General features: G+C 72.8%; 50 protein-coding genes and 2 pseudogenes (1 of these 52 running past the window's edge). 21 read left to right on the top strand and 31 right to left on the bottom strand.

Annotated features, from left to right (window positions below; all coding sequences use genetic code 11):
- Positions 1–433: the 5' portion of a hypothetical protein gene (locus E6R62_RS30140; RefSeq protein WP_168714220.1), read on the bottom strand. It extends 83 nt beyond the left edge of the window; 433 of the gene's 516 nt are visible here — the first part of the coding sequence; the start codon lies at positions 431–433; the stop codon falls past the left edge of the window.
- A 132-nt stretch (positions 434–565) separates the two neighbouring features.
- On the opposite strand from E6R62_RS30140, the gene E6R62_RS30135 reads away from it, so the two are divergent.
- Entirely contained in the window at positions 566–1,411 is an 846-nt protein-coding gene (locus E6R62_RS30135) for a LysR family transcriptional regulator (RefSeq protein WP_136216660.1), read from the top strand.
- 30 nt (positions 1,412–1,441) lie between these two features.
- On the opposite strand, the gene treZ is transcribed toward E6R62_RS30135, so the two are convergent.
- Positions 1,442–3,193, bottom strand: a complete 1,752-nt coding sequence (gene treZ / locus E6R62_RS30130; RefSeq protein ID WP_136216659.1) for a malto-oligosyltrehalose trehalohydrolase — start codon at positions 3,191–3,193, stop codon at positions 1,442–1,444.
- A 117-nt stretch (positions 3,194–3,310) separates the two neighbouring features.
- Between treZ and E6R62_RS30125 the strand changes: the two genes are divergently transcribed.
- Both E6R62_RS30125 and E6R62_RS30120 read left to right on the top strand, forming a co-directional pair.
- Positions 3,311–3,874, top strand: a complete 564-nt coding sequence (locus E6R62_RS30125) for a DUF1707 and FHA domain-containing protein (RefSeq protein ID WP_136216658.1) — start codon at positions 3,311–3,313, stop codon at positions 3,872–3,874.
- A gap of 52 nt (positions 3,875–3,926) precedes the next feature.
- Positions 3,927–4,406 carry a GNAT family N-acetyltransferase gene (locus E6R62_RS30120; RefSeq protein ID WP_136216657.1) on the top strand — a complete coding sequence of 160 codons (480 nt, stop codon included), beginning with the start codon at positions 3,927–3,929 and terminating at the stop codon, positions 4,404–4,406.
- Here E6R62_RS30120 and E6R62_RS30115 read toward each other — a convergent pair.
- The 4 genes from E6R62_RS30115 to glgX all read right to left on the bottom strand — a co-directional run bounded on the left by E6R62_RS30115 (position 4,396) and on the right by glgX (position 10,826).
- Positions 4,396–5,658, bottom strand: coding sequence for a murein peptide amidase A (locus tag E6R62_RS30115; RefSeq protein WP_136216656.1), 1,263 nt, complete (start codon positions 5,656–5,658; stop codon positions 4,396–4,398). The genes E6R62_RS30120 and E6R62_RS30115 overlap by 11 nt on opposite strands.
- Before the next feature lie 160 nt (positions 5,659–5,818).
- On the bottom strand, positions 5,819–6,184 hold the full coding sequence (locus E6R62_RS30110; protein WP_136216655.1) for a hypothetical protein: 366 nt from the start codon (positions 6,182–6,184) through the stop codon (positions 5,819–5,821).
- Positions 6,185–6,318: 134 nt separating this feature from the next.
- Entirely contained in the window at positions 6,319–8,565 is a 2,247-nt protein-coding gene (gene treY, locus E6R62_RS30105; RefSeq protein ID WP_136216654.1) for a malto-oligosyltrehalose synthase, read from the bottom strand.
- 140 nt (positions 8,566–8,705) lie between these two features.
- On the bottom strand, positions 8,706–10,826 hold the full coding sequence (gene glgX, locus E6R62_RS30100) for a glycogen debranching protein GlgX (RefSeq protein ID WP_136216653.1): 2,121 nt from the start codon (positions 10,824–10,826) through the stop codon (positions 8,706–8,708).
- A gap of 285 nt (positions 10,827–11,111) precedes the next feature.
- On the opposite strand from glgX, the gene E6R62_RS30095 reads away from it, so the two are divergent.
- Positions 11,112–12,371, top strand: coding sequence for an SAV2148 family HEPN domain-containing protein (locus E6R62_RS30095; RefSeq protein ID WP_136216652.1), 1,260 nt, complete (start codon positions 11,112–11,114; stop codon positions 12,369–12,371).
- Positions 12,372–12,437: 66 nt separating this feature from the next.
- On the top strand, positions 12,438–13,166 hold the full coding sequence (locus E6R62_RS30090; protein WP_168714222.1) for an exonuclease domain-containing protein: 729 nt from the start codon (positions 12,438–12,440) through the stop codon (positions 13,164–13,166).
- A gap of 25 nt (positions 13,167–13,191) precedes the next feature.
- Here E6R62_RS30090 and E6R62_RS30085 read toward each other — a convergent pair whose 3' ends face one another.
- A complete protein-coding gene (locus E6R62_RS30085) occupies positions 13,192–13,572 on the bottom strand; it encodes a helix-turn-helix domain-containing protein (protein ID WP_136216650.1) in 381 nt (126 codons plus the stop codon).
- Between the two features lie 74 nt (positions 13,573–13,646).
- Here E6R62_RS30085 and E6R62_RS30080 point away from each other — a divergent pair, with 74 nt between their 5' ends.
- A complete protein-coding gene (locus E6R62_RS30080; protein WP_136216649.1) occupies positions 13,647–14,330 on the top strand; it encodes an NADPH-dependent F420 reductase in 684 nt (227 codons plus the stop codon).
- 107 nt (positions 14,331–14,437) lie between these two features.
- Here the strand turns inward: E6R62_RS30080 and E6R62_RS30075 are convergent, their stop codons facing one another.
- Complete coding sequence (locus tag E6R62_RS30075; RefSeq protein WP_136216648.1) at positions 14,438–15,289, bottom strand: phosphotransferase enzyme family protein; 852 nt, start codon at positions 15,287–15,289, stop codon at positions 14,438–14,440.
- 326 nt (positions 15,290–15,615) lie between these two features.
- Here E6R62_RS30075 and E6R62_RS30065 point away from each other — a divergent pair, with 326 nt between their 5' ends.
- Positions 15,616–16,182 carry a DUF1697 domain-containing protein gene (locus tag E6R62_RS30065; protein ID WP_136216647.1) on the top strand — a complete coding sequence of 189 codons (567 nt, stop codon included), beginning with the start codon at positions 15,616–15,618 and terminating at the stop codon, positions 16,180–16,182.
- Positions 16,183–16,238: 56 nt separating this feature from the next.
- Positions 16,239–17,240, top strand: a complete 1,002-nt coding sequence (locus tag E6R62_RS30060) for a ketopantoate reductase family protein (protein WP_136216646.1) — start codon at positions 16,239–16,241, stop codon at positions 17,238–17,240.
- 144 nt (positions 17,241–17,384) lie between these two features.
- Here the strand turns inward: E6R62_RS30060 and E6R62_RS30055 are convergent, their stop codons facing one another.
- The 15 genes from E6R62_RS30055 to E6R62_RS29990 form a co-directional block, all read right to left on the bottom strand.
- Positions 17,385–18,143 carry a sirohydrochlorin chelatase gene (locus E6R62_RS30055; protein WP_136216645.1) on the bottom strand — a complete coding sequence of 253 codons (759 nt, stop codon included), beginning with the start codon at positions 18,141–18,143 and terminating at the stop codon, positions 17,385–17,387.
- A 5-nt stretch (positions 18,144–18,148) separates the two neighbouring features.
- Complete coding sequence (locus E6R62_RS30050) at positions 18,149–19,039, bottom strand: ABC transporter permease (RefSeq protein ID WP_136216644.1); 891 nt, start codon at positions 19,037–19,039, stop codon at positions 18,149–18,151.
- Positions 19,026–19,817, bottom strand: a complete 792-nt coding sequence (locus E6R62_RS30045; protein ID WP_136216643.1) for an ABC transporter ATP-binding protein — start codon at positions 19,815–19,817, stop codon at positions 19,026–19,028. Before E6R62_RS30045 ends, E6R62_RS30050 begins: the two co-directional genes overlap by 14 nt.
- Before the next feature lie 34 nt (positions 19,818–19,851).
- A complete protein-coding gene (locus E6R62_RS30040) occupies positions 19,852–20,976 on the bottom strand; it encodes an aliphatic sulfonate ABC transporter substrate-binding protein (protein ID WP_136216642.1) in 1,125 nt (374 codons plus the stop codon).
- Between the two features lie 215 nt (positions 20,977–21,191).
- Complete coding sequence (locus E6R62_RS30035; RefSeq protein ID WP_136216641.1) at positions 21,192–22,538, bottom strand: sulfate adenylyltransferase subunit 1; 1,347 nt, start codon at positions 22,536–22,538, stop codon at positions 21,192–21,194.
- 2 nt (positions 22,539–22,540) lie between these two features.
- Positions 22,541–23,476 carry a sulfate adenylyltransferase subunit CysD gene (cysD, locus tag E6R62_RS30030; protein WP_136216640.1) on the bottom strand — a complete coding sequence of 312 codons (936 nt, stop codon included), beginning with the start codon at positions 23,474–23,476 and terminating at the stop codon, positions 22,541–22,543.
- Positions 23,473–24,018, bottom strand: coding sequence for an adenylyl-sulfate kinase (gene cysC / locus E6R62_RS30025; RefSeq protein ID WP_136216639.1), 546 nt, complete (start codon positions 24,016–24,018; stop codon positions 23,473–23,475). The genes cysD and cysC overlap by 4 nt, the downstream gene beginning before the upstream one ends.
- Positions 24,019–24,053: 35 nt before the next feature.
- Positions 24,054–24,755, bottom strand: a complete 702-nt coding sequence (locus E6R62_RS30020) for a phosphoadenylyl-sulfate reductase (RefSeq protein WP_136216638.1) — start codon at positions 24,753–24,755, stop codon at positions 24,054–24,056.
- On the bottom strand, positions 24,752–24,931 hold the full coding sequence (locus E6R62_RS30015; protein WP_136216637.1) for a hypothetical protein: 180 nt from the start codon (positions 24,929–24,931) through the stop codon (positions 24,752–24,754). Before E6R62_RS30015 ends, E6R62_RS30020 begins: the two co-directional genes overlap by 4 nt.
- On the bottom strand, positions 24,928–26,625 hold the full coding sequence (locus E6R62_RS30010; RefSeq protein ID WP_136216636.1) for a nitrite/sulfite reductase: 1,698 nt from the start codon (positions 26,623–26,625) through the stop codon (positions 24,928–24,930). The genes E6R62_RS30015 and E6R62_RS30010 overlap by 4 nt, the downstream gene beginning before the upstream one ends.
- 222 nt (positions 26,626–26,847) lie before the next feature.
- A complete protein-coding gene (locus E6R62_RS42265; RefSeq protein WP_312847410.1) occupies positions 26,848–26,931 on the bottom strand; it encodes a putative leader peptide in 84 nt (27 codons plus the stop codon).
- Positions 26,932–27,066: 135 nt separating this feature from the next.
- Complete coding sequence (locus E6R62_RS30005) at positions 27,067–27,744, bottom strand: hypothetical protein (RefSeq protein WP_136216635.1); 678 nt, start codon at positions 27,742–27,744, stop codon at positions 27,067–27,069.
- 191 nt (positions 27,745–27,935) lie between these two features.
- On the bottom strand, positions 27,936–28,499 hold the full coding sequence (locus E6R62_RS30000; protein ID WP_136216634.1) for a GNAT family N-acetyltransferase: 564 nt from the start codon (positions 28,497–28,499) through the stop codon (positions 27,936–27,938).
- 12 nt (positions 28,500–28,511) lie between these two features.
- The gene (locus tag E6R62_RS29995; protein WP_136216667.1) at positions 28,512–29,786 is read right to left on the bottom strand and encodes a GAF domain-containing protein; all 1,275 of its coding nucleotides are present in this window, start codon (positions 29,784–29,786) and stop codon (positions 28,512–28,514) included.
- A gap of 315 nt (positions 29,787–30,101) precedes the next feature.
- On the bottom strand, positions 30,102–31,745 hold the full coding sequence (locus E6R62_RS29990) for an acyl-CoA dehydrogenase family protein (protein WP_136216633.1): 1,644 nt from the start codon (positions 31,743–31,745) through the stop codon (positions 30,102–30,104).
- Between the two features lie 17 nt (positions 31,746–31,762).
- On the opposite strand from E6R62_RS29990, the gene E6R62_RS29985 reads away from it, so the two are divergent.
- A complete protein-coding gene (locus E6R62_RS29985) occupies positions 31,763–32,887 on the top strand; it encodes a YihY/virulence factor BrkB family protein (RefSeq protein ID WP_136216632.1) in 1,125 nt (374 codons plus the stop codon).
- A 264-nt stretch (positions 32,888–33,151) separates the two neighbouring features.
- The gene (gene rsgA, locus E6R62_RS29980) at positions 33,152–34,303 is read left to right on the top strand and encodes a ribosome small subunit-dependent GTPase A (RefSeq protein ID WP_136216631.1); all 1,152 of its coding nucleotides are present in this window, start codon (positions 33,152–33,154) and stop codon (positions 34,301–34,303) included.
- Between the two features lie 24 nt (positions 34,304–34,327).
- On the opposite strand, the gene E6R62_RS29975 is transcribed toward rsgA, so the two are convergent.
- The 4 genes and pseudogenes from E6R62_RS29975 to E6R62_RS29960 form a co-directional block, all read right to left on the bottom strand.
- Positions 34,328–34,720: a PPOX class F420-dependent oxidoreductase gene (locus E6R62_RS29975; protein ID WP_136216630.1), complete on the bottom strand. Its 393-nt coding sequence runs from the start codon at positions 34,718–34,720 to the stop codon at positions 34,328–34,330.
- Positions 34,721–34,789: 69 nt separating this feature from the next.
- Positions 34,790–35,370: pseudogene (locus E6R62_RS42080) on the bottom strand (AMP-binding protein).
- Between the two features lie 352 nt (positions 35,371–35,722).
- The gene (locus tag E6R62_RS29965; protein WP_136216629.1) at positions 35,723–36,205 is read right to left on the bottom strand and encodes a DUF456 domain-containing protein; all 483 of its coding nucleotides are present in this window, start codon (positions 36,203–36,205) and stop codon (positions 35,723–35,725) included.
- Between the two features lie 24 nt (positions 36,206–36,229).
- The gene (locus E6R62_RS29960) at positions 36,230–37,207 is read right to left on the bottom strand and encodes a helix-turn-helix domain-containing protein (RefSeq protein ID WP_136216666.1); all 978 of its coding nucleotides are present in this window, start codon (positions 37,205–37,207) and stop codon (positions 36,230–36,232) included.
- 337 nt (positions 37,208–37,544) lie between these two features.
- Between E6R62_RS29960 and E6R62_RS29955 the strand changes: the two genes are divergently transcribed.
- From E6R62_RS29955 to E6R62_RS29945, 3 genes are all read left to right on the top strand, one after another.
- Positions 37,545–38,906 (top strand): protein phosphatase 2C domain-containing protein, encoded by a 1,362-nt coding sequence (locus E6R62_RS29955; RefSeq protein WP_136216628.1) that lies wholly within the window; start codon positions 37,545–37,547, stop codon positions 38,904–38,906.
- 64 nt (positions 38,907–38,970) lie between these two features.
- Positions 38,971–40,713: a pyruvate dehydrogenase gene (locus tag E6R62_RS29950; protein ID WP_136216627.1), complete on the top strand. Its 1,743-nt coding sequence runs from the start codon at positions 38,971–38,973 to the stop codon at positions 40,711–40,713.
- A 149-nt stretch (positions 40,714–40,862) separates the two neighbouring features.
- A complete protein-coding gene (locus E6R62_RS29945; protein ID WP_136216626.1) occupies positions 40,863–41,285 on the top strand; it encodes an ATP-binding protein in 423 nt (140 codons plus the stop codon).
- Positions 41,286–41,333: 48 nt separating this feature from the next.
- Here the strand turns inward: E6R62_RS29945 and E6R62_RS29940 are convergent, their stop codons facing one another.
- Both E6R62_RS29940 and E6R62_RS29935 read right to left on the bottom strand, forming a co-directional pair.
- Complete coding sequence (locus E6R62_RS29940) at positions 41,334–42,392, bottom strand: DUF2637 domain-containing protein (protein WP_136216625.1); 1,059 nt, start codon at positions 42,390–42,392, stop codon at positions 41,334–41,336.
- A 230-nt stretch (positions 42,393–42,622) separates the two neighbouring features.
- Positions 42,623–43,444 (bottom strand): (2Fe-2S)-binding protein, encoded by an 822-nt coding sequence (locus tag E6R62_RS29935; protein ID WP_136216624.1) that lies wholly within the window; start codon positions 43,442–43,444, stop codon positions 42,623–42,625.
- Positions 43,445–43,687: 243 nt separating this feature from the next.
- Here E6R62_RS29935 and E6R62_RS29930 point away from each other — a divergent pair, with 243 nt between their 5' ends.
- A complete protein-coding gene (locus E6R62_RS29930) occupies positions 43,688–44,323 on the top strand; it encodes a GntR family transcriptional regulator (RefSeq protein ID WP_240801989.1) in 636 nt (211 codons plus the stop codon).
- Between the two features lie 248 nt (positions 44,324–44,571).
- On the opposite strand, the gene E6R62_RS29925 is transcribed toward E6R62_RS29930, so the two are convergent.
- Both E6R62_RS29925 and E6R62_RS29920 read right to left on the bottom strand, forming a co-directional pair.
- Entirely contained in the window at positions 44,572–45,345 is a 774-nt protein-coding gene (locus tag E6R62_RS29925) for a hypothetical protein (protein ID WP_136216623.1), read from the bottom strand.
- A 232-nt stretch (positions 45,346–45,577) separates the two neighbouring features.
- Positions 45,578–47,254, bottom strand: a complete 1,677-nt coding sequence (locus E6R62_RS29920; protein WP_136216622.1) for a PucR family transcriptional regulator ligand-binding domain-containing protein — start codon at positions 47,252–47,254, stop codon at positions 45,578–45,580.
- 256 nt (positions 47,255–47,510) lie between these two features.
- Here E6R62_RS29920 and E6R62_RS29915 point away from each other — a divergent pair, with 256 nt between their 5' ends.
- The 7 genes and pseudogenes from E6R62_RS29915 to E6R62_RS29885 all read left to right on the top strand — a co-directional run.
- A complete protein-coding gene (locus E6R62_RS29915) occupies positions 47,511–48,407 on the top strand; it encodes a xanthine dehydrogenase family protein subunit M (RefSeq protein ID WP_136216621.1) in 897 nt (298 codons plus the stop codon).
- Positions 48,408–48,409: 2 nt separating this feature from the next.
- Positions 48,410–49,012 (top strand): (2Fe-2S)-binding protein, encoded by a 603-nt coding sequence (locus E6R62_RS29910; RefSeq protein ID WP_136216620.1) that lies wholly within the window; start codon positions 48,410–48,412, stop codon positions 49,010–49,012.
- Positions 49,013–49,014: 2 nt separating this feature from the next.
- On the top strand, positions 49,015–51,420 hold the full coding sequence (locus E6R62_RS29905) for a xanthine dehydrogenase family protein molybdopterin-binding subunit (protein WP_136216619.1): 2,406 nt from the start codon (positions 49,015–49,017) through the stop codon (positions 51,418–51,420).
- A 312-nt stretch (positions 51,421–51,732) separates the two neighbouring features.
- Positions 51,733–53,196: an NCS2 family permease gene (locus E6R62_RS29900; protein WP_136216618.1), complete on the top strand. Its 1,464-nt coding sequence runs from the start codon at positions 51,733–51,735 to the stop codon at positions 53,194–53,196.
- Between the two features lie 72 nt (positions 53,197–53,268).
- Complete coding sequence (locus E6R62_RS29895; RefSeq protein ID WP_136216617.1) at positions 53,269–54,420, top strand: XdhC/CoxI family protein; 1,152 nt, start codon at positions 53,269–53,271, stop codon at positions 54,418–54,420.
- Positions 54,421–54,558: 138 nt separating this feature from the next.
- Positions 54,559–55,809, top strand: coding sequence for a YncE family protein (locus E6R62_RS29890; RefSeq protein WP_240801987.1), 1,251 nt, complete (start codon positions 54,559–54,561; stop codon positions 55,807–55,809).
- Positions 55,810–55,960: 151 nt separating this feature from the next.
- Positions 55,961–56,147: pseudogene (locus E6R62_RS29885) on the top strand (hypothetical protein); the annotation flags it as partial.

Genomic DNA, 56,147 nt, shown 5'->3' with positions numbered 1-56,147 from the left:
GGGTGGCGCCGGCGCGGGCGGCGCCGACGCAGGCCCAGACGACCTGCTGCGTCACCGCCACGCCCATGGCCAGCCACGCCGTCCCCGCGTAGTCCAGCCCGAGGAGGCCGCTGAGGGCGACAGCGGCCGCGGGCAGGACCGCGGCCTCGACGATCGGCCACTCGTGCCGGGCGACCCGGCGGATCTCGTGCCGGCTCCAGGGCTCGCCGACCAGCCGTTCCCCCGCCAGCTGGGCGTACACGTGGGTGGCCCAGAACACCAGACCCGTGACGATCAGGAGGAGTACGAGCTGAAACCGCGGAAAGCCGCCGGTGGCCCCGGCGGTGGCCACCACGGACGTGGCGAGGAGGGAGCCGTACACCGCGCCGGCGGAGTCGGTCCGGGACGCGCGCAGTGGCCTGCCGCGGCCCGCGGGGCCACTGGGGATGCTCACCCGCCCCACGATAGGGACGTCGGGGCAGGGTCCCGCCCGGGCGCGCCGAGCGCGGGTGACGGGGTGCCCGCGGAGGCGGCCCGGGCCCGGCTCCGGGGTGGGGCCGCGGCAGCCGGTGGCAGGCTGGGGCGCATGGACCCGCACCTGCTCCGCACCTTCGTCGCCGTCGCCCGGCTCGCCTCCTTCTCCGCCGCCGCGCGGGAGCTCGGCTACACCCAGTCCGCCGTCTCCCAGCACATCGCCGCGCTGGAGGCCGACCTGCGCACCGAGTTGCTGACCCGGCGGCCCGTGGCGCCGACGCCGGCGGGGGAGCGGTTGCTGGAGCACGCCGCCCCGCTCTTGCTGCGCCTCGACGCCGCCCGCGCCGACGTGCTGCGGTTGGCCGCCGCGCCGCCCGGGCGGGTCACCCTCGCCGTGTCCCCGCTGGCCGTCGGCCCCCGGCTGCTGTCCGCGCTCCCCGCCACCGGGGTGACCCTGCGCGTGCTGCCCCCGGCCGAGGTACCGGCCGTCGTCGCCACCGGGGGCTGTGACCTCGGGCTCGTCGACGGTCCGGCCGCTCCCAGCGATCCGCTCCGGCTCCCCGACGTGGCCCCGCTGCGCGTCACCGGCGTCGCCGAGGAGGAGCTCGCGGTCCTGTTCCCGGCCGGGCATCCGTACGCCGGGCGGGCCGCCGTCCGACTGGACGACCTGGTCGACGCCCGCTGGCTCGACGCCCCCGGGGTGGGGCTCGCGCCCGCCGCCGTCCGCACCGCCCCGGCCCTGCGCTACGACGGCACCGACCTGCACGCCCTGTGCTCCCTCGCAGCCGCCGGCCACGGCCTGGCCCTGCTGCCGCTGCGGGTGGCGCGGGCCGCCCGCGCCGGGGTCGCCGTACCCCTGGAGTCGCCGCGCCTGGTGCACCGTACGGAACTCCTCGCGCCGGGCGCCCCCACGGGCGCGGCCCTCGCCGTCGCCGCGCGGCTCACCGAAGCGCCGTAGGCGCGCAGGGTCCCGGGAGCACCGCCGGGCTCAGGGTCCCAGGACCACCGCCGACTCGCCCGGCAGGTGGATGCGGCCGTCCCCGCCGGGTCGTTCGACGGGTTCCCAGGCGGCCAGCACACGCACCCCGTTGCGGCCCAGCGCGATCGTCACCGGCTCGGGGGAGAGGTTCACCGCCACGCGGAGGTCGCCGCGCCGGAAGGTCAGCCAGCGCCGCTCCTCGTCGTAGGCGACGCGGACCGCCCCCAGGTCCGGGTCGCGCAGGTCCGGATGGTCGCGGCGCAACGCCACGAGGGTGCGGTACCACTCCAGCAGCCGGGCGTGCCGGGCCTGCTCCGGCTCGCTCCAGTCCAGGCAGGACCGGTCCCGGGTGGCCGGGTCCTGCGGGTCGGGGATCTCCTCCTCCTTCCAGCCGTGCGCGGCGAACTCCCGGCGCCGCCCGGTCCGTACGGCCTCCGCGAGTTCCGGGTCGGGGTGGTCGGTGAAGTACTGCCACGGGGTGTCCGCGCCCCATTCCTCACCCATGAACAGCATCGGCACGAACGGCCCGGTCAGCGCGAGCGTCGCCGCGCACGCCAGCAGCCCCGGGGAGAGCGAGGCGGACAGCCGATCGCCGAGCGCCCGGTTCCCGATCTGGTCGTGGGTCTGCGTGTACCCCACGAACCGGTGCGCGGGGGTCCGACGGCGGTCGACGGGGCGGCCGTGGGTGCGACCGCGGAAGGAGGACCAGGTGCCGTCGTGGAAGAAGGCGCGGGTCAGGGTCTTGGCGAGGGCCGCGAACGGGGTCACCGCGAAGTCGGCGTAGTACCCCTGCGACTCGCCGGTGAGGACGCAGTGCAGGGCGTGGTGGAAGTCGTCGTTCCACTGGGCGTGCAGGCCGAGGCCACCGGCCGCGCGCGCGGTGGTGGTCCGCGGGTCGCACTGGTCGGACTCGGCGATCAGGAACAGCGGCCGGGCGGTCTCGGCCGCCAGCGCGTCAACGGCCGCCGCCAGCTCCTCCAGGAAGGTCAGCGCCCGCCCGTCGGCCAGCGCGTGGACGGCGTCCAGCCGCAGTCCGTCGATCCGGTAGTCCCGCAGCCAGGCCAGGACGCTGCCGATGAAGTACGCCCGGACCTCGTCCGAACCGGGAGCGTCCAGGTTGACCGCCGCGCCCCAGGGCGTGTGGTGGGTGTCGGTGAAGTACGGGCCGAAGGCGGGGAGGTGGTTGCCGGACGGACCGAGGTGGTTGTGGACCACGTCCAGCACCACGCCCAAACCCGCCGAGTGCGCCGCGTCCACGAACCGGGCCAGCCCGGCCGGGCCCCCGTACGGCTCGTGCACCGCCCAGGGCGCGACCCCGTCGTACCCCCAGCCGTGCCGGCCGGGGAAGGGGCAGACCGGCATCAGCTCGACGTGCGTGATGCCGAGCGAGGTGAGGTGGTGGAGGCGGGTGGCGGCCGCGTCGAAGGTGCCCTCGGGGGTGAAGGTGCCGACGTGCAGCTCGTAGAGGACGGCGTCCTGGAGGGACACGCGCGGTGACGGCGCGTCGGGATGCAGCGGTGTGAAGTCGACCACTGCGGACAGGCCGTCCGGACCGTCGGGGAGACGACGGCCGCGCGGATCGGGAAGGGGCCGCGGATCGTCGTCGAGCAGGAAGCCGTACCGGTCCCCGTCGCCGGCCGGGGCTTCCACGACCCACCAGCCGGCGCGGTCCGGCGCCGGATCACGGGTCATCTCGTGGGTGGTGTCGTTCAGTCGCACGGCGACCCGACCTGTCTGCGGTGCCCACACCTCGAACTGCACGGACGGTCCCCTCGTCTCCGGCGGTACCTGGCCCTGTCGCCCTCACTCGGGCCCATCATCCCGTCAGGGGCGGGGGAGTTCTGGACACTCTGCCCACGACGGGCCGACAATCACCCTGTGACGTCCGGTTTCGAGTTCCCCGCCTATCCCGCGCCGCGGGTCTCCGACGCGCAGCGCGACCGAGTCCTCGGCGAGCTCCGCGAAGGGGCCGCGCTGGGCAGGCTGTCCCACGACACCTTCCTGCGGCGGATGGAACTCGCGCTGGTCGCCCGCCGGTCCGAGGAACTGGCCGCACTGACCGCCGACCTCCAGGCGCGCGGGCAGGCCGAAAGCCCCTGGGCGCGTCGCCTGTTCGGCTGGGTCGGCCGTGCCTCGGCCGTCGGCGTCGGCGTCCGCCGCGCCTGGCGCACGGAGCGGTTGCCCACGCTGCTGATGCCGCACCCGAGCGCCGCACCCCTGCGGATCGGCCGCGACCCCGGCAACGGACTGCGACTCAGCCACGAGACCGTCTCGCGGGCGCACGCCGAACTGGGCCTGCGCGACGGCGTGTGGATGCTCACGGACCTCGGATCGACGAACGGCACCACCGTCAACGGACGACGGGTGACCGGCTGCGCGATGGTCCGCGACGGCGACCAGGTCGGCTTCGGGCAGATGTCCTTCCGGCTCTCCGCCGGATAGGCCGTTCGGGGCCCGTCGCGGCGCGGGCCCGGCCGGGGCGCAGGATGGGGGCATGAGCGAACACGAAGCCGCGGTGCGCCCGGCGCGCCCCGAAGACCTGCCGCGCATCGTCGAACTGATCCACGAGCACATCGCGTACGAGAGGTCGCGGCAGCGCCCGCCGGGTCTGGCGGACCGCCTCCGCCCCGCCCTGTTCGGGGCCGACCCGCGCGTGTGGGTGCTGCTCGCCGAGACCCCGGGTGGCGAGGTGGCCGGATACGCCGCCTGCTCCGAGGAGTTCTCGTTCTGGGACGGCCGCCCCTTCCTGCACATGGACTGCCTCTACCTCGCCGAGGAGTCGCGCGGGCTCGGCCTGGGCGCCGCGCTGATGGACGCCGTGGCCGGCGTCGCGCGCGAGCGGGGCCTCGGCCACGTCGAGTGGCAGACACCCGACTGGAACGAGGGCGCGATCCGCTTCTACGACCGGCTCGGGGCCACCGGACGCCCCAAGCGCCGCTACTCCCTCCCGGTGGGACCGCCCGCTACCGGATGACCCCCGTCAGCCGCTCGCACGCCGCGAACGCCGTCCGGGACTGGTGCTCGACCTGGGTGGCCACCGGTACCCAGCGGGCCTGGAACCGCGCCGCGAATTCCTCGCACCAGCCGGTGACGAGCCGGTCCAGTCCGGCCGCGGCCGGGTGGCCCTGAGCCCGCAGCACCCGCAGCAGCATCGCGGCGGCGCGCAGCGACAGCCGCCGTCCGAACGCGTCGATGCTGCCGATGTGCGCCGTCGTGGCTTCGGTGGGAGCCCCAGGGCCGGCCCACTCGGCGGCGATCCGCGGGATCAGCGCCAGCGTCCAGTCCACCGCGCGCAGCAGCGGCGCGACCCCTCCCGGCGGCGCGCTGTCGCGTGCCTCGTCCCGCACGGCGACCACCCGGGCGGCTTCGGCGGTGAGCCGGGCGGCCAGCATCCGCAGGGCACGCCGGGGATCGGGGTGCGGAGCCGGGTCGTCCACCGAGTCGGAGGCCCACATCGGGACCTCGACGATCGCGGTGGTGCCCGCGTAGCGGTGGGCGTGGTACCAGGTGCTCAGCCGGGTGTCCTCTGGGTGGAAGGACCCGTCGGGGCCGCTCCCCGGCTCGGGCATGACGAAGATCCCCGGCCCCGGCGAGGGCCAGCCGATGGCGTCCGACGCCCCGGTCTCGACCGGGATGCGCAGCTCGGCGGCCGACTTGGCGAACGGCTCCGCGAGGCCGGGTATGTCCTGGGTGAGCTGCACCCAGGAGCCCCCGAGGTCGGTGGCGTGCAGGGAGAGCTGGAGGACGGGTCGCAGTTCGTCGATCAGCGAGATCAGGGCCGTCGTCTCGGGCGGCAGCCGGTCCGGGGGCAGTAAAGACGGCGCCCACTCGGGCTGTTCGGGCCCCTGGGGCCGGAAGAAGGCCCGGTGGTAGTCCAAGAGGGAGTACGGGCGGGGCGTGCGGTGCAGGGCCGCGCCGTCCGGGTCGGCGCAGAGCAGGAAGTGCCAGCCGCAGCCGTTGGCGGCGGCCGGCTCGGCGATGATGCGGCGGGCCAGGGCGAGCGCGGTCGCCCCGCCGACGGGCTCGTTGGCGTGCGCCCCGGCGACGACCAGTACGTTCTCGTCCGGCCGCGCGGCGTCGACGGACAGCAACCAGAGCGGTTCCCCGCCCCGGGAGAGACCGACGCGGCGGACCCGGGCCCGGGCCGGGTGTTCGTCCGCCAGGGAGCGTGCGGCCAGGGCAAGTTGGTGCGGGGTGGGGTAGCGCATGTCTCGTAGGAGGGTCACACCTCATGCCATGCCCGCCGCGCACTCCCCGTACTGCTCCGCGCGCCTCTCATTTCTCCGGAAATCCGGGAAAAGCGCTGGCCAACGCCTCGCCGGCAGTGATCCGGGGGACGATCCACAAGACGCCCGGGGCGGGCGCCCCGGGTCCCGGGTCCGGGCCTCAGGAGTCCTCGTCGAAGGCCCCCGACTCCACTTCGAGGGCGAGCTGCTGCAGGACCTGGATCGAGGAGAGGTCCGTGCGACCGCTGTCGTGCGCCATCGCGAGACTGGTGAAGGCCAGGCTGAAGCCGGCGACCATCGTGTGCAGGGCCGGACCGAGCGCCTCGGCGACCAGGCGGGCGACCTGCTGCGGGGAGGACTCGGCCGGAACGCTGATCGAGGGCAGCATCTCGTTCAGCAGCTGGGTGACGACCCCCGCTTCCGCCGCGGGGACCTCGTCCTCCTCCCCTGCCTCGGCCGCCCTGCGGATCTCCTGGGCTTCGGTGAGGATGCCGATGACTCGCTTCAGAACCTCTGCGCGTTCCATCCTGGGAGGGTAACTCCGGCAGCGCTCCGGGGGGCGTCCCCCGAGGTAGGGGCCTCGGCGCCGGTCGCGATCCCCGAGGCGCCGGGCGCGGTCGTGCGCCGACGACCGCGACCGGACCCCGGGTACGGCAGCGCCTACTCGGCCCGGACCAGGGCCACCGCCGGGCTGTCGGCCAGCAGGTGCGACAGCAGCGCCTCGCCCTCGTACGAGCCCTCGTGCAGCAGCGGCGTCCAGCGGCCCGGCGGGAGGGGCAGGGCCGTGTCACGCCAGCCGCCCCCGCCGGCGAGCCGGTGCGAGAGCCGGGTGGCGACCGCGACCAGGCCCGGCGAGCGGCCGAAGGCCACGCAGTGGTCGGCCGCCGGACCCCGGGCCGCCAGCGGCCGGTAGCCCGTGAACAGCTCGGGCCGGGCACGCCGCAGCCGCAGCAGGGCCGCCGACAGGGCCAGCTTCTCGCCCGCCAGACCGTGCGGGACACCGCCCCCGTCGAGCCGGGCCAACTCCTCTCGGGGGAAGACGACCGGCCGGCGGTTGTCCGGGTCGACCAGGGCCCGGTACTCGCTCTCCGCCCCCTGGTACACCTCCGGAACCCCCGGCATGGCAAGGTGCAGCAGGGTCATGCCCAGCACATTGGCGCGGGCCGCCTCCGCCAGGTCCGGTGGGAGGTCCACCTCGGGCGGGGCGACGATGCCCCCCTCGTACTCCTCGTCCGGGTCGGTCCAGGACGTCCGCAGCGCCGCCTCACGGGCCCCCTTGAGCAGGGCCGCCGCCAGCCGGGGTTCCCGCTCGGGGATCTGTCCCAGGCCCAGCGCGCTCTGCCGGGCCACCCACGCCAGCTGCGCGTCCGGGACCGCGCCGGCCCCCGCCATCAGCTCCGGCGCCTGCGAGAGCACGGAGATCCGGGCCCGTACGTCGGCGCTGCGCTTCGTGTCGTGCGTGGACAGCGCCGTCCCGGAGGCCGGCCAGTCGCGCTCCAGGTCGGCGCAGTACGCGTGGAAGTCCTCGACCGACACCGCCGGGTCGCCGGGTTCCCCGCCCACCTCCGTCGCCGACAGCAGCGGGGCCCAGCGGTAGAAGGCCCGGTCCTCCAGGGACTTGGCGCGCAGGGCCGCCGACGTCTGGGCGAAGCGCGCCTCGAACGCGCGGTCGCGGCGCAGGAGGTCCAGCACGGCGGCCACCGGGTCGGCGCCGGCCAGTGCGGCCGCCCGCTCCAAGGCCTCGGGCGGCAGTCCTGGGCCTCCCGGATAGGGCCGGTAGACCGGGTTGGCGACCAACAACTCCAGCACGGCTGAGCGCAGTTCAGCGCCCGCCATCCGTTCCAGCGTGGCCAGCTCGGCCGCCAGGTCGCCGGTCAGCACCTCCCGGGCGCACGCCTCCGCCGTCTCCGCCCAGGATTCCGCGTCCGTGGACTTGACGTAGTCCCGCGCCAGTTCGGCCGCTCCGACGGGATCGGTGAACACCCCGTCCACCCGGTGCAGCGCGTCATATCCGGTGGTGCCGGCCACCGGCCAGGAGGCGGGCAGGCGTTCGGAGCGGGCCAGGATCTTCTCCACCACCACCCAGCAGCCCTCGCCCGCCTCGGCCCGCAGCCGCCGCAGGTATCCCTCGGGGTCCGCCAGCCCGTCCACGTGGTCGATCCGCAGCCCCTGGAGCACCCCGTCCCGCACCAGTTCGAGGATCTTGGCGTGGGTCGCGGAGAAGACCTCCGGGTCCTCCACCCGGACCCCGATGAGGTCGGAGATGGTGAAGAAGCGACGGTAGTTGAGGGAGGTCCGGGCCTCGCGCCAGAACGCCGGCCGGTAGAACTGCGCCGCCGCCAGCTCCGGCAGCGGCAGCCCGGCCGTCCCCTCCCGCAGCGGGAACTCGTGGTCGCCGTAGCGCAGCACCTCGCCGTCGACCCTGAGGGACTCCACCTCCAAGGGGCCCGTGAGCACCGGCAGCAGCACCTGCCCGCCGCCGGCCTCCCAGTCGATGTCGAACCAGCGCGCGTAGGGGGAGCGGGGTCCGTCCCGCAGGACCTCCCACAGGGCCCCGTTGAGGCGCAGCGGCGCGGGCACCGCCATGTGGTTCGGCACGATGTCCAGCACGAGGCCGAGCCCGTGCTCGCGCGCGGTGCGGGCGAGCGCGCGCAGCCCGGCCTCGCCGCCGAGCTCCTCGCGCACCCGGGAGTGGTCGGTGACGTCGTACCCGTGCGTGGAGCCGGGTACCGCCTCCAGGGAGGGGGAGAGGTGCAGGTGGGACACGCCGAGCGTGGCGAGGTACGGCACGGCCGCCTCGGCGGCCGCGAACGGGAACTCGGGACAGAGCTGGATACGGTAGGTGGAGGCCGGCGTGCCGACGGCCGGGACGGATGTCGGTCGGGCGCGATCGTATGACTGGCTCATGAGAACCTAGGTACCCGCCCAGCCGGATTCCTTGCCATTCGCCCCGCATCCGGGTGACGCGCGCCTTCCCCCCCCCGCAGCGCCGAGCGCGTACCGCCGGGCCCGCGCGCGACCCGGCCGGCGCTACGCGCGACACCGCCTCAGGCGCCCTCGGGCCGCTGGAGGACGACCAGGGAGCGTCCCGTCAGCGGCACCCGGTCGCCGGCCGCGTACTGCGGGCCGGTGCCGGGCGGCAGCACCTCCGGCTTCGCCGTGTCCACCACCAGTTGCCACCGGGCCCCGTGCCCCGCCGGGATGGTGAACTCCTGGGGCTCCGCGCCCGCGTTGAACATCAACAGGAACGAGTCGTCGGTGATCCGCTCCCCGCGCGAGCCCGGCTCCGAGATGGCCTCGCCGTTGAGGAATACCGTCAGCGACCGCGCGTGCTGCGCCTGCCAGTCCCGGGCCCGCATCTCCTCGCCGTGCGGGGTGAACCAGGCGATGTCCGACAGCTCGTCGTGCGTCCCCTCCACGGGCCGGCCGTGGAAGAACCGGCGTCGCCGGAACACCGGGTGGTCCCGGCGCAGCCACACCATCTGACGGGTGAACTCCAGTTGCGCGGGCGTCGGTTTGCCGGGCTCGGGCCAGGGCACCCACGAAAGCTCGTTGTCCTGGCAGTAGGCGTTGTTGTTGCCGCCCTGCGAGCGGGCGAACTCGTCCCCGTGGCTGAGCATCGGGACGCCCTGGGACAGCATCAGGGTCGCCGTGAAGTTGCGCATCTGGCGCTCGCGCAGCTCCAGGACCTCCGGGTCCTCGGTCGGCCCTTCGACGCCGCAGTTCCAGGACCGGTTGTGGGTCTCGCCGTCCCGGTTCCCCTCCCGGTTCGCCTCGTTGTGCTTGTCGTTGTAGGAGACCAGGTCGTGGAGGGTGAACCCGTCGTGGCAGGTGGTGAAGTTGATCGACGCGAGCGGGCGTCGCCCGTCGTCCTGGTAGAGGTCCGAGGAGCCGGTCAGTCGTCCCGCGAACTCCGCGAGCGTGCGCGGCTGCCCGCGCCACAAGTCCCGCACGGTGTCACGGTACTTCCCGTTCCACTCCGTCCACAGCGGCGGGAAGTTGCCCACCTGGTAGCCGCCCTCGCCCAGGTCCCAGGGCTCCGCGATCAACTTCACCTGGCTCACCACCGGGTCCTGCTGGACCAGGTCGAAGAACGAGGACAGCCGGTCCACCTCGTGGAACTGCCGCGCCAAGGTCGCCGCGAGGTCGAAGCGGAAGCCGTCGACGTGCATCTCGGTGACCCAGTAGCGCAGCGAGTCCATGATCAGCTGGAGGACGTGCGGGGAGCGCATCAGCAGCGAGTTCCCGGTGCCCGTGGTGTCCATGTAGTGGCGCGGGTCGTCCGCCAGCCGGTAGTACGAGGCGTTGTCCAGGCCCCGGAACGACAATGTCGGCCCCAGGTGGTTGCCTTCGGCCGTGTGGTTGTAGACCACGTCCAGGATCACCTCGATCCCCGCCTCGTGCAGGGCGCGGACCGCCGACTTGAACTCCAACACCTGCTCGCCCCGGTCTCCGGACGCGTAGCCGTTGTGCGGCGCGAAGAAGCCGATGGTGTTGTAGCCCCAGTAGTTGCTCAGGCCGTCGTCGACCAGGCGGTGGTCGTTGACGTACTGGTGCACCGGCATCAGCTCCAGCGCCGTCACGCCCAGTTTGGTGAGGTGCCCGATGACCGCCGGGTGGGCGAGCGCCCCGTAGGTGCCCCGCAGTTCCTCCGGAAGCTCCGGGTGCCGCATGGTCAGGCCCTTCACATGGGCCTCGTACAGCACGGTCTGGTGGTACTCGTGGCGCGGGGGGCGGTCGTTGGCCCAGTCGAAGTACGGGTTCACCACCACCGAGGTCATGGTGTGCGGGGCCGAGTCGAGGTCGTTGCGCGAATCCGGGCGGCCGAAGTGGTAGCCGTACACCTCCTCGCCCCACGCCACGCTGCCGCTGACGGCCCGCGCGTACGGGTCCAGCAGCAGCTTCGCCGCGTTGCAGCGCATGCCGTGCTCGGGCTCGTACGGGCCGTGGACGCGGAAGCCGTAGCGCTGACCGGGCATGATGCCGGGCAGGTAGGCGTGCCGGACGAAGGCGTCCGTCTCGCGGAGCTCGACGGCGGTCTCCGAGCCGTCGTCGTGCAGCAGGCACAGCTCGATCCGTCGAGCGGCCTCGGAGTAGACAGCGAAGTTGGTTCCGGCGCCGTCGTACGTGGCACCCAGCGGATACGCCTGTCCCGGCCAGACCTGCATAGATAACGACTCTTCCCTCGGTGTCGGCTGACGTCCCGGCTGATCGGGCATGGACAACGTCTCTGCCAGATCTTCCCCGAAAGGAGGCCTCCACGCGTGGACTTGGGATGGTTCTACCGGGTGACCCGGAGAGCTGATATCCGGGTCAGCGGACTGTCCGGGCATCGGATAATGGGTCAACGGCCGGTCGGTCTAGGGACCATCGGGCTGCGTCGGGCCGCGCGCGCGGAGTACCCTTCCGTGATCACTGGAGACGGGCGTCCAGACGCAGAAGGCGGTGCACGGGTGAGCTCGGGAGGTCTGGAGCTGCCCCCTGGTGACAGCGGGCACGAGGGTGGCCCGGCGGACGCCGCTGGAAGCGCGCAGGCCGGGGTGCCGGCCGGGGCGGTGTCCCTGGCCCCGCCCGAGTCCGGCAGCGCCCGGGCCGGGGCCGAACTGGACTGGGGCGCGGACGCGTGGAGCGAGGTCCGCACCCGCGCGCAACGGGCCGGGCGCGCCTACATCTGGCTGAACCTCATCGAGCAGCGGCTGCGGGCCGTCGTCGGCGCCGTGCTGAGGCCCATCTACGAGCCCGTGCACGGCCAGGACGACTGGGTCGTCGCGGCGGCGGGGCCCGCCGGGCAGGAGTGGGTCCAGCGGGCGGTGGCCGTACGCGAGGTCAGCCGGCGCAAGGGCTACCTGCTGGACCCGGCCGACGACAACGTGCTGAGCTTCCTGACGCTGCCCCAACTGCGCGAGCTGATGGTCCAACACTGGCCGTGCTTCGAACCGTACTTCGACGACCGCCGGGAGATCGAGCTGGCCCTGGACGAGCTGGAGGTCACCCGGAACGTGGTCTCCCGCAACCGGGCGCTCTCGCGGCCGGTCCTGGAACAGGCCGAGCGGGCCTCCGCGCGGCTGTTGGAGGTACTGGGCGGCGGCGCGGGCAGTCCGGCGGCGGACCGGCTGCCGATCGACGCGGTCGAGGACCTGGTGGGGGACCGGTACGCCGACGTCATCTCCGTCCACCCCGACCGGGTGCGGCTCCAGCGCCAGCTCCCTGCGGAGGACCTGTTCGGGGGCGCGCGGCGGCTGGACGCCATCGGCATAGGCCTCAACCTGCTGGTCCAGAACTTCTCCGGCCGAAGACTCGTCCGGCTCACGGAGGCGGGCTGCCGGGTGCGGCTGCTGTTCCTGAACCCGGCGAGCAGCGCCGTCAAGCGGCGCGAGCGGGAGCTGGGGCTGCGCAAGGGCGAGCTGAGCCGTTCCGTGGAGATGAACATCCTGCACGTGCGGCGGGTGCGAGCCGGCCTGCGGGACGCGTCACGGTTCGAGATCCACGTCTTCGACGAGACGCCCCGCTTCACGGCGTACCTGGTGGAGGGGGAGTCCTCGGGCATCGCGGTGGTCCAGTCGTACCTGCGGCGGGCGCGGGGCATGGAGGCGCCCGTACTGGTCTTGCGCGGGGGCGGGCGGGGGGTTCCGAAAGACGCCGAGCACGGACTTTTCACCACGTATCGGGAGGAATTCGAGTCGGTTTGGGAGGATTCCCGGCCGGTGTCCTGACTGTCAGTGGCCCGTGGCAGGCTGAAAGCCGTTGACCGGATGCAGGTACGGGGGAGGGACGCCGTGGTGGCGTGGCACGGGGGAGCGCTGGTCGGATTCGATCTGGAGACGACGGGCACGGAGCCGGGGGAGTCCCGGATCGTGACGGCCGCGGTCGTCGAGGTGCGTGGTGACGAGGTGCGGGAGCGGCGGGCCTGGCTCGCGGACCCGGGGATACCGATCCCGGAACAGGCCTCCGCGATCCACGGCATCAGTACGGCGCGGGCCGTCGCGGAGGGCCGGCCGGTGCGGCAGGTCGCCGACGAGGTGGCGAGGGCCTTGACCGACCACTGGCTGCGCGGCGCGGTGGTCGTCGCCTACAACGCCGCCTTCGATCTGTCGTTGCTGACGGCGGAGTTGGCCCGGCACGGGCTGCCGTCGCTCGCGGACCGGCTGGGCGGCGCGCGGACGGGGCCGGTGGTGGACCCGCTGACCATCGACCGTGCCGTGGACCGCTACCGGCGCGGGAAGCGCACCCTGGAGGCGGTGTGCGGGGTGTACGGCGTCGTCCTCGACGCCGCGCACGACGCGGGGGCGGACGCGCTGGCGGCGGTCCAGGTGGCGCGGGCGATAGCGGCCCGGCATCCGGAGGTGGCCGCGCTCAGCCCGGCGGACCTGCATGACCGTCAGGGCGCCTGGCACGCCCGCTGGGCCCGTGACTTCCAGGCGTACCTCCGTGGGCAGGGGAGCCCGGACGCCGTGATCGACACGGCGTGGCCCCTGCGGACGCACATACCGGCCACGGCCGGGGCCTGACACGCCGCTCCCGCTGTCGACCCGTCTAACAAGTCGGCCGAGAAGACCGGGGGGCGGGGGTGCGAGCTGTTTCCTGGGCGGCCAGGACCTGATCGCCGTACTCGAAGCCCCATGCGCCGACGGCGTCGATGGGGGCCAGCAAGGTGCGGCCCAGAGGGGTGAGCCGGTACTCGACCCGTGACGGCACGTCGGGGTCTGCCCGCCGGTCGACGAGTCCGTTGGACTGCAGCCGCCGCAGGGTCTCGGTGAGGACCTTCGAACTGATGCCCCCGATCCGCTCCTGCAGTTCGACCGGGCGGGAGGGCCCGTCGCGCAGCGCCCAGACCACCACGGAGTTCCAGGTGTTGGAGAGCAGGTCGAAGGCGAGGCGCGCGCGGCAGTCGGCGAGGAAGGCGTCGGTGGTCACATACCAAATGGTGCCCGAACGGCCTTCTAGCGTCGATGTGAACGGTCGAAGCAGGCACGGAGAGGGACCGCGTGATGAGAATCGGCGTACTGGGCACGGGCAACATGGCGCAGGCGCTCGCCACCCACTGGGTGCGGGCCGGCCACGAGGTGGTCATCGGGGGACGGGACGCACACAAGGCGGAGCGGCTCGCGACGCGCATGGGGGGCGGCGCGAGGCCCGCCGGTCTGCGCGCGGCGGCCGAGTCCGGCCAGGTGGTGTTGGCCGCGCTGCCCTTCGGGGCGGGAGCGGACGTGGCACGGGAGCTGCGCGAAGCCTTGGCGGGCAAGGTGCTGCTCGACTGCTCCAACCCGCTCGGACCGGGCTTCCGGCTGCTCACGGAAGGAGGACCCTCGGCCGCGCGGCGACTTGCCGAGGCGGCACCGGGAGCGCATGTGGTGAAGGCCTTCAACCTCTGCCACGAGGACGTGTGGCGCATGCGGCCCCCCGTCTTCGACGGGCGACCACTTGCCGTGCCGGTCTGCGGGGACGACGAGGCGGCCCTCGTGCGTGTGGGCGAGTTGGTGCGGGACGTGGGCTGCGAGCCCGTGGCCGGCGGCGGTCTCGATCGGGCCGGACTCCTGGAAGCGACCGCCGCGCTGTTCATCGCCCTGTGGGTCGCGGAGGGGGCGGACGCGCAAGCGATCGCACCCCCGCTCGCGTACGCGGCCGGACCCGGCCACGGGGGCGAGGCAGGCGGCGCGGCGGCTCACGGGTAGGGCCTCTTACGGGTTCGGGTTCCCCGTGGGCTCCCCGCGAGTTGGTCACGGGCTCCTCACGGGCTCCTCATGGGCTCCGCACGAGGTGCTCGGACGCCGCGGGGTGCTCAGAAGGGGTGCCAGCGGACCTCGGAGTCGCCTTCGCGCAGGGAGGCGACGCGGCGGCGGAACTCCGCGGCGGCCGCCGGGTTGGTCGGGGTGTGCTGGGCCACCCACGCGCAGCTCGCCGTCTCGCGCGCGCCGCGGAGCACCGCGCAGCCGGGCCACTCGCGCACGTCCCAGCCGTAGGCGGTCACGAACTCCTCGTACGCCCCGGCGGGCAGCCCGTACCGGTCGCGGGAGAGGGCCATCACCACCAGGTCGTGTTCCCGCAGATCGGCCGACACCGTCTCCAGGTCCACGAGCACGGGCCCGTCCGGGCCCACATGGACGTTGCGGGGCAGGGCGTCGCCGTGGATCGGGCCGGGCGGCAGGTGGGGGGTCAGCGCGGCCACCTGGCCGGCGTAGGCGTCGCGCCGGGCCCGCAGGTACGCCGCGTCGGCCGGGTCGACTGCGTCGCCGGCGAGCCGGAGCCAGCGTTCCACCCCGCCCAGCAGATCCCGCGCCGGCATCGCGAACGGCGGTGCGGGCAGGGCGTGGACGCGCCGCAGGAGCTGTGCCAGGTCGTGCGGGCCGGCCGGGCGGAGCGCGTCCGGGAGGCGGTGCCACACCGTGACGGGGTGCCCGTCCACCAGCCGGGCCCGCGGCTCGGCCGCCCGCACGGCCGGTACGTCGCGGGAGGCGAGCCAGTCCGCGACCGCCACCTCCCGTTCGGCGCGCCCCAGCAGCGCCGCCTCCCGGCCCACCTTCACCACCAGGTCGCCGACCGCGAACACCGCGTTCTCGCCGAAGGCCAGCAGTTCGGCCGCACCGGTGACGCCCGCCGCCGTCAGTACGTCCCTGGCCCGCGCCTCGTCCATCCCGCCGTCGCCCGTCCCTGTCCGGATCTCCCCGCCACCACGTCACCGACAGTCTGCCATCCCGCCGGTGACCGGCTTGATGCCCCGTCGGCATCGGGCGAGCCGGGCGAGGGCGGAGGCGGGTCGCACGATGGGATGCACGGAGGGGGCCGACGCCCACACCGCGCGGGAGGCCGTACTCGCCCTGGTCGCCCACCCCGGCGTGGTCGCCCGGGCCGAGGCCGTACGCGCGGACACGGCCGTCGAGGGCGGCGCGCGACAGGCCGCGGACCTCATCGGGGCCGAACGCCCCGACCGCTGTCGGTGGGGCGTCCTATCGTTGGGGCATGAGCCCAAAGCCCACGGAGCGTACGACCTACGCCGCCCTCCTCCGCGGAATCAACGTCGGCGGGAACAAGAAGGTCCCGATGGCAGAGCTGCGCGCCGTCATGGAGCAGCTCGGCCACGGCGACGTCCGGACGTACCTGCAGAGCGGCAACGCCGTGTTCAGCAGTAGGGAACGCGAACCCGACATGCTCGCCCGCGCACTGGAGGCCGCCATCGAGGCGCACTTCGGCTTCCGCGTGCCCTGCCTCGTCGTGGACGGCCGCCACCTGCGCGCCGTGGCCGACGCCTGTCCGTTCCCGGCCGCGGAACTCGAAGGCAGGCAGCTCCACGTGACGTTCCTGTCCGCGCAGCCCTCCCCGGAGCGCTACGCCGGCATCGACGCGCGGGCGTTCCTCCCCGAGGAGTTCCGCCTCGGCGACCGGGTGGTCTACCTCTACGCGCCGGGCGGCCTCGGCACCTCCAAGCTGGGCGAGGTGCTCCACAGACCGGCCCTCCTCAAGGGCCTCGACGCGACGACCCGAAACTGGAACACCGTCGTCAAGCTGGTCGAGCTGACCGGGGACTGACCTGACGGCCACCCGGGCCGAACCCGTCGTGCGCGGCGTGTGTCAGGCTCGCAGCCATGCGATACATCATCATCGGCGCCGGGGCGATCGGCGCGACCATCGGCGGACGGCTCGACGGAGCGGGCCTGGACGTCGTACTCGTCGCCCGGGGCGCGCACGCGCGGGCGCTCGCGGCGGACGGGCTGCGGCTCACGACGGCCGGGGGAGAGCGGCTGCACCGGATGCCCGTCGTCACCGACCCGGCGGAACTCGGTGAACTGCGGCCCGACGACATGCTGTTCCTCACCGTGAAGACGCAGGACGCGATCGCGGCGCTCGACGCGTGGGGGGACGCGGAGGTCGCCGGAGGCGGCACGGCGGCGCAGCGCCTGCCGGTGCTGTGCCTGCAGAACGGCGTGGAGAGCGAACGGCTGGCCCTACGGCGCTTCGCGCGCGTGTACGGGGCGTGCGTCTGGCTGCCCGCCACCTTCCTGGAGCCGGGTGCGGTCTCGGCGCTGTGCGCGCCGCTGACCGGCATCCTGCACCTGGGCCGCGCGGCCGGGGGAACGGACGCGCGGGTCCGGGCGATCGCCGCCGACCTGGAGAAGGCGGGCTTCGGGGCGGCGGTCGTCGAGGACGTCATGCGATGGAAGTACGCCAAGCTGCTGGGCAACCTCGGCAACGCGATCCAGGCGACCACGGGTCCCGATCCGGCTCCGGCGAAGGGGGCGCTGCTGCTCAGGGCGATCCGCGAGGCGAAGGCGGTTTTCGGGGCCGCCGGGATCGCCCATGCCTCGGAGGCCGAGCAGTCGGCGGCCCGGGACGGCAAGGTCGAGCAGCCGGCGGGGGTGCGGGGCGGGTCGTCGTGGCAGAGCCTGGCCCGGGGGACGGGGTCGATCGAGGCGGACTACCTCAACGGTGAGATCTGCCTGCTGGGGCGGTTGCACGGGGTGCCGACGCCGGTGAACGAGACCCTGCGCCAAGCGGCGAACATCTTCGCGCGGGAGGGGCTGCCGCCGGGATCGATGTCGATCGAGGACCTGACGGCCCTGACCGACGAGGCGGCGGCACGGGCCTAGGGGGTCGGACTCCGCCAAGCCCCCTTTGCCCGCGTGGCGTGCGTGCCCGTCCGGGGCCGTAGCCGGGCCGGGGTGGGCTCCGAACCGGCCCCCCTTTTTTGGCGCCGGGCGCGCCGCTCGGCTGCCGGCCGGCTCGGGTCGGGGTCAGGCCGACAGGGGGAGGGAGGCCAGGGGGGAGGCGGTCGCGTCGTAGCGGTGGAGGAGGAGGCGGGCCAGTTCGGGGGCCGCGCCGAGGACGGGGGCCACGAGGTCCGCGCCCGCGGCCTCCGCGCCCGCCGCGATGCGGTCCGGGAGGCGGCCGGGGGCGATGACGTACGGGGCCACGACCACGCGTCGCAGGCCCTCGGCGCGCAGCGCCCGTACGGCGTCCTCCGTGCGGGGCAACGAGGCGGAGGCGAACGCAGGCCGCACGGCGCACCAACCGGTGTGCCGCCACTCCCGCGCGATTTCAGCGATCACTGCGATCGCCTCCGGGTCCGATGAGCCGGCCGCCGCGAGCACCACACCGGTGCCGGCGCGGTCCGCCGGGGTGAGGCCGGCCTCGCGGAGCCGACGCTCCAGGGCCGCCGTCAGCAGCGGCGACGGGCCGAGGACGTCCGCGACCCGGACCGTCAGGCCCGGGAGGCCGGCGACGGCCTCCGCCAGCACCGCCGGGATGTCCGTCTTGGCGTGGAACGCCCGGGTGAGCAGGAGCGGGAGTGCCACCACCTCCCGTACCCCCGACCGGTGGAGGCGGGAGAGGACCTGCGGCACGGACGGGGCGTCGAACTCCAGGAACGCCGTCTCCACGCGCAGCCCCGGCCGCTGCGCCCGGGCGCGCCGGGTGAGGGCGCGCACGGTCGCGGCGTGCCGCGGATCGCGGCTGCCGTGGGCTATGACGAGGAGGACGGGGGCGCGGAACACGGGACTCAGCTCTTGACCAGCAGGCCGCGGTTGCGCAGCACCCACCGCTCGACCGGGCTGAAGATCAGCAGGTCGATGGCGATGCCGACGATGAGGATCAGGAAGATGGCGAGGAAGACACCCGGCATGTCGATGTTGTTCCGGCCGTTCTCCAGCAACTGCCCGAGACCCAGCCCCAGGTCGGGGGAGGACGCGATGATCTCGGCGGCCATCAACGAGCGCCACGAGAAGGCCCAGCCCTGCTTCAGACCGGCGAGGTACCCCGGCAGCGCTGCGGGCAGGACCACGTGCCAGGTGCCCCTGAGCCCCGTCGCGCCCAGGGTGCGACCGGCCCGCAGGAAGAGCGGCGGGACCTGGTCGACGCCGGAGACGAGGCCGTTGGCGATGGACGGCACCGCCCCGAGCAGGATGACGGCGTACATCATCGAGTCGTTCAGACCGAGCCAGATCACCGCCGGCGGCACCCACGCCACCGAGGGCAGGGACTGGAGTCCGGACAGGATCGGGCCGATGGCGGCGCGGACGAACCTCACCCGCGAGACCAGCAGGCCGAGGGGGGTGCCGATGGCCAGGGCGAGCAGGAAGCCGAGCAGACCGCGCGAGACGCTGGTCCAGATGACCTCCAGCAGGGTGCCCTTGAGCCACATCTCGGTCAGGCCGTCCCACACCGCGGACGGCGAGGGCAGTTTGGTCTGGTCGGCGACCTGCGTCGAGACGAGGACCTGCCACACCACGAGGACCAGGCCGACGGCCACGGCCGGCGGAAGGATCTTCTTGAGGAGCACCTCACGGACCGGGGTGCGGTGGGTCTGGACCGCGTCGAGCGCGTCCAGGCCGGCCTCCAGGCCCGCCAGGTCGTCGCTCTTGGCCTTCGGGGCGGTTTCAGTGCTGGCCATGGCGGCGGATCTCCCCACGCAGGTGTTCAGTGATCTCCAGGGACAGCTCCGCGACGTCCGCGTCCTCGATGCGGCGCGGCTGCGCAATGTCCACGGTCCATTCCTTGGCGATCCGGCCGGGCCGCGAGGACAACAGGACCACGCGCTCGGCCAGACGCACGGCCTCGCGGACGTTGTGCGTGACGAACAGGACGGAGACGCCGGTCTCCGCCCAGATCCGGGTCAGCTCCCCGTGCAGCACGTCCCGGGTGATGGCGTCCAGCGCCGCGAACGGCTCGTCCATCAGCAGCAGTCGGCTGTCCTGGGCCAGGGCCCGGGCCAGGGCCACGCGCTGGCGCATGCCGCCCGACAGCTCGTGGACGCGCTTGCCGTACGCGCCGCCGAGCCGCACGAGCTCCAGCAGCCGCTCCGCCTCCGGCTTGCGGTCGGCCTTTGCCACGCCGCGCAGCCGCAGGGCCAGTTCGATGTTCTTGCCCGCCGTCAACCAGGGGAACAGCGCGTGTTCCTGGAACATCAGTGCGGGGCGGCCGGCGGTCTCGATGCGGCCCGCGCTGGGCTTGTCGAGTCCGGCGACCAGGTTGAGCAGGGTGGACTTACCACACCCCGAGGCCCCCAGGAGGGTGACGAACTCTCCCGGAGCGACATCGAGGCTGATGTCGTCCAGGACGAGCTGCGATCCGGCCGGGCCGGGGAAGGACTTCGAGACGTGCTCGATGCGCGCGGCGTGCGTCCGCTCCGCTACCGCGCCCTCGGCAGCCTTGGCAAGCGTGGTGGCCATGGTCGTCACCTCCTGGGGGATTCGGGTTACGGACTTACTTGACGCCGAGACCGGCGTCGGAGACCTCGGGCTTGCCGGCCGCCTTGAGCACCTTGTTCAGCAGCGTCAGGTCGTAGATGCCGGTCAGGTCGGGCTGCTCGATGAGCTTGGCCTTGACCGCCCAGTCGGACTCCGTCTTGAGGGTGCTCGCCAGCGGGTCGTCGGTGACGAGGATGCTCGGCCACGCCGGGTCGATGACCTTCGCGTCGAGCGGCTTGCCGCCGTCCGCCGCCAGCTTCGCGTTGGCGGAGGCCTTCGCCTTCTCCGGGTTGGCGTTGATCCACTCGTTGGTCTTCACCGTGCCCTTGAGCACGGCCTCGACCACGTCCGCGTGCTCCTTGAGGAACTTCTGCGACACGACGACGTTGGTGATCACGAACTTCTTGTCGGGCCACAGGGAGGCCTCGTCGAGGAGGACGGAGCCGCCCTCCGAGACGAGCTTGGAGGCCGTGGGCTCCGGCACCCAGGCACCGTCGATCGAACCCTGCTTGAACGCGTCCGGGGTGACCTTGTTGTCCGTGCGGACGACGGAGACGTCGCCCTTGCCGGACTCCGGGTCGACCGACCAGCCCTTCTGGGAGATCCAGTTGAGGAACGCGACGTCCTGCGTGTTCCCCTTCTGCGGGGTGGCGATCTTCTTGCCCTTGAGGTCGTCCAGGGTCTTGATCTTGTCCGGGTTCACGACCAGCTTGACGCCGCCCGAGGCGGAACCGGAGATGATCCGCAGGTTCTGGCCCTTGGACTTCACGTAGCCGTTGATCGACGGCGAGGGGCCGATGAAGCCGATGTCGAGAGAGCCACCGTTGAGGGCCTCGATCTCGGACGGACCGGCGTTGAAGGTCTGCGGCTTGACGGTCGTGCCGCCGAGCTCCTTGGCGATCAGGCCTTCCTGGAGACCTACCAGGGCGGTGGCGTGCGTCAGGTTCGGGAAGTACCCGATGCGCACCTCGGAGGCGGAGAGCTTCTTGGTGTCCGCGGCGGGCACGGCGGCCGGCTTGGCGTCGTCCTTCGCCTGCGAGCCGTAGCCGCAGGAGGCGAGGCCGCCGATCAGGAGCGGGAGGGCGGCGGCGACTGCGCCGCGGCGGAGGGCCTTACGGGTGGTGGTACCGGTGGCAGGCACGGGAGGGCTTCCTCTCGGGGCGCCGTGGGATCACGGCGCGGGTCTTCGTCTGCTGAAGCAGGGCGGGCGGAGCTCGTGGGGGGCGTGGGCGCGCGGGCAGTGCGCGTACGTCATCGCGCACATCGCGCCATCCCTCCCTGGCCGCTGCCGAGGTGGCCGCTGCCTACGCGGCCGCCCTCCTTGGCGAAGGTCGAGTAGATGTCGGCGAGCATGGGTCAGAAGTCCCATCCGTCGTCGTCGGCCGGGACGGCCTCGGCCTCGTCGGCGTGGGCGGCGAACGCCTGGCCCGCCATGCCGGCCGCCAGGGTGGTGCCGTCCGCCGGGTCGATCAGCAGGAAGGACCCGGTGCGGCGCGAGTCGGCGTACGAGTCGAGAGCCAGCGGCTCCGCGGTACGGACGACGACACGGCCGATGTCGTTGGCGACCAGCTGCCCGGGCTCCGGGTGCTGGGACAGGTCGTCCAGGGTCAGCCGCGAGGGGATCGCCTTGACGATCGCCTTGACGGTGCGCGTGGTGTGCTTGAGCAGCACCCGGGCGCCGACGGCCAAGGGCTGGTCCGCGACGTGGCACACCGTCGCCTCGACGTCCTGGGTGGTGGCCGGGGCGCTCGCGGACGGGGCGATCAGGTCACCGCGCGAGATGTCGATGTCGTCCCGCAGCCGCAGCGTCACCGACTGCGGCGCCCAGGCGATGTCGACGCTCTCACCGAGCGCGTCGATGCCCTCGATGACCGAGGTGCGGCCCGACGGCAGGACGGTGACGGCCTCGCCGACGCGCAGCACGCCGGAGGCGATCTGCCCCGCGTAGCCGCGGTAGTCGGGGTGCTCGGCGGTCTGCGGCCGGATCACGTACTGGACCGGGAAGCGCGCCGGGCAGGCGGTCAGGTCGTGGCTGACCGGGACGGTCTCCAGGTGCTCCAGCACCGTCGGGCCGCCGTACCAGTCCATGTGCGCCGAGGGCTCCACGACGTTGTCGCCGGCCAGGGCCGAGATCGGGATCGCGGTGATCTCGGGGACGCCCAGGTCGGAGGCGTACGCGGTGAACCCTTCGGCGATCTTCGCGAAGACCGCCTCCTCGTAGCCGACGAGGTCCATCTTGTTGACGGCGAGGACCACGTGCGGGACGCGCAGCAGGGCCGCGACGGCCGCGTGCCGGCGGGTCTGCTCGATGACGCCGTTGCGGGCGTCGACGAGGACCACGGCCAGGTCGGCGGTGGAGGCGCCGGTGACCATGTTGCGGGTGTACTGCACGTGCCCCGGGGTGTCGGCCAGGATGAACCGACGCCGGGCGGTGGCGAAGTAGCGGTACGCCACGTCGATCGTGATGCCCTGCTCCCGCTCGGCGCGCAGGCCGTCGGTGAGCAGCGCGAGGTCGGGGGTGTCCTGACCGCGCCGGGCGGAGACGGCCTCCACGGCCTCCAACTGGTCGGTCAGGACCGACTTGGAGTCGTGCAGGAGGCGTCCGACCAGCGTGGACTTGCCGTCGTCGACGGAACCGGCGGTCGCGAAGCGCAGCAGAGTGGTCGCCGCGAGGTCGGCGAACTGCTCGGTGGTGGAGGTCATGTCTAGAAGTACCCTTCGCGCTTGCGGTCTTCCATCGCGGCCTCGGACATCTTGTCGTCGGCGCGGGTCGCGCCCCGCTCGGTGAGGCGGGAGGCGGCGATCTCGGTGATCACGGCGTCCAGCGTGGTGGCGTCGGAGTCGACGGCACCCGTGCAGGACATGTCACCGACGGTGCGGTAGCGGACCAGCCGCTTCTCGGGGGTCTCGCCCTCCTTGGGGCCGCCCCATTCGCCGGCCGTCAGCCACATCCCGTTGCGCTTGAACACCTCGCGCTCGTGGGCGAAGTAGATCTGCGGCAGCTCGATGCCCTCGCGGGCGATGTACTGCCACACGTCCAGCTCGGTCCAGTTCGACAGCGGGAACACGCGCACGTGCTCGCCCGGGGCGTGGCGGCCGTTGTAGAGCTGCCACAGCTCGGGGCGCTGGCGGCGCGGGTCCCACTGGGAGAACTCGTCGCGCAGGGAGAACACGCGCTCCTTGGCCCGGGCCTTCTCCTCGTCGCGGCGGCCGCCCCCGAAGACGGCGTCGAACTTGAGCCGCTGGATCGCCTCCGTCAGCGGGACGGTCTGGAGGGGGTTGCGCGTGCCGTCCGGGCGCTCGCGCAGCTTGCCCGCGTCGATGTACTCCTGGACGGAGGCCACGTGCAGCCGCAGACCGTGCTCGGCGACCGTGCGGTCGCGGTACTCCAGCACCTCGGGGAAGTTGTGACCCGTGTCGACGTGCAGGAGCGTGAAGGGCACCGGCGCGGGCGCGAACGCCTTCAGCGCCAGGTGCAGCATGACGATGGAGTCCTTGCCGCCGGAGAACAGGATGACCGGCTTCTCGAACTCGCCCGCGACCTCGCGGAAGATGTGCACGGCCTCCGATTCGAGGGCGTCGAGGTGGGACAGCGCGTAGGGAGCGTCGGTCCCGTCGTGCAGGTGGGCGACGGTCGTCATGCCAGACCCCTCTCGGTGAGCAGCGCGTACAGGGCCGAAGCCGACTCCCGCACGGACTGCGTGTGCGACTCGATCCGCAGGTCCGGGGAGTCCGGAGCCTCGTACGGGTCGTCGACCCCGGTCAGACCGGAGATCTCGCCCGCCGCCTGCTTGGCGTACAGGCCCTTGACGTCACGCTCGGAGCAGACCTCGACCGGGGTGGCCACGTGGACCTCCAGGTACGCGGTGCCCTCTGCGGCGTGCCGCTTGGCGACGGCCTCGCGGCTGTCGGCGAACGGCGCGATCACCGGCACCAGCGCCTTGACGCCGTTGCTCGCGAGGAGTTCGGCGACGAAGCCGATCCGCTGCACGTTGGTGTGCCGGTCCTCCCGGCTGAAGCCCAGGCCGGCGGAGAGGAACTCGCGGATCTCGTCGCCGTCGAGGACCTCCACGCGGTGGCCCTCGGCGCGCAGCCGCTCGGCCAGCGCGTAGGCGATGGTGGTCTTGCCCGCGCTCGGCAGCCCGGTCAGCCACACGGTGGCGCCCTGGTCGCTCACGCTCATCGTTCTCGTCTCCGTCGGTTCTTCGATGTCTGTCATCAGCCGTGCAGTCCGCACTCGGTCTTCGCCCGCCCGGCCCACCGGCCGGCCCGTGCGTCCTCGCCCTCCGCCACGCGGCGGGTGCAGGGGGCGCAGCCGACGGAGGCGTAGCCGTCCGTCAGCAGCGGGTTGGTCAGCACGCCGTGCTCCGCGACGTACGCGTCCACGTCGTCCTGCGTCCAGCGGGCGATCGGCGAGATCTTGACCTTCCGCCGCTTCTCGTCCCAGCCGACCACGGGGGTGTTCGCCCGGGTCGGGGACTCGTCGCGGCGCAGGCCCGTCGCCCACGCCTCGTACGCGGTCAGGCCCTCTTCCAGCGGCTTGACCTTGCGCAGGGCGCAGCACAGGTCCGGGTTCCGGTCGTGCAGCCGGGGACCGTACTCGGCGTCCTGTTCGGCGACGCTCTGGCGCGGGGTGAGGGTGATGACGTTGACGTCCATCACGGCCTCGACCGCGTCGCGGGTGCCGATGGTCTCCTCGAAGTGGTAGCCGGTGTCGAGGAAGACCACGTCCACGCCCGGGAAGACGCCGGACGCCAGGTGGGCGACGACCGCGTCCTCCATCGAGGAGGTGACGGCGAACTTCTCGCCGAAGGTCTCGGCGGCCCAGGTGAGGATCTCCGACGCGGAGGCGTCCTCCAGGTCGCGGCCCGCCTGCTCGGCCAGCGCCTTCAGGTCCCTGTTCTCCCGAGTCGTCGTCATATCTCTTCCCCTCCGGGCTGATCGGACCGAACACCCCGGGCCAGCAGCCCGAGGTACTTCAGCTGGAAGGCTCGGTTGCAGGCCCGGCATTCCCAGGCGCCGTGACCCGTCTCGTGCGGGAACAGGTCCTCGTCGCCGCAGTACGGGCAGTAGAACGGTGCGGCGCGCTCGCTCATGTCAGGCTCGCGTCGCTCGCGCGGCCGACCCAGGCGGCGAAGCGCTCGTCGCCCTCGCGCTCCTCCTGGAAACGCGTGACGACCCGCTCCACGTAGTCCGGCAAACCGGCGGCGGTGACCTTGAGACCGCGGACCTTGCGGCCGAAGCCGGCCTCCAGGCCGAGCGCACCGCCGAGGTGGACCTGGTAGCCCTCGACCTGGTCGCCGTTCTCGTCCAGGACCAACTGCCCCTTGAGACCGATGTCCGCCACCTGGATACGGGCACACGCGTTCGGGCAGCCGTTGATGTTGATGGTGAGCGGCTCGGCGAAGTCCGGCAGGCGGCGCTCCAGCTCGTCGATCAGCGAGGCGCCGCGCGCCTTCGTCTCGACGATGGCCAGCTTGCAGAACTCGATGCCGGTGCACGCCATCGTGCCGCGGCGGAACGGCGACGGGTTGACCCGCAGGTCCAGCGCCTCCAGCGCCGCGACGACCGAGTCGACCTGATCGGCCTCGATGTCGAGGACGATCATCTTCTGCTCGGCGGTGGTGCGCAGCCGGCCGGAGCCGTGCTGCTCGGCCACATCCGCGATCTTGGTCAGGGTGGCGCCGTCGACGCGGCCGACGCGGGGCGCGAAGCCGACGTAGAACTTGCCGTCCTGCTGCCGGTGGACGCCGACGTGGTCGCGCCACTGGCCGCTGGGCTGCTCGGGCGCGGGGCCGTCGGTCAGCTTGCGCTTCAGGTACTCGTCCTCCAGGACCTGGCGGAACTTGGCCGGGCCCCAGTCCGCGACCAGGAACTTCAGGCGGGCTCGGGTGCGCAGCCGCCGGTAGCCGTAGTCGCGGAAGATCGAGATGACGCCTTCGAACACGTCCGGGACCTCGTCGAGCGAGACCCAGGTGCCCAGGCGCACGCCCAGCTTGGGGTTGGTCGAGAGGCCGCCGCCGACCCAGACGTCGAAACCGGGGCCGTGCTCGGGGTGGTTCACGCCGACGAAGGCGACGTCGTTGATCTCGTGCGCCACGTCGAGCAGCGGGGAGCCGGAGACCGCGGACTTGAACTTGCGGGGCAGGTTGGAGAAGTCCTTGTTGCCCACGATGCGGCGGTAGATCTCGTCGATGGCGGGCGTGCCGTCGATGATCTCGTCCTCGGCGATGCCGGCGACGGGCGAGCCGAGGATGACGCGGGGGCAGTCACCGCAGGCCTCGGTGGTCGACAGGCCGACGGCCTCCAGGCGGCGCCAGATCTCCGGGACGTCCTCGATCCGGATCCAGTGGTACTGCACGTTCTGGCGGTCGGTGAGGTCGGCCGTGCCGCGCGCGAACTCCTGCGAGACCTCGCCGATGACGCGCAGCTGCTCGGTGGTCAGCCGGCCGCCGTCGATGCGGACGCGCAGCATGAAGTACTTGTCGTCCAGCTCCTCCGGCTCCAGGATCGCGGTCTTGCCGCCGTCGATCCCGGGCTTGCGCTGGGTGTACAGACCCCACCAGCGCATGCGTCCGCGCAGGTCGTTCGGGTCGATCGAGTCGAAGCCCGTCTTGGAGTAGATCGTCTCGATGCGTGTCCGCACATTGAGACCGTCGTCGTCCTTCTTGAACTGCTCGTTGCCGTTGAGGGGGGTGTGGTGCCCGACGGCCCACTGACCCTCACCGCGGTGACGGCCGGTCTTGCGGCGCGCGGCGGCGGCTGCGGGCGTTTCGGGGGTGGCGGCCATGGCGGTACGTCCTTCTTCGGCGGCTCAAGGCAAGGGCAGGGGGAGCGGCGGCGTGACCCCTGCACGCTGAGCAGGTGTGGCCGAGGGCCGTGCCGGGTCCGGTTGTGCCGGTGGGCAGGGCGGAATTCAGCCGTCAGGGGGCTTGCGGAGGCCGTGCGGCCCCGGGGTCGACGCGTCCGCGGCAGCGGGGACGGCGGCGATGTGCGGCGGTTGCTGGTTCCGTCAGCGCGCCGGACAGATGGCGCTGGACATGCGGCCGAGGTCGACGTGCCGCCGACTCACCAAGGCAATTCCAGCTCCATTCATGGCGGAAGCGTGGCATGGCGCGATTGGAGGAGTCCACTACTGTCCACGATCCGGACGAAGTCGTCTCGTATCGTGGTACGGCGTGACGGGCGTCACGCCCGAACGGCCTCGGAGCCCCACCCCTGTGGGTTTCGGTCACCCGCCGGGGGCGGGTGACGGCGTCGCGGGGGCGACGTGCCGGAAGGGCATCGAGGTCTCGACACCCGCCGCCGAGGGCCCCTCGTCCCGCAGTCTGCCGAGCTCCCGGCCCGCCGGGGCCGTGGGGGGAGCGGAGGGGATCGAAGACGCGCCGGGGGGTACCGCGCCGTAGAACCCGCTTGAGACCACCCCGGCCGTGATCTCCAGTGGGGGCTGGGGGCGCGGCACATGGACGACGGCCCTCCACTTTCCGCTGCGCCGGTCGACCTGTGCAAGTTCGGCCGGCCACCCCGAACGCTCATCGGGTCGTCTGACCATCGCGAAGACGGTGGAATCGGGGTCGAGCCCGGTGACCGTCCCCTCGAAGTCGACGAGGACGGCCGGCGCGGGCGCGGCGGGATCGTCGTGCTCCCAGGCCCGGTGGATGCTCACCGAGGGCCCCTCGTCCGGGGCGGGCGTGGGCTCGGGTCGCGGCTCTCCCGGTGTCCGGGCGATGAGCGCCACGACGACGGCGGCCGCGGCGGTGACCAGGGCGCCCAGCAGGCCCTGCCAGCCGTGCAGCCTGGCGAACCCCGTACGCCCGCCGGCGGCGGCACCGGAACCCCGCGGTGGTCGCGATTCCTCGGAGGGCTCGCCGTCTTCGTCGGCCGGCTCTGGTGGAGGTGCGGCACTCATGACCCTCGCCCTACGTTCGACGGAAGCCCAGCATGCGCACAGGCGGCGCGCGCCCCTGGTGCACCGCGCCGCCCCGGGCGGGGCGAGTACCCCGACCGGTGGCACCCTCCCCGGCCGGGGACCCACGCGCACGGCCGGGGACCCACGCGCACGGCCCGGCCGGAGCCCGGCCGCGTGCGCCTCGTCGGCGTCTACGCGCCCGGCCAGGGGCCCGGCGTCGGGGTGGCCTGCTTCTCCTCCGTCTCCGTCCGGAAGACCTTGAAGCCGCGCCGCAGGTAGTTGTCCATGGCGGTCGGCCCGTCCTGGCTACAGGTGTGCACCCACACCCGGCGGGTGGGCGCGAGCTGCGGCCACCGCCGCGCCAGGTCCCACGCGCGGGCCGTGCCGAACGACAGCAGGTGCCCCCCGATCCGGCGGCCGCGGAAGTCCGGGAGGAGACCGAAGTACACGATCTCCACCACACCCTCGGGCTGCGGGTCGAGCTCGACATAGCCCGCCGGCGTGCCGCGCTCGTACGCCACCCACGTCTCCACCCCGGGCCGTCCCAACTGTCCCACCCACTGCGCGCGGGTCAGCGACAGCCGGTCCGTCCAGTGGATGTCCCCGCCCACCGAGGCGTAGAGGAACCGGCTGAACTCGGGCGAGGGCACTTCGGCCCGGGCGATCGTGATCTCCGGGCCGGGTACGGACGCCGGTACGAGGTCGTCCGGCGAGGTCATTTCCAGGGACCAGGTGGTCAGGGTGAACGTGCTCATGCGGCCAGGGAATCACATGCCGTCCGCGGCCCCCCGGGCGCCCGTCCCGCCCTGACGGGCCCTGACCACCGCCGGCGCCGTGGAATGCGGGAGCAACTGCGCGGGGACCGCCGGACGGACCAGCTCCACCTCCACGTCCTGTGCGAAGCGGTACGGCCGGTGCGTGAGCACCCCGGCGAGGTGGCGGCGCACCCGGGACATCTCCGCGCGGACCGTCACCGTCCGGCTCGGGTCCCCGAACAGCTCGGCGGCGAGTTCCGCCGCCGAGCGCCCGCGCGGGCTCTCGGCCAGCAGGAACAACAGCTCGGCGTGGCGCGGGCTCAGCTCCAGCGACCAGTTGCCCGCCGCCCCGTACACCGTCGCCGTCCACGACCCGGCCCTGCTGAGGTCCAGAACCACCCGGCTCGCCGCCCCAGCGCCGGCGCGCGACTCCTCGACCCGCAGCAGCCAGCCGCCCGGCAGCGGCTCGACCGCGCAGTGGCCCAACTGCGGCACCCATACCCGTCCCGGCCCGAACCCCTTCGGCAGCGGGACCCGGTCGGCCGGGGCCAATCCCGTCACGGCCGCCGTCCAGCCCTGCGGGTCCACGGCCATCGCCCGCCCCGGCAGCCGCGCCAACAGCGGGGCCGCGACCGCGCGCAGCCGTTCCAGGGACTCCAGGTGCCGGATGCGCAGCTCCCGCTCGGCGAGCCGGGCCACCGAGGTCACCCAGGCCAGCGTCGCCGGGTGCATGGTGGCCAGCGGGCCGCTGACGTCCACCACCCCCAGCAGGCGGCCGTCGCGGGGGTCGCGCACGGGGGCCCCGGCGCAGGTCCAGTCGTGATGGCTGGAGACGAAGTGCTCCGCCGAGAACACCTGCACGGGCCGCCGCGTCACCAGGGAGGTGCCCACCCCGTTGGTGCCGACCACCCCCTCCGCCCAGTCGGCGCCCACCGCGAACCCCAGCCGGTCGGCCCGGCGCAGGATCGAGGAGTGCCCCTCCCGCCACAGCAGCCGCCCGTCGGCGTCCGCGACGACCATGATGTGCAGGGCCTCGTCCAGCGCCGGCAGCAGGCCCTCGCGCAGCACCGGGAGGATCTCCCGCAGCGGCGACACCTGCCGCCGCTCCTCCGTCTCGGCGGCCGACAGCAGCCGCGAGCGCGCGTCGCGGTCCGGGTGCACCCCGCCGGCCAGCATCCGTCGCCAGGACTCGGCGATCTCCGGACGCGGGGCGGCCGGAAGGCGGGCCCCGGCCAGCGCGGCCGCCCGTACTCCCTTGAGCACACGCGCCGCCTCCCGCGCGTCCATGGCGGAGATGCGCGCCACATCGACCGTGCTGCCTGCGGTGTCGGCCACCGGAACCTCCCCGTGAACAGCCAAGGGGCTGGCTGTGTGACTGCTTCGACCGGTTCGACCGGTTCGACCGGTGAAGGGTTGCAACGGTCTGCAACCCTCGCCAATCTCCGGTCGCCCGACCGAAACTATCGGCACGCCGCCGAGCGGCGTGACAGCTCCTTCCTCGGGGCTTCTCGGACCAGGGGCGGCGCCGAGTCGGCGCGGCGCCGCCCCCGGTTCGGGGTCGGCGGGCACGGATCTTGGCGCGGAGCGGTTTGGGGACCGTTCCTAGCCGGTGATCCGGGCCCGTTCCACCACCGCACGCAGGTCCAGGCCGTACGGCAGCGTCCCGAAGGCCGTACCCCAGTCGCCGCCGAGGCGCGAGGCGCAGAACGCGTCCGCCACCTGCGCCGGGGCCCACCGCACCAGCAGCGACCCCTGGAGCACCAGGGCCATGCGCTCCACCACCCGCCGGGCGCGGCCCTCGATGCCCTCCAGGTCCGCGAGGTCCGTCAGCAGGTCCTTGATGGCCGCGTCCAGCCGGTGATCGGCGCCCCGGGCCAGGCCGACCTCCCGCAGGAACGCGTCCAGCGCCTGCGGCTCCCGCTGGAGGGCGCGCAGCACGTCCAGGGCCTGCACATTGCCGGACCCCTCCCAGATCGAGTTCAGCGGGGACTCGCGCAGCAGGCGCGGCAGGCCCGACTCCTCGACGTAGCCGTTGCCGCCCAGGCACTCCAGCGCCTCCGCCACCATCGGCGTGCACCGCTTGGTCACCCAGTACTTCGCCGCCGGTACCGCGAGACGCAGGAAGGCCCGCTCCTGCTCCGTACCGGCGTCGTACGCGGCCGCCAGGCGCAGGGTCAGCACGGTCGCGGCCTCCGACTCCAGGGCGAGGTCGGCCAGGACGTTGCGCATCAGCGGCTGCTCGACGAGCCGTGCTCCGAAAGCGGAGCGGTGCTCCGCGTGGTGGACGGCCTGCGTCAAAGCCTGGCGCATCAGCGACGCCGAACCGATCACGCAGTCCAGCCGGGTCGCCGCGACCATCTCGATGATGGTCCGGACCCCCCGCCCCTCCTCGCCGACCCGTCGCCCCCACGTCCCGTCGAACTCCACCTCGCTCGACGCGTTCGACTTGTTGCCCAGCTTGTCCTTGAGCCGCTGGATCGCGAAGACGTTGCGGGTCCCGTCCCCCAGCACCCGAGGCACCAGGAAGCACGTCAGCCCCCCGGGAGCCTGCGCCAGCACCAGGAAACCGTCCGACATCGGCGCCGAGCAGAACCACTTGTGCCCGGTCAGCACGTACTCGCCGGACGCGTCCAGCGGCTTGGCCACCGTCGTGTTCGCCCGTACGTCGCTGCCGCCCTGCTTCTCCGTCATGCCCATCCCGAAGAGCACGCCGGCCTTCTGTGCCGGGGGCCGCAAGCCCTCCTCGTACACGTGCGAGGTCAACCGGGGCTCCCACTCGGCGGCCAGCTCCGGGTCCGTGCGCAGCGCCGGCACCGCCGCGTGCGTCATCGAGACCGGGCAGCCGTGCCCCGACTCCGCCTGCGACCACAGGAAGAAACCCGCCGCGCGGCGCAGGTGCCCGGCCGGACGCCCCCACGCGTCGGTCAACCCGGACGTCACCGCGTGCCCCAGCAGCCGGTGCCACGCGGGATGGAACTCGACCTCGTCGATCCGGTTCCCGTACCGGTCGTGCGTACGCAACTCGGGCGGATTCCCGTTCGCCTGCGCCCCCCAGAGCTGGGCCTGCTCAGAGCCGGTCGCGAGCCCCAGGGAGGTGAGCTCCTCCCGTACCTCCCCGAGGAGCGCGACGGGAGCGCCCGCCAGGTGCCGCTCGACGCCCTCGGTCAGGGCCTGGTCGCCGGAGTAGGCGTTGTAGCCCACAAGGGGCGGAGCCTGATTGGTCACTGTGTGGGTGGTGGCTGCCATGCGGATACCGTAAGGACGTGCAGCCAGCAAAAGAAACACCCGAGCGGATCCCGGGGCGGCCGGGACGGCTCCACCGCGCCCGCGCGCTCTATCGCAACGTCTCCAAGCGCAAGATGGGCTGGCTGCTGCTCAAGGACACCGTCAACTCGTGCGTCGAGTACCGCATCCTGGGCCTCGCCGCCGAAGCGGCCTTCTTCACCCTCCTCTCCCTCCCGCCGCTCTTCGTGGGCCTCCTGGGCCTGATCGGGTACGTGGACGGCTGGACGGGCGGCACCTTCGTCGCCAGCATCGAGGAGAACATCCTGGGGGCCGTCGGCACGGTCCTGTCCGACCGGGGCGTCAGCGAGATCGCGAAGCCGATGCTGGACGACGTGACCCGGGGCGGCCGCCCCGACCTCATCTCGATCGGCTTCGCCTTCGCCCTGTGGTCGGGATCGCGGGCCGTCAACGTCTTCATCGACACCATCACCGTGATGTACGGCCTCGACGGACAGCGCGGCATCGTCAAGACCCGGCTGCTTGCCTTCCTGCTGTACGTGGTCGCGCTCGTGATCGGCGCGATCGTGCTGCCGCTGATGGTGGCCGGCCCCGACGCCGTGGTGCGGTGGGTGCCCTGGAGCACGGAGGTGATCGCGGTGCTGTACTGGCCGACGGTCACGCTGCTCTCGATCGTCTTCCTGACGACGCTCTACCACGTCTCCGTGCCCGTGCGCTCGCCGTGGATCGAGGACGTGCCCGGTGCGCTCGTCGCGCTTGCCATGTGGGTGCTCGGCTCGTTCCTGCTGCGTATCTACCTGACCAACGCCGTCGAGGGGCCGACGATCTACGGGTCCCTGGCCGCGCCCGTGGCCGTGCTGCTGTGGATCGGGGTCTCGGCCTTCGCCGTCCTCGTCGGCGCGGCCGTCAACGCGGCCATCGACCGCGTCTGGCCCTCGCTGGCCACGGCGGCGGCGCGCGAGGCGAACGAGCGGATGAGGGAGGCGGAGGCCGCCCGACTGGTCGCTCGGGCGGCGGCCTGGCGGGCGCTGGCCGAGGGGGAGTCCGAGGACGACGAGGACGCCGGAATGCCCTCGGAGTTCCCCGAGCGCTGGTCGAACTTCCTGCCTCCGGACGACTATTCGGCGCGCCTGCGCAAGCACTGACGGCGGACCGTCGCGAACGGGCCGGAAAAGAGTTGGCGTTGCCGGAAGCGACGTTGTTACGGTGAGCCCGTTCCCGCCGCACGCCGGGGGAACGGCCAGTTCGTGCATGACCCGGAGGTGAGTCCATTGATGACTGTCGTGACGCAGGGCGCTGCCCGCACTCGGAAGACCGTCAATGCCACCCCCGTGGCCTCCGGCTGACCACGTACCTCTCCGCGCGCCGCCGAGCGCGCGCTGCCGGGGCCACCCTGTGAAGGGTTCCCCTTGTCTTTCCCCGCTTCCCCCTCTTCCCCTTTCTCCTCCGACTCCTCCGCGGTCTCGTCTCCCGCGCAGGGGTGGGCCGAGTCCGGCCTCGCCGCCTTCGGCTGGGACGACGCCTGGGCGGCCGAGTTCGCCCCGTACGCGACGCGGGGCCTGCTGCCCGGCCGGGTCGTACGCGTCGATCGGGGCCAGTGCGACGTCATGACCTCGGACGGGGTCGTCCGCGCCGACACCGCCTTCGTCACCCCGCACGACCCGCTGCGGGTCATCTGCACGGGTGACTGGGCCGCCGTCGAGCCCGCCGGGAACCCCCGCTACGTCAAGGCGTACCTGCCGCGCCGGACCGCCTTCGTACGGTCCACCTCCTCGCAGCGCTCCGAGGGGCAGATCCTCGCCGCGAACGTCGACCACGCGGTCATCGCCGTCTCCCTCGCCGCGGAAGTCGACCTGGGCCGGATCGAGCGCTTCCTGGCACTCGCCTGGGAGTCGGGGGCGCAGCCGCTGGTCGTCCTGACCAAGGCGGACCTCGTACCCGACCCGACGGTGCTCGCCCACCTCGTCCGCGACGTGGAGACCACCGCCCCGGGCGTGCAGGTGCTGACCGTGTCCTCCCTGACCGGCGAAGGCACGGACGTGCTGGCCGCGGTCGTGTCGGGCGGCACGAGCGTGCTGCTCGGCGTCTCGGGGGCCGGGAAGTCGACGCTGGCCAACACGTTGCTGGGCGCCGACGTCATGGAGGTCCGACAGGCCCGGGAGGTCGACGGCAAGGGCCGGCACACCACGACGACGCGCAACCTGCTGGTGCTGCCGGGCGGCGGCGTGCTGATCGACACCCCGGGGCTGCGGGGCGTCGGACTGTGGGACGCGGAAGCGGGCGTCGGGCAGGTGTTCTCGGAGATCGAGGACTACGCCGCCGACTGCCGATTCCACGATTGCGCGCACGTCGCGGAGCCGGGGTGCGCGGTGTTGGCGGCGGTGGAGTCGGGGGCGCTGGCGGAGCGGCGGCTGGAGAGCTACCGGAAGTTGCTGCGGGAGAACCAGCGGATCGTGGCCAAGACGGACGCGAGATTGCGGTCGGAGATTCGGCGGGACTGGCGGATGAAGTCGGCCGAGGGCCGGGCGAACTATTCCGCGAAGCGGGGCGGCCGGGTCTGAGCGGGCCGGGGTGGGGGCAGGGGCTCAGGTGTCGGTCGGGTCCAGGCCCCAGGCGACGACGTGGGTCGGGTGGATGCGGATGACCTCCGGGCTGAAGTGGGGGCCCAGGGCGTGGGTGCCGACCTCCAGGGTGGCGTGACCGCGGATCTCGATGCCGCGTACGCGCCACGGGCGCGTGCCCACCAGGTCGTCGACGACCAGCGACACCTTCGGGTTCGCCCGTAGGTTGCGCCACTTCTTCGTCGTGCCCATCGACGCCCCGCCGACCAGGATCGTGCCGTCCTCCTGCGGAAAGAAACCCACCGGGTTCGCCTGCGGCTGCCCGGTGGGGTCCACCGTGGCCAGCCGGCCCAGCCGCTGGGAGCGGAGGTACGACAGCTCCGCCTCGCCGAAACCCTCGAAATCCGTGGTCGTCATACCGGCAGCCTCGCACCCCGGCCGCGACTTCGCACCGGAGACCACGCCCCTCGGCTCCCCGTCCGCCGGTCACGGGCCGTCCCCGGTGCGGCCGGTCACCTCCAGATCGCCGTCCGGGGTGCGCCGGGCGAGTCGGCCGGTGCGGAGGTGCCCGTCGGCGGTGAAGGAACGCGCGTCGAGGTCGGGCGCCCGGTAGTAGCCGCGCGGCGTGCAAGGACCGCGGACGAGGAGTTCGCCGGGCTCCCCGTCCGGCAGGTCCTTGCCGTCGACGTCGACCACACGGATCTCGTCGTCGGGCGAGAGCGGGCGGCCCTGCGTGGTGAGCGCGGTCGTGGCGGACGCGGTCTCGTCCGGATCGGCCGACCGGGTCAGGGTGAGCAGCCCCTCGGCCATGCCGAAGACCCGCTGGACGCGACAGCCTCAGGCCGTTCGGCGGTCGCCCGGTCCACCGGCGCGCCGACGACCTGCACCAGGCGCAGGCTGCTCGACTCGGACCGGGCCGTGGGAGGGGCTGCCGGCCAGAGCCGGGCGACAGCGGAGGGCACCGACGTGACGGTGACCCGCTCGCGGTCGATGACCGCCGCGCACGCGGTGGGCCCCGGGTCGTCGACCAGGACGACCGTGCCGCCGACGGAGAGGGTGCCGACGATGCCGGGGCCTCCCCACGCGAAGGTGAAGTCCCCCCGGGCCAGGGTGTGCAGCCGGCGGGCATCGGTGCCATTCGCCTCTCCCCGTGCCGGTCCCGCGCCTCTCTCCGTGCCGGTCCCGTCGACGCGGCCCCCGTACGCACGGGCCCGTCCCGCGCCTCGGCCCGGCGGGTGCCTCCCGCCGACGCATCCAACCCGTCAACGCGCCCGGCGGCAATGCGCTTTCCGGACCACGGGCGCCGCCGTCCCTCGGCGGAAGGTCCAATGAGCCCGGCCGGCCGGGAGGAACGTCCGGGCCGACGGGGCCTGTTGTCCCGGTCGGTGGCAGCCGCGCCGAGCGTCGCGCGCAGGCCTCCTAGGTGCGCAGCACCGCGCCCACCCAGGCCGCCGTCACCACCAGGCAGGCGAGCAACTCCACCAGTACGCTCGTCCCCACCGCCCGCATCACCGCCCGGACCGACGCGAGGGCCTCGCCGTGGGAGCCCAGGCGCCGGCGTTCGCTCAGGTAGACGCCGCCCACGAAGCCCGGTACGGCTCCCACCACCGGGATCAGGACGAAGCCGAGCAGTGCGCCCGTGCCCGCGTACACCACCATCCGGCGGTGGACGCCCACTCCCCGCAGCCGACGGGGCGGCAGGAGCCAGATCACCACCTGCACCACCAGGAACAATCCCGTCGTGGCCACCAGCAGCACCCACGCGACCGACGAGCGCTCGTGCAGGGCCCACCACATCACGGCGGCCCACACCAGCCAGGTCCCCGGGACGCCCGGGACCATGACCCCCAGCAGCCCGAGCAGCAACACCAGCCCCATCAGGAGCAGCTGAGGCAGATCCATCTGCTCAGCGTGACCGAACAGTACCTATCGGGCCACCCAGCCCCGCTCGTACGCGTACCACCCCAGTTGCAGCCGTGTCGTCACTCCGGCGAGTTCCATCAGGCCCTTGACCCGGCGCTGCACCGTGCGCAACCCCAGCTCCAGGTGCTTCGCCACACTCGCGTCCGTCATCCCCGCCAGCAACAGGCTCAGGATCTCCAGGTCGGTGGCGTCCGGGGTGTCCAGGGCCTGCTCCGCCGAGCCCGTCGCGCCCAGCCGCAGCGGCAGCGCCTCCCGCCACACCGCCTCGAACAGACCCGACAGGGACTGCAACAACCCCGACGCGTGCACCACGAGGGCCGTCGGCTCCGCGCCCGGCGCCGTCAGCGGCACCATCGCCAGACTCCGGTCCGCGATCACCAGCTTCGTCGGCACCCGCGGCGTGACCCGGACGTGCTCGCCGCGCGCCAGCGCCGTCGTCGCCTCGCGGATGCCCGTCGTCTGGGTCAGTACTTCCCGCTCGATGACGACCCGGTAGGACACCCCCCGGACGACTGCCCGCTCCTCCGCCTCGTTCTCCGAGCCCGTCACCACCTCCGGGCGGCTGTCGACCAGCGCGCACACCTCCTCCACCGCCCCCAGCTGGAGTTGCACGAACCGGTGGGCGACCGCGCTCGCGCCCGTCACCACCTCCACCAGGTCGTGCACGGCGGGCTCGGAGGCCTCCGCCCGGTACTCCTGCGCCAGCAGCGCCGCCGCCAGCTCCGCCCGCTCCAGTTCGTGCCGCTGCTGGGTCAGCAGCGCCCCGAGCGCCACTCCGGGCGGGGCCGCCACCCAGCGCCCCGGGCGGGCCGAGGACTGCGCCGCCAGGCCGTGGCGTTCCAGGTGCCGCAGCGCCCCCTCGGTCTGCCGCACCGGCAGCGACAGACGGTGCGCGAGATCGGGCACCTCCGCCGCGCCCAGCGCCACCAACGCGCGGTACGCCGACTCCTGACCCTCGTCCAGGCCTATCGCACCCAGCAACCCGTCCACCCACCCCTTCGTACCGTTCCTGGCGGGAAGCGGCCACGGCACGAACCCGCCGCCGACATCATCGCCGCACCACCCCGCCCTCTGCCAAGGTGAGGGCACCGAAGTAGAACATCCGCAGGCCACGAGCCCACTCCAGCGGGAGCCGGCCGTCGCCACCGAGGCGGACACACGGTCGCGGCGGCGCCCGCACCCCCGGACGGTCGAACGGAACGGCGGAATTCGCCGGCCCGTACGACGGGAGCGCGAGAGGCCCACCGGGCGGCGGCCCGGTGGGCCTCTTTCGTGCATTCGGCGTTTTCCGCCCCGGCGGGCGGCCGAGAATAGCGGCATGAGTCAGCGGCACGGGGACGACTGGTGGCAGAAGCTCTACGAGGACCAGGGCTCGGCACCCGAGCCCGATCCGGACGACACGCTGGACCACCGCTTCCACTCGGCGGTGGTGCTGGTGAAGGACGGGGACGGCGCCACCGCGGAGCAGGCCCCGCCGGGCCCCCTGCTGCCCGGACAACGCCGGGAGGCGGAGCCCGCGCCCCCGATCGAGGAGCCGCCGCCCGACCCGCGCCGGCCCGGGCCGACCGGCTACGCCCTGGGCGAGGTCACCGTGCCCCCGGCGCCGCCCGAGCCCCCCGTCGCACCGCAAGCCCCGTTGCCGCCCCCCGAGCCCCCCCTCCCGCCCGCGCCGCCCGCCGGACACGGCCTTCCGTTGCGGCGCCGGGGCGTACCCGGCGGCGCCTCCGCGGCGAACGGCCCCGCGCCGGTACGGAACGCCCCGGACCTGGCCCCCGAAGCGCGGCCCGACGCCGAACCGTCGGACCACGACCCCGCCGGCCGCCCCGACGTACACCACCTCGGCGACCGGGCCCCCACCTACGCGCCCGAGCCGGGCGCGCTGCCCGAGGCGGACCCCGCCGCCCTGGGCGACCTGACCCCCGACACCGTCCTCGAAGGCGCCCGCTACGCCGGCTACACGCTGCGCGCCACCTCGCTGCGCGGGGACTCCGCCCGGTTCCGCGGCGAGGCCCGCCGGGACTTCCTGCTGACCGCCCGCTTCGGAAGCGGCGACGACGCGCTGGTCCTCGTCGCCCTGGCGGGCGGGGACCGGGCCGCGCCCGGCGCCCGGGAGGCCGCGGCCGAGCTGTGCCACTCCGTCGCGGCGGCCGTCGGGCGGAGCAGGCAGCGGCTGGCCGAGGACATCCGCGCCGGCAGCCGCGAGGCCCTGCGCTCCGGGCTCCAGCGCCTCACCGACCGGGGCTACGGACGCCTGCGGGCCCGCGCCGCGGAACTCGGGCTCACGGAGGAGGGCTATACCGCCGGACTGCGCGGGCTGCTGCTCCCGGTGGACCCGAGATGCCGCACACGGGTGTCCTTCGGCGCGGGCGCGGGCGGGTTCTTCCGGCTCCGGGACGGCCAATGGCAGGACCTGGAACCGGAGGACACGGCGCATCCCGCGGTGGACGCCGCCGGGGGCTTCCGCTTCCGCGCCTCCATCGCCCGGTCCGGCGACACCCTGCTCCTCTGCTCGGGTGGTCTCGCGGCGCCCATGCGCGAGGAAGGGCTGCTCCCGGCCGAACTCGCCGCCCGCTGGTCGCGGGCCGAACCGCCCGGCCTCGCGGCGTTCCTCGCGGACGCACAGCTCCGCCTGAAGGGCTACGCCGACGACCGCACGGCCGCCGCGGTCTGGGAGGCGTAACGGGACGGTCCGTGCGTGGATGGGAGGCGCACCCGCATCGCCGAACCGGAGAGGCGCCCCTTCCATGGCCAAGCAGAACGTGGCGGAGCAGTTCGTCGACATCCTGGTGCGCGCGGGCGTGCGGCGGATGTACGGCGTCGTCGGCGACAGCCTGAACCCGATCGTGGACGCGATCCGCCGGACGGACGCCATGGAGTGGATCCAGGTCCGCCACGAGGAGACCGCCGCCTTCGCCGCCGGCGCCGAGGCGCAGATCACCGGTCGGCTCGCCGCCTGCGCCGGCTCTTGCGGCCCCGGAAACCTGCACCTGATCAACGGCTTGTACGACGCCCACCGCTCGATGGCCCCGGTGCTGGCGCTCGCCTCGCACATCCCGTCCGGCGAGATCGGTCTCGGGTTCTTCCAGGAGACCCACCCCGACAGGCTGTTCACCGAGTGCAGCCACTACAGCGAGCTGATCTCCAACCCCAAGCAGATGCCACGGGTGTTGCAGAGCGCCATCCAACACGCTGTCGGCCGCAGCGGCGTCGGAGTCGTCTCCCTGCCCGGCGACATCGCCTCCCTGCCCGCTCCCGAGAAGACGGTCGAGCACGCCCTGGTGACCGCGCGGCCGACCGTACGGCCCGGCGACGGCGAGATCGAGAAACTGGTCCGGCTGATCGACGAGGCGGACCGGGTCACCCTCTTCTGCGGCAGCGGCACCGCGGGGGCGCACGCCGAGGTCATGGAGTTCGCCGAGCGGGTCAAGGCCCCGGTCGGGCACGCCCTGCGCGGGAAAGAGCACATTCAGTACGACAATCCCTTCGACGTGGGAATGAGCGGGCTGCTCGGCTACGGCGCGGCCTACGAGGCCACCCACGAGTGTGACCTGCTGATCCTGCTCGGCACCGACTTCCCGTACAACGCCTTCCTCCCCGACGACGTGAAGATCGTCCAGATCGACATCCGCCCCGAACACCTCGGCCGGAGGTCGCGGTTGGAACTCGCCGTCTGGGGCGACGCACGGGAGACCCTGCGCGTGCTGAACGCCCGGGTCCGCGCCAAGACGGACCGCCGCTTCCTGGACCGGATGCTCAAGAAGCACGCGGACGCGCTGGAGGGCGTGGTCAAGGCGTACACGCGCAAGGTGGAGAAGCACACCCCCATCCACCCCGAGTACGTCGCCGCCGTCCTCGACGAACTGGCTGACGAGGATGCCGTCTTCACCGTGGACACGGGCATGTGCAACGTGTGGGCGGCGCGCTATCTTTCGCCGAACGGCAAACGGCGCATCATCGGTTCCTTCAGCCACGGCTCCATGGCCAATGCCCTTCCCCAGGCCATCGGAGCGCAGTTCACGGACCGCGGTCGTCAAGTGGTCTCGATGTCGGGTGACGGCGGATTCTCGATGCTGATGGGAGATTTCCTCACCCTGGTGCAGTACGAGCTGCCCGTCAAAGTGGTCCTCTTCAACAACTCGTCCCTCGGAATGGTCGAGCTGGAAATGATGGTTTCCGGCCTGCCCTCGTACGGAACCACGAACCGGAACCCGGATTTCTCCGCCATCGCCCGGGCGGCGGGTGCCTACGGGGTCCGCGTGGAGAAGCCCAAGCAGCTCACAGGCGCTTTGCGGGATGCGTTTCGGCACAAGGGGCCCGCTCTGGTGGACATCGTGACCGACCCCAACGCCTTGTCGATTCCCCCGAGGATCAGCGCCGAAATGGTGACGGGTTTCGCTCTTTCCGCCGGCAAGATCGTGCTGGACGGAGGAGTGGGCAGGATGGTTCAGATGGCGCGATCCAACCTGCGCAACGTGCCGCGCCCCTGAGCCCGCAGGAGTGCGGATTGCCCCGGCGGGCATGCATCCCGTAGACCTGTTCGAGAGTACGGGTCCATTCGGAGAGGCGAAGACGGGGGAGGTACATCGCCGTGCGGGTGGGGGCGAAGACCGGAAAGCAGTGGAGGAGAGGGCGGCCGGTGCCGCGCGAACCGTCCGCCGAGGGCGGCGAGGCGAGGGACGTGCCGGAGATCGTCCACAGCGTACGCCGGGCGGATCTCAAGGCCGTGGGGGATGTGCGCAGATCGCTGCGGGAGTTGATGCGCCACCGGTGTCGGGCGGACGCCACCGAGGTGGCGGAACTGTTGATCACCGAACTCGTCACCAACGCCCTCGTCCACACCGAACAGGGCGCGGAGGTGTGCGCGTCCATCGACGAAGCCCGGCTGCGGGTCGAGGTCCGCGACTACGCCGCCCGCCGGCCCCGGCCGTACGTACCGTCCGCCGACGACGGTACGCACGGCAGGGGACTGGTCCTGGTGCAGGCGCTGGCCGACGACTGGGGCGTGGACGCGCTCGCCCCGGGAGCGGGCAAGGTGGTCTGGTTCGAACTCGACGCCTGAGCGCCGGTCCGGGCGCGCGGGCGTCCGGACCGGCCCCGGTGTGTGCGATCAGCCGAACTGTTGCTCCAGATCCTTGAGTTTGCGCTCCAACGAATCGAGCCGGGGAATCGTCTGGGTGTCGTCCTCTGCGGTCAGGTCGACCGTGCGCGGACCGGCCGGATCAGCCGATTCGGTTCCGGTCACGGCTTGCAGGGAGGGCCGGCGTCGCAGGGGCAACTGCTCCGCTTCCGATATGGCCGGCTCCGCGCCGACCGGCGCGGAGCCCGACCCGGGGACCAGCCCCGGCAGTTCGACCTGGCGACCGCGCGAACGCCCGAACGCCCTGTTCTGCCGGCCCAGCGCCTTGATGCGCGCCCGGTCGAGCCGGTTCTGGTCGCGCCTGCGGTGCCGGTCCTGCTCCTTCTCGCGCTTGTCCTCGCGCACTTCGTCCACGGCCTCGTCGAGGGTGCGGACCCCCTCCAGCAGCATGAGCGACCACGCGCCGAAGGTCTCGCGGGGCGCCCGCATCCAGCGGACCATCCGGATCTGCGGCAACGGCCTCGGGATCAGACCCTGTTCGCGCAGCGCCGCCCGGCGCGTCTGCTTGAGGGCCCGGTCGAAGAGGACGGCCGCGGAGAGCGACATCCCGGCGAAGAACTGGGGGGCGCCGTCGTGGCCGCTGCCGCGGGGCGCGTGCACCCAGTTGAACCAGGCCGCCGCGCCCGCGAACAGCCAGACCAGCATGCGCGAGCCGAGCGCCGCGTCGCCGTGGCTCGCCTCGCGGACCGCGAGCACCGAGCAGAACATCGCGGCGCCGTCGAGGCCGAAGGGGACGAGGTACTCCCAGCCCCCGGAGAGGTTCAGGTTCTGCCGGCCGAAGCCGACCAGCCCGTGGAAGGAGAGGGCGGCGGCGACGGCCGCACAGCAGAACAGCAGCACGTAGGAGGCGGTGCCGTAGACGGCTTCCTTGCGCCGCCGCCGCTCCTCGCTGCGCTCCCAGGTGTCCTCGGCCGCTGCCTTCTCGCTCTCGCGCTTGCCCCGGGCCAGTACCGCCACTGCCGCAAGTACGCCCAGGATCAACAGGCCGCCGGGCAGCAGCCAGTCCAGCGATATGTCGGTCAGTCTCATGCGGATGTCCTTGCCTCGCGTATGCGGCTTTCCGGGCGCCATAGTGGCGCAGCCGGTCGGTCGCGCACGCGGGTTTCGGGCCAAGTGGACGCCTTCGGGGGGTGGCGCACGCCGGATAGGGTGTTGTGATACGAACTGGCGTGCGTGCGAGCGGGTTTGAGTTCGAATGAAGGTCACCCGCATGGGTGGGTTTGCGCCCGGCCCCGCCGGCGCCGGGCGGGCCGCGAGGGTCAGGCCGTCGCCGTGAGGCGGGTGACGCGGGACGCGTCACAGGTGCGGGGACAGGTCAGACAGGTGTCCTCGGGCCGGATGGTGTAGAAGAGGCAGCACCCGGCGCGGTCGCGGGTGGGCAGCGGTGCGCCGTCGGGACCGGTGAGCGTACGGAAGCCCGCGCCCCCGGGGTACGGGGCGGTCGAGCCCGGCAGCAGTGCCTCCAACTCGGCCCGGGCCCGCTCCTCCTCGCCGAGCAGTTGCCCGGCGTACCAGAGGCCCTCGACCACCTCGTCGGTCACCATCCCCCACAGCGCGCGCCGACCGCGCCGCATCCGGGGGCCGAAACCTTCCAGCACGGGGCCGAGGTGTGCGGCCACGGCGTCCCGCACCTCTCGGCGCAGGGCGTCCTCGTCGGGTACGACCCGGGCTCCCGGGAGGACGGCCGCCGGATCGTCGGGGAGGCAGGCGAAACCGTCGATCTCGACGCCGAGACGGCCGTGCTCGCGGTGGAACGCCACCCGGGCCGGGCGGGGAACGCGGCGGTGCAGGAACCACGGCACGGTCACGAGCAGGCAGGCCGGCCAGGCGTAGCGGTGGAAGCCGAAGCCGGCGACGACATCGGGTCGGCCGGGGCGGCCGTAGTCCCGGAGCACCTGGGCGGCGTCCCAGGCGAGGTAGGCGTCGAGGGCGGGGCCGCCGGCCGCGAGCTCGTCGGCGCCGATCCACCCCGCCCCGCGGGGCAGCGGCTCCTGGGGGGCGAACTCGCCGATCTCCACGGAGGGGCAGACCTCGGCGAGGCGTCGGTAGGCGGCAGTGACGGCCGAGGTCGGAAGGGGCATGGCGGCACACCGATCGCTGATCGTCAGAGGTAAGCCTTACCTTACTCGATCAGCCAGGGCGGCGCGTCGAGGGGAGGGCCGACCGTGTCGCCTATTCTCGGATCGGAGCAGTCGGAGCAGGTCGAGACCCCGGAGGAGGACCGAGTGCACGAAACGGCCCATGACCGGGTGTCGGACGAGACGCCCCGGGAGGCGGCCCCGGAGACGGCCCCGGACCGGGCCCCCGAGGCGGTCCGGGAGACGATTCCCGCGCAGAAGGTGCGCCGCCATTCGGTGCGCGGCCAGGTCCTGGACGCATTGCGCGCCGCGCTGGTCGACGGAGAGCTGGTGCCCGGCGAGATCTACTCGGGGCCGGCTCTGGGCGAGCGGTTCGGGGTGTCCCCGACGCCCGTGCGCGAGGCGATGCAGCAGTTGGCGCTGGAAGGGGCGGTGGAATGCCTCCCGAACCGGGGGTTCCGGGTGCTGAGCCGCAGCCCGCAGGCGCTGGCGGAGCTGGCGGAGGTGCGGGCGCTGTTGGAGGTACCGGTGATGCTGAGGCTGGCGCGGGACGTGCCGGCGTCCGCCTGGGCCCGGTTGCGGCCGGCCGCCGCGGCCACGGGAGAGGCGGCGCGGGCCGGTGACCTCGCGGCCTACGGGGAGGCGGACCGGGCGTTCCACCGGGCGGTGCTCTCACTGGCGGGCAATGACCAGCTCGTGCGGTTGACGGAGGAGCTGCACCGGCGGGCGATGCTGCCGCTGCCGGGGGCCCCGCGGGTTCGGCAGGCGGAGCTGGTGGCGGACGCGGCGGAGCACGCGGCGCTGCTGGAGGCGTTGATCGCGGGGGAGGTGGGAGCGGTGGAGTCCCTGGTACGGGAACATTTCGTGGGGACGGCCGACTGACACCCCCTCCGGCGCCCCGCCTCGATCGCCGGCGGGGCTGGATTGGGTCGGCCGGGGCGGAGGGGCCGCCTCGTGCCCGGCCGGGTTGGTTCGTTGAGCGGCTCTGGCTGCGCCGGGTTTTCGGGGCTGCGCCCCGGGTCCTGCGCCTCGATCGCCGGCGGGGTTGGATTGGGTCGGCCGGGGCGGAGGGGCCGCCTCCTGCCCGGGCGGGTGGCGCGGCCGGTGCCGCAGGCGTCGGTGGCGGGGGGTCAGGCCGGGCTGGGGTGGAGTTGGTCGGCCAGCCAGGTGGGGATGCCGCCCAAGAGGTGGAACAGGCGGCGGGCCTCCGCGCGCAGGCGGGTCGCTTCCGGTTCCGGTTCGGCTTCGGCCAGGGCCGCGAGGGCGGGGGCCGTGCCGATCAGGAAGCCGAGTTCCTCACGGATGCGCAGGGACTCCGCGAAGCCCTCCCGGGCCTCCGCCACCTCGCCGTCCCGCAGGGCAAGCGCCGCCAGGTGGCGCCACGTGAAGGACAGCAGCAGGGTGTCCCCTTGCGCCGCGGCCCCCGCGTGGGCCCGGTGGTAGGCCGGGCGGGCCGCCTCCGGGGCGTCCGCCAGGTGCTCGGCGACCAGGCCCCGCCGGAAGTCCAACAGCGGACGGCTCCGGGACCCGGGCGACAGCAGCGCCGCCGCCCGACCCAGCGCCGAACGGGCCTCGTCCGCCCGGTCGCGCACGCCGAGCACCGTCGCGGCGTAGGCCAGTTGGCCCCGCTCACACGCCGCCGCGCCCCGCTCCTCGTCGCCCTGGGCCACCGCCTCCGCGATACGCAGGGCGTCCTCCGCCTCGGCCCAGCCCTGGCCCGTGAACAGGCACCGCTCGACCAGCAGCGCGGCCCGCTGAACGGCCGCCCGCGCGTTGCCCGCGTGCGGCGTCAGCAGGGCCGCCGCGTCCGTCCAACAGCCGCGCGAGCGCAGCCGCCATATCGCCCGCTGGAGGGGGTCTTCTCCCCCCGTGGATCCCGCACCGGACATGGCGGTGTCCGCCACATTGCCCTCCCCAAAGCAATCGAGCAGCACGTCGTGGAGCCCTGGGGCGAAATGAGAGCACGAATCCACGGCTCCGGCCAAGGGGTCGGGTGAACTCTTTCACAAAGTCCGGACGGCTCGTCAGCCGTCACCCACCCGCCCCTGGCGCGTTTTCCACGGTGCCGCCCCGGCGACGGCCGGATACGAGCCGCTGCCGGCCGGGCGACGACCGCGTGTACGGCCGTGTGGCGGCTCAGCTCATGCGCAGCGCCAGGAAGAAGTCCAGCTTGTCCTCCAGCCGGGAGAGGTCACGCGCCGTCAACTGCTCGATTCGCCCGACCCGGTAGCGCAGCGTGTTGACGTGCAGGTGCAACCGGGTCGCGCACCGGGTCCATGAGCCGTCGCAGTCGAGGAAGGCCTCCAGGGTCGGGATCAGCTCGGCCCGGTGCCGGCGGTCGTAGTCCCGCAGCGGGTCCAACAGCCGCGCCGTGAAGGCGCGCCGGACGTCGTCCGGGACGAAGGGCAGCAGCAGGACGTGCGAGGCGAGCTCGTGGTGGCCCGCGGCGCACACCCGCCCCGGGCGGGCGGCGGCGACGCGGCGTGCGTGCCGGGCCTCTTCCAGCGCCCCGCGCAACCCCTCGGCGGAGTGCACGGCCGCGCTGACGCCCAGCGTGAGCCGCCCGTCGTCGGCCAGTCCGGCCGCAAGGGGCTCCCGTACGGTCGCCAGCAGCTCGTCGGCGTGGAGCGCCGCGTCGGGACCCTTCTCCTCCCCGGGCTCCCCGGGCAGCGCGGGCAGCGGTACGAGGGCGATGGCCTCGTCACCCGCATGGGCCACCGCGATCCGGTCGGACGGCTCCGGCCCCGACAGCGACGGGTCGACCAGGATCTCCTCCAGCAGCGACTGCGCGACCGGGCCCCCGGCGATGTCCCCGTTGTCCCAGTCGACCCGGGCCACGACCACCTGCCAGTGCGGGGCGGCGCCCAGCCCCGGCAGCAGCACCGGCGCGGCCACCCGCAGGCGGGCGGCGATCTCGGCCGGCGGGGCACCCGTCTGGACCAGCTCCAGCACCTCCTGGGCCAGGCGGCGACGCACCGTGCGGGCCGCGTCCCGCCGGTCCCGCTCGACGGCGATCAGCTGGGTGACGCCCTGGAGCAGGTCGAGCCGCTCGGCGGGCCAGTCGCCGGCGTCGGCCTCGACGGCGAGCAGCCAGTCGGAGAGAACGCTTTCGCGAACGTCGCGCGTGACGGCGCCCGGTGCGCGGCCGTGTCCCCTGATCGGAAACAGCGAGTAGGTAATACCCTGGAGCGAGATCCGGTGGGGTCCCCTGCGGCCCGTCCGGACCGCCGCGAGGTGCTCGCTCGCAAGCGTCGCGCAGACGCCCGGCGTCAGCGGCTCGCCCGCCCCGGCGATCTGCCGGCCGGTGGGGGAGAGCACCCAGGCCCGGAGATCGAGGTCCGTGGTGAGCAGATCCAGCACCACGTCGGGGCCGCCACCGGCCGGACCCGATGTCATCAGGCGGCGGTGCCGGTCCACGACCGCCGCCAGGTCTCCGGCGCGTTCGCCGGAAACCTGGCGCACCACGTATTCCGTGATCGTCGCGAACGCAACGTCCTCGTTCACCGCGAACAGGGGGAGCCGGTTGCGCAGACAGGCCGAAACCAGATCGTCGGGGATGTCCCCCAGTTCCGCCTCGCCGGCGGCGAGCCCGGCGACCCCCGCGCTCGCAAGGATTCGTACGAAAGGCTCGGAGTCGGCTGAATTTCTTCGCCACGCGAGGCCGGTCAGGACAAGTTCGCCTCCGGAGAGGTATCGGCTGGGATCCCTCAGGTCGGTCGTCATGACCCCGCGGACCGTCCGGTCGAGTTCTTCCTCGCCGCCCAGCAGCCGCAGCCCCAGCGCCTCGGTTTCCAGCAGTGCGCGCAGCCGCATGATGTCGCCGCCGATCTGTCTCGATGTTGCCGTTGGAAATCGGGCAGGTCGTCGCATCCTGCCTTTCATACGAATCTACAAGACGAGGGAGGTCGTCAGCCAACTCCTTCATGGTTTCGGTGACTGCACCCGAAGGACGCGCGGCCGGTGTACTGGCTCCACACCGCGTTAACAACACGTGAACGACCGGTCGAGGGTCCCCTGGGTCGCCTGGCTTGAAGTGAACGACACGACGAACGAATGAAGAGAGCCGCTCATGGACTTCCTTCGCCCCGCAAGCTGGGAGGAGGCACTCGCCGCCAAGGCCGAGTACCCCACAGCCGTGCCGATCGCGGGTGGCACCGACGTCATGGTCGAGATCAACTTCGACCACCGTCGGCCGGAGTACCTCCTCGACCTGAACCGCGTCGCCCGGCTGGGCGAGTGGGAGGTCGGCGAGGACGTGGTGCGTCTGGGCGCTTCCGTCACGTACACGCAGATCATGGAGAACCTCCGTACGGAGCTGCCCGGCCTCGCGCTCGCCTCGCACACGGTCGCGTCCCCGCAGATCCGCAACCGCGGAGGCGTGGGCGGCAACCTCGGTACCGCCTCGCCGGCCGGTGACGCCCACCCCGCGCTGCTCGCGGCCGGCGTGGAGGTCGAGGTGGAGTCCGTACGCGGGTCCCGTCTGATCCCGATCGACGCCTTCTACACCGGCGTCAAGCGCAACGCGCTGGCCCCCGACGAGCTCATCAAGACCGTTCACATCCAGAAGGCGGACGGCCCCCAGCAGTACTCCAAGGTCGGGTCCCGCAACGCGATGGTCATCGCCGTCTGCGCCTTCGGCCTGGCCCTGCACCCGCGGACCCGTACGGTCCGCACCGGCATCGGATCGGCGGCGCCGACCCCGATCCGCGCGAAGGTCGCCGAGGAGTTCCTGAACGCCGCGCTCGAAGAGGGCGGCTTCTGGGAGTCCGGCAAGGTCATCACCCCGTCGATCGCCAAGCAGTTCGGTGAACTCGCGGCCGGGGCGGCCAACCCGATCGACGACGTCCGGGGTACGGCGAAGTACCGCCGGCACGCCGTCGGCATCATGGCTCGCCGGCAGCTCGTCTGGACCTGGGAGCAGTACCGCGGTACCGGAAACGGCCGCCCGCTCGAAGGGGCTGCGTAATCATGCGTGTCAATTTCACCGTCAACGGTCGGCAGCAGGAAGCGGACGACGTCTGGGAGGGCGAGTCCCTCCTGTACGTCCTGCGCGAGCGCCTCGGTCTGCCGGGTTCGAAGAACGCCTGTGAGCAGGGCGAGTGCGGCTCGTGCACCGTCCGCCTCGACGGCGTGCCGGTCTGTTCCTGTCTCGTCGCCGCCGGTCAGGTGGAAGGTCGCGACGTCGTGACCGTCGAGGGGCTGGCGGAGTTCGCCAAGCAGCGCGCGGAGCACGGCCACGGCGGCGCCTGCGCCCCCGGGGGCTGCGGCGACAAGGGCGTCGCCCTGGACGAGGCCAAGCGGTGGTCCGCGCGGGGTTCCGACTCCCGGACCGGCGAGGGCGCCCCGCTCTCCACCGTCCAGCAGGCGTTCATCGACGCGGGCGCCGTCCAGTGCGGTTTCTGCACCCCGGGCCTCCTGGTCCAGGCCGACGCGCTGCTGGAGGAGAACCCCTCCCCGTCCGACCAGGACATCCGCGAGGCCCTGTCCGGCAACCTCTGCCGCTGCACGGGCTACGAGAAGATCCTCGACGCGGTCCGCCTCGCGGCCGCCCGCCAGGAAGAGGTGGTCTGACCATGGGGCAGAACACCCGCACGGTCCCGGCCGGCGCGCCGACCAACGTCAGCCAGAAGCACGCGAAGGGCGGCATCGGCGAGTCCGTCCTGCGCCCGGACGGCACCCTCAAGGTCACCGGTGAGTTCGCGTACTCCTCGGACATGTGGCACGAGGACATGCTGTGGGGCCAGACCCTGCGCAGCACCGTCGCCCACGCCGAGATCGTCTCCATCGACATCTCCGAGGCGCTCGCCATGCCCGGCGTCTACTCCGTGCTGACCTACGACGACCTGCCGGCCGAGACGAAGAACTACGGCCTGGAGATCCAGGACACCCCGGTCCTCGCCCACGGTCGCGTCCGTCACCACGGTGAGCCGGTCGCCCTCGTGGCGGCCGACCACCCGGAGACCGCCCGCCGGGCGGCCGCCAAGATCAAGATCGACTACCGTGAGCTGCCGCTCGTCACGGACGAGGCCTCCGCCCTCGCCCCCGACGCGCCGCTGATCCACGAGGGCCGCGACGACCACCACAGCGCCCACGTCCCGCACCCGAACATCGTGCACCGCCAGCCGATCGTCCGCGGCAACGTGGAAGAGGCCCGCAAGCGCGCGGACGTCATCGTCGAGGGCGAGTACACCTTCGGCATGCAGGACCAGGCCTTCCTCGGCCCGGAGTCCGGTCTGGCCGTGCCCGCCGAGGACGGCGGTGTCGACCTCTACGTGGCCACCCAGTGGCTGCACTCGGACCTCAGGCAGATCGCCCCCGTCCTCGGTCTCCCCGAGGACAAGGTGCGCATGACGCTCTCCGGCGTCGGCGGTGCCTTCGGCGGTCGCGAGGACATCTCGATGCAGATCCACGCCTGTCTCCTGGCCCTGGCCACGAACAAGCCGGTCAAGATCGTCTACAACCGGTTCGAGTCGTTCTTCGGGCACGTGCACCGCCACCCGGCGAAGCTCCACTACGAGCACGGGGCCACCAAGGACGGCAAGCTCACGCACATGAAGTGCAGGATCGTCCTGGACGGCGGCGCCTACGCGTCGGCCTCCCCGGCGGTCGTGGGCAACGCGTCCTCCCTGTCGGTCGGCCCGTACGTCCTCGAAGACGTGGACATCGAGGCGATCGCCCTCTACACCAACAACCCGCCCTGCGGCGCGATGCGCGGCTTCGGCGCCGTCCAGGCCTGCTTCGCGTACGAGGCCCAGATGGACAAGCTCGCCGCGAAGCTGGGCATGGACCCGGTCGAGTTCCGGCAGCTGAACGCCATGGAGATGGGCACGATCATGCCCACCGGGCAGGTCGTGGACTCCCCGGCCCCCGTCGCCGAGCTGCTGCGCCGGGTCAAGTCCCGCCCGCTGCCGCCCGAGCGCCAGTGGGAGACGGCCGGGGAGGGCGCGGACATCCGCGCCCTGCCGGGCGGCCTGTCCAACACCACCCACGGCGAGGGCGTCGTCCGCGGCGTCGGCTACGCGGTCGGCATCAAGAACGTCGGCTTCTCCGAGGGCTTCGACGACTACTCCACCGCCCGCGTGCGCCTGGAGGTCGTCAACGGCGAGCCCGTCGCGATGGTCCACACGGCCATGGCGGAGGTCGGCCAGGGCGGCGTCACCGTCCACGCCCAGATCGCCCGTACGGAGCTGGGCGTCACGCAGGTGACCATCCACCCGGCCGACACCCGGGTCGGCTCCGCAGGGTCCACGTCCGCCTCGCGGCAGACGTACATGACCGGTGGCGCGGTGAAGAACACCTGCCAGGCCGTCCGCGAGGCCGTCCTGGAGATCGGCCGCCGCAAGAACGGCTCCTACCACCCCGCGTGGGCGACCGCCGAGCTGCTCCTGGAGGGCGGCAAGGTGGTCACCGACGGCGGCGAGGTCCTCGCGGACATCGCCGACGTCCTGGAGGGCGAGGACGCGATCGACCTGGAGCTGGAGTTCCGGCACCGGCCGACCGTCCCGTTCGACCTGAAGACAGGCCAGGGCAACGGACACGTCCAGTACACCTTCGCCGCGCACCGCGCGGTGGTGGAGGTGGACACCGAGCTCGGCCTCGTCAAGGTCATCGAGCTCGCCACCGCCCAGGACGTCGGCAAGGCGCTGAACATGCTCTCCGTGGTCGGCCAGATCCAGGGCGGTACCACCCAGGGCCTGGGCGTCGCGATCATGGAAGAGATCATCGTGGACCCGAAGACCGCGAAGGTGCGCAACCCCTCCTTCACGGACTACCTGATCCCGACCATCCTCGACACCCCGACCATCCCGGTCGACGTCCTGGAGCTCGCCGACCCGAACGCGCCGTACGGCCTGCGCGGAATGGGCGAGGCCCCGACCCTCTCGTCCACGCCGGCCGTCCTCGCGGCGATCCGGCAGGCGACCGGTCTGGAGCTCAACAAGACGCCGATCCGCCCGGAAGCCCTCACCGGCACCCTCTAGGACGGCACGGTCCGGGGCCGCGAGGTCCCGGACCCCCACAGACTCTCCGGGCGGTGTGACATCGGGAACGTCACACTTCCAGCCGCACCGCCCGGAGTACGAGCCGGAACACCTCGGACCGCACCGCTCGCGGCCCGCCCCACCGGCGGCACCCCCACGCAGTACCCGCAGTACCCAGTACCCGCAACACCGCAGTAACCATCGCGTCGCCTCGGGCCGTCACCCCGGGTCGTGCAGCCAACGCACCATCCCAAATCCCGCGATCTCCAATCCCCATGCGGGTGCCCCTTTGAACCTTGGGAGTTAGGCACCATGACCCAGTCGTCTGTGGAGCCCAAGACCACCGCGGATGAGGCCGGCGACGGCTCTCGTACCCCCGCCGGGCGTTCTTGGCTCGACCGGTACTTTCACATAACCCACAGAGGGTCCAACGTCGGCAATGAGATTCGTGGCGGCGTCACGACCTTCATGGCCATGGCGTACATCCTCCTGCTCAACCCGCTGATCCTCTCCGGCAAGGACGTCGCCGGAGACACCATGAGCCAGAAGGCCCTGATCACGGCCACGGCCTTCGCCGCGGCCCTGACCACGCTCCTCATGGGCTTCGTCGGCAAGGTGCCGCTCGCCCTCGCGGCCGGCCTGTCGGTGTCGGGCGTGCTGTCCTCGCAGGTGGCGCCGCAGATGACCTGGCCGCAGGCCATGGGCATGTGCGTGATGTACGGCGTCGTGATCTGTCTCCTGGTCGTCACCGGCCTCCGCGAGATGATCATGAACGCGATCCCGCTCGCGCTCAAGCACGGCATCACGATGGGCATCGGCCTCTTCGTTGCCCTGATCGGTCTCTACAAGGCCGGCTTCGTCGGCAACGGCCCGGAGTTCGCTCCCCCCGTCAGCCTGGGCGCCGCCGGTCAGCTCTCCGGCTGGCCCGTCTTCGTCTTCTGCCTGACCCTGCTGGCCATCTTCATGCTCCAGGCCCGCAAGATCCCCGGCGCGATCCTGATCGGCATCGTCGGCGGAACGGTGGTCGCGGCGATCATCAACGCCGTGGCGAACGTCGACCCGAAGGCCTGGAAGAACGGCGCGCCCGAGCTGTCCGGCTCCGCCATCTCCATGCCCGACTTCTCGCTCTTCGGCAAGGTCGAGTTCGGCGGCTGGGGCGACGTCGGCGTCATGACGGTCGGCATGATCGTCTTCACCCTCGTCCTCGCCGGTTTCTTCGACGCGATGGCCACCATCATCGGCGTCGGCACCGAGGCCAAGCTCGCCGACGACCAGGGCCGCATGCCGGGCCTGTCCAAGGCCCTGTTCATCGACGGCGCCGGTGGCGCCATCGGTGGTCTGGCGGGCGGCTCCGGTCAGACCGTGTTCGTCGAGTCCGCGACCGGCGTCGGCGAGGGGGCCCGCACAGGTCTCGCCTCCGTCGTGACCGGCCTCTTCTTCGCCGCCTGCCTCTTCTTCACCCCGATCACGCAGATCGTCCCGGGTGAGGTCGCCTCCGCGGCCCTGGTCGTCATCGGCGCGATGATGATGCAGAACGCCCGCCACGTGGACTGGGCCGACAGCGCGACCGCCATTCCGGTCTTCCTGACCGTGGTGCTCATGCCGTTCACCTACTCGATCACGGCCGGTGTCGCCGCCGGTGTGATCTCCTACGTGGCCATCAAGGTCGCGCAGGGCAAGGCCCGCGAGATCGGTGCCTTCATGTGGGCGCTGACCGTGATCTTCGTCGTGTTCTTCTCCCTGCACCCCATCGAGGGATGGCTCGGCGTCAAGTAGGGCAGGCGATGACCGCCACCTGACCCTCCACGCGTCCGATACTGGAACCGAACCCCTCCGAGGAGGCCGAACATGCTGGACATCGCCGAAGAACTCAACCGGTGGGTCGAGCAGGGTCGTGACTTCGCCGTCGCCACGGTCGTGGCGGTCGGCGGCAGCGCCCCACGGCAGCCCGGGGCCGCCCTCGCCGTCGACGGCGAGGGAACGGTGATCGGCTCGGTGTCCGGCGGATGCGTGGAGGGCGCGGTGTACGAGCTGTGCCGGCAGTCCCTCCAGGACGGCGAGAGCGCCACCGAGCGCTTCGGCTACAGCGACGACGATGCCTTCGCCGTGGGTCTGACCTGCGGCGGGGTGATCGACATCCTCGTCACCCCGGTCCCCGTGGGCTCTCCGCTACGGGAGGTGCTCGCGGCCGTGCCGGCCGCCGCCGCCCGTGGGGAGGCGGCGGCGGTCGCCCTTATCGCCGAAGGCCCGGCGGAGCTGATGGGCCGCGCGGTGGTCGTCCGCGGCGACGGCTCGTACGAGGGCGGCTTCGGCGCCCACCCCGAGCTGGACCGCACCATCGTCGAGGAGACCCGCGCCATGCTGGACGCGGGGAAGACCGGGGTGCTGGAGATCGGCGCCGACGGCCGGCTCTGCGGAGAGCCGCTGAGGGTGCTCGTCGAGTCCAGCGTGCCGCCCCCGAGAATGATCGTCTTCGGTGCCATCGACTTCGCCTCCGCCCTGGTACGGATCGGCAAGTTCCTCGGCTATCACGTCACGCTGTGTGACGCCCGGCCGGTGTTCGCCACGAAGAACCGTTTCCCCGAGGCGGACGAGATCGTGGTCGACTGGCCGCACCGCTACCTGGAGTCCACGGAGGTGGACTCCCGTACCGTCCTGTGCGTGCTCACCCACGACGCCAAGTTCGACGTGCCCCTGCTGGAGACGGCCCTCAGGCTGCCCGTCGCCTACGTCGGCGCCATGGGCTCCCGCAGGACCCACGAGGACCGCAACAGGCGCCTGCGCGAGGTCGGCGTGAGCGAACTGGAACTCGCCCGGCTGCGTTCCCCCATCGGCCTGGACCTCGGCGCCCGCTCCCCGGAGGAGACCGCGCTGTCCATCGCCGCCGAAATCGTGGCCAACCGCCGCGGCGGCAGCGGCGCCGCCCTGACCGGCGCGCGGATACCGATCCACCGCGAGGGTTCGAACACCGTGGTGGGGCGGATCGGGTCCGTCGCCTGAAGGCGCCCCGACCGTCCGCCCGACCGCCCGAGCCGATCCGATTCCATCAAGTGGCGCGCCCCCGGGGGTTGCGCCCTTTCGTCGTTCCACCTATTTTACCGGCCGGTAACAGCGCCTTTCCGTAATGGAGTTGAGCGAATGCCCCGGTTCCCCGCCCGTACCCTGCTCGCCGCCTGCGTGCTGGCCGCGGCCACGCTCGGCGTCGCGCCCGCGCCCGTACCCGCCCACGCGTCCGGCTCGGCGCCGCGCGAGGTGCTGTTCGTCGGGAACAACTGGGAAGGCACCGCCGATGTGCTGGCCTCCACGGGCGACCTCGCCAAGGTCGGGCGGATCGACGTCATCCCCGACAAGGCCGAGCGGCTGCGGGAGATCTACCTCGACCCCGTGAAGCTCGGATTCTTCCTCGGCATCCGCGCCACCGCGGGCGAAGGCCACGACCAGTTCGTCGACGACATGTACACCACGCCGGACGGCTCCGCCGTGGTCGCCTCCCGGCCCAGCTTCGCCGACGTGGTCTCCATCGACGTCCGCACCGGCCGCGTGAATTGGCGTTTCCCCGTCGCCGGATACCGCGCCGACCACATGGCGCTGTCACCCGACGGCACCCGGGTCGCCGTCTCCGCCTCGACCGCCAACACCGTGCACGTGCTGGACATCGCCACGGGCCGGCAGGTCGGCTCCTTCACCACCGGGGACAAGCCGCACGAGAACACCTTCACGCAGGGCGGCCGTTACCTGTGGAACAGCTCCATCGGCGACGTCACCTCAGCCCTCGACGCGCCCTGGCTGGACTGGACGAAGGGCGACCGGAAGCTCACGATCGTCGACGCCCGGACCTTCCGCACCGTCCGGGTGATCGACATGCGCGAGCGCCTCGACGCCTTCGGCCGCCCCGACCTCTCGGACGCCGTGCGGCCCATGTCGTTCAGCCCCGACGAGTCGAAGCTCTACTTCCAGGTGTCGTTCTTCAACGGCGTGATCGAGTACGACGTCGCCGCCGACCGGATCACCCGGATCAAGGAACTGCCCGGCAACCCCGCCACCAGCACCGACCGCACCACCTGGGTCAACGACTCCCGTCACCACGGCCTGTCCATGAGCCCCGACGGCGCGAAGCTCTGCGTCGCGGGAACCATGGACGACTACGCGACGATCGTGGACCGGGCCACGCTCACCCAGGCGCCGCCGGTGCCCGCCGTGAAGCCCTACTGGGCCACCGTCGACGGTGACGGGAGCGCCTGCGTGATCTCCGAGAGCGGCGCCGACCGGGTCACCGCCATCGACTTCGCCACCGGGACCAAACGGGTCTCCGTCCCCGTCGGCGACCACCCGCAGCGCGTCCGGCTCGGCCACGTCCCGGCCGGCTGGAGCGGCCCGGCGGCCCGCTGACCCTTGCCGGGGTGGGCTCGTACCGCCGCCGGCCGTGACCCCGGTGCACCCGTACGCCACGCCGAGGCCGCACCCGGGCGGGTTGCGGTCTTCGGCCGGCCCGGTGACGGTGCTTGACCCGGCGCGAGGCGCTGCGCCAACGTCCCGGGCCATGTACCGCCGAATCCTCGCCCGTACGGCGCTGTTCGCCGCCGTGTGCGCGGCCCTCGCCGCCCCCACGGCCGCCGCCCGCGCCGAGCCCGGTCCGCCCGCCGCCCCGGTCGGCGCGGCCGGGGCGGAAGTGGGAGAGGTCCACGCCGTTGCGGATCACCGACCAGCGGGCGGTGACGCCCTCCGAC

Source organism: Streptomyces sp. A1136, assembly GCF_004795055.1.
Taxonomy (GTDB): Bacteria; Actinomycetota; Actinomycetes; order Streptomycetales; family Streptomycetaceae; genus Streptomyces.
The sequence above is the reverse complement of the archived record's forward strand: the minus strand, read 5'-3'. Positions and strand labels throughout refer to the sequence as shown.

Bases quoted from the DNA above. Each gene is read 5' to 3' on its own strand.
- E6R62_RS29900 (WP_136216618.1), top strand. From the start codon at position 51,733: ATGACCCAGTCGTCTGTGGAGCCCAAGACCACCGCGGATGAGGCCGGC.
- E6R62_RS29955 (WP_136216628.1), top strand. From the start codon at position 37,545: ATGAGTCAGCGGCACGGGGACGACTGGTGGCAGAAGCTCTACGAGGAC.
- cysD (WP_136216640.1), bottom strand. From the start codon at position 23,476: ATGACGACCGTCGCCCACCTGCACGACGGGACCGACGCTCCCTACGCG.
- cysC (WP_136216639.1), bottom strand. From the start codon at position 24,018: ATGAGCGTGAGCGACCAGGGCGCCACCGTGTGGCTGACCGGGCTGCCG.
- E6R62_RS30045 (WP_136216643.1), bottom strand. From the start codon at position 19,817: ATGGCCACCACGCTTGCCAAGGCTGCCGAGGGCGCGGTAGCGGAGCGG.
- E6R62_RS30120 (WP_136216657.1), top strand. From the start codon at position 3,927: ATGAGCGAACACGAAGCCGCGGTGCGCCCGGCGCGCCCCGAAGACCTG.
- E6R62_RS30065 (WP_136216647.1), top strand. From the start codon at position 15,616: ATGAGCCCAAAGCCCACGGAGCGTACGACCTACGCCGCCCTCCTCCGC.
- E6R62_RS29905 (WP_136216619.1), top strand. From the start codon at position 49,015: ATGGGGCAGAACACCCGCACGGTCCCGGCCGGCGCGCCGACCAACGTC.
- E6R62_RS30000 (WP_136216634.1), bottom strand. From the start codon at position 28,499: ATGAGCACGTTCACCCTGACCACCTGGTCCCTGGAAATGACCTCGCCG.
- E6R62_RS30050 (WP_136216644.1), bottom strand. From the start codon at position 19,039: ATGGCCAGCACTGAAACCGCCCCGAAGGCCAAGAGCGACGACCTGGCG.
- E6R62_RS29915 (WP_136216621.1), top strand. From the start codon at position 47,511: ATGGACTTCCTTCGCCCCGCAAGCTGGGAGGAGGCACTCGCCGCCAAG.
- E6R62_RS29890 (WP_240801987.1), top strand. From the start codon at position 54,559: ATGCCCCGGTTCCCCGCCCGTACCCTGCTCGCCGCCTGCGTGCTGGCC.
- E6R62_RS30005 (WP_136216635.1), bottom strand. From the start codon at position 27,744: ATGAGTGCCGCACCTCCACCAGAGCCGGCCGACGAAGACGGCGAGCCC.
- E6R62_RS29995 (WP_136216667.1), bottom strand. From the start codon at position 29,786: ATGGACGCGCGGGAGGCGGCGCGTGTGCTCAAGGGAGTACGGGCGGCC.
- E6R62_RS29975 (WP_136216630.1), bottom strand. From the start codon at position 34,720: ATGACGACCACGGATTTCGAGGGTTTCGGCGAGGCGGAGCTGTCGTAC.
- E6R62_RS29965 (WP_136216629.1), bottom strand. From the start codon at position 36,205: ATGGATCTGCCTCAGCTGCTCCTGATGGGGCTGGTGTTGCTGCTCGGG.
- E6R62_RS42265 (WP_312847410.1), bottom strand. From the start codon at position 26,931: ATGAATGGAGCTGGAATTGCCTTGGTGAGTCGGCGGCACGTCGACCTC.
- E6R62_RS30135 (WP_136216660.1), top strand. From the start codon at position 566: ATGGACCCGCACCTGCTCCGCACCTTCGTCGCCGTCGCCCGGCTCGCC.
- treY (WP_136216654.1), bottom strand. From the start codon at position 8,565: ATGAGCCAGTCATACGATCGCGCCCGACCGACATCCGTCCCGGCCGTC.
- E6R62_RS29940 (WP_136216625.1), bottom strand. From the start codon at position 42,392: ATGAGACTGACCGACATATCGCTGGACTGGCTGCTGCCCGGCGGCCTG.
- E6R62_RS30080 (WP_136216649.1), top strand. From the start codon at position 13,647: ATGAGAATCGGCGTACTGGGCACGGGCAACATGGCGCAGGCGCTCGCC.
- E6R62_RS30015 (WP_136216637.1), bottom strand. From the start codon at position 24,931: ATGAGCGAGCGCGCCGCACCGTTCTACTGCCCGTACTGCGGCGACGAG.
- E6R62_RS30060 (WP_136216646.1), top strand. From the start codon at position 16,239: ATGCGATACATCATCATCGGCGCCGGGGCGATCGGCGCGACCATCGGC.
- E6R62_RS29950 (WP_136216627.1), top strand. From the start codon at position 38,971: ATGGCCAAGCAGAACGTGGCGGAGCAGTTCGTCGACATCCTGGTGCGC.
- E6R62_RS30075 (WP_136216648.1), bottom strand. From the start codon at position 15,289: ATGGACGAGGCGCGGGCCAGGGACGTACTGACGGCGGCGGGCGTCACC.
- E6R62_RS29895 (WP_136216617.1), top strand. From the start codon at position 53,269: ATGCTGGACATCGCCGAAGAACTCAACCGGTGGGTCGAGCAGGGTCGT.
- glgX (WP_136216653.1), bottom strand. From the start codon at position 10,826: ATGCAGGTCTGGCCGGGACAGGCGTATCCGCTGGGTGCCACGTACGAC.
- E6R62_RS29920 (WP_136216622.1), bottom strand. From the start codon at position 47,254: ATGCGGCTGCGCGCACTGCTGGAAACCGAGGCGCTGGGGCTGCGGCTG.
- E6R62_RS30010 (WP_136216636.1), bottom strand. From the start codon at position 26,625: ATGGCCGCCACCCCCGAAACGCCCGCAGCCGCCGCCGCGCGCCGCAAG.
- E6R62_RS30020 (WP_136216638.1), bottom strand. From the start codon at position 24,755: ATGACGACGACTCGGGAGAACAGGGACCTGAAGGCGCTGGCCGAGCAG.
- E6R62_RS30110 (WP_136216655.1), bottom strand. From the start codon at position 6,184: ATGGAACGCGCAGAGGTTCTGAAGCGAGTCATCGGCATCCTCACCGAA.
- E6R62_RS29990 (WP_136216633.1), bottom strand. From the start codon at position 31,745: ATGGCAGCCACCACCCACACAGTGACCAATCAGGCTCCGCCCCTTGTG.
- E6R62_RS29910 (WP_136216620.1), top strand. From the start codon at position 48,410: ATGCGTGTCAATTTCACCGTCAACGGTCGGCAGCAGGAAGCGGACGAC.
- E6R62_RS29935 (WP_136216624.1), bottom strand. From the start codon at position 43,444: ATGCCCCTTCCGACCTCGGCCGTCACTGCCGCCTACCGACGCCTCGCC.
- E6R62_RS30035 (WP_136216641.1), bottom strand. From the start codon at position 22,538: ATGACCTCCACCACCGAGCAGTTCGCCGACCTCGCGGCGACCACTCTG.